The sequence below is a fragment of the Mycobacterium sp. pV006 genome, assembly GCF_041287115.1.
Classification (GTDB): Bacteria; Actinomycetota; Actinomycetes; order Mycobacteriales; family Mycobacteriaceae; genus Mycobacterium.
On record NZ_JBGGKT010000001.1, the window covers coordinates 346,030 to 402,148 of the forward strand.

Below are 56,119 nucleotides of genomic sequence, written 5' to 3' on the forward strand. Positions count from 1 at the left end.
TGGACTTCCCGACCAGCACCGCCGAACACGCCATGGTTCCGCGTTCGCGCGTCGACGTCATCAACGCCACCGACACCGTCGCCGACGTGTTCGCCCGGATGGCGGACGGGCACACGCGCTATCCCGTGCTCACCCCCGATGAGGAGATCGTCGGCGTCATCCACCTGCACGACCTGCTGGGCGGAACCCCGGGCCAGGACACCGCCGTATCGCACTGCCGGCCGGCGGTGATCGTGCCCGAGACGCTCCCGTTGCCCAATGTGGTCCGGGCGCTGCAGGAGGCGGGCGACGAGATGGCGATCGTGATCGACGAGTACGGCGGGTTCGCCGGCGTGGTGACGGTCGAGGATCTGGCCGAGGAGCTGGTCGGCGAGATCGATGACGAGCACGACGCCGCCCACGACGCCGACGTCATCGCAGAGAACGGCGGGTGGTTGCTCGCCGGGGATCTGCCGCTCGACGAAGCCGAACGCATGCTCGGCCTGACGCTGCCGCCCGGTGATTACGAGACGGTGGCCGGGATGGTGATCGCCCATGCCGCCGGCCTGCCCGATGTCGGTGACACCGTGGAGATCGAATTGCCCGGCGAGACAGCGGACCTGCTCATCGACGGGCCTCCCCCGACACGCCGGATGACCGCCCAGGTGCGGTCCGTGGAACGGCATGTGCCGGCCGCGGTGTTCGTGACCGTCACCAGCTCGGCCGCGACCGAAGGGGACGACGATGAGTAACCCGTGGGTGATCGTCGCGATCACCGTCGCGCTGATCGCGTCCAGCGCGTTCTTCGTCGCCGTCGAGTTCGCACTGATCGCCGCGCGCCGCAACCGGCTCGAAGACGCTGCCGCCACCAGTGCGTCTGCCCGCGCCGCGCTGCGCAGCGCCAGTGAACTGTCCCTGCTTCTGGCGGGCGCCCAGCTCGGCATCACCGCATGCACACTGCTGTTGGGCGCCATCACCAAACCCGCTGTGCACCATGCGATCACACCGCTGCTGCGCGATGTCGGCGCGCCGTCCTGGACGGCCGACGTCGGCGGTTTCGTGCTCGCGCTGCTGATCGTCACGTTCCTGCATCTGGTGATCGGAGAGATGGCGCCCAAGTCGTGGGCGATCGCGCATCCGGAACGCTCGGCCACCCTGCTGGCGCTGCCGATGCGGGCCTTCATGTTCGTGACCCGGCCACTGCTGCGGGCGTTGAACCACGCCGCCAACTGGTGCTTGCGCCGGGTGGGCGTCGTACCGGTCGACGAGCTCGCCGAAACCCAGGATCCCGACACACTGCGCCAACTGGTGGAGCATTCGGCGACCGTCGGCACGCTCGACGAGCGCTATCACGCGAATCTGACCAGCGCCCTGGAACTGCAGGGCCTCACCGTCGGTGAAGTCGCGCACCGCGGCGACGAGCACAGCGCGGTGCCGGCCGACGCGACACCCGAAGAGGTGCAGCAGACCGCGCGCGCCACCGGCCATCTGCGGCTGTTCGTGCGCGACGGCGCGGCGACTGTCGGCGTCGTGCACGTGCGCGACACGCTGTCCTCGTCTGCCCCGGCCCGTGAACTGATGCGGCCGGTGTCGACGTTGCCCGAGCAAACCCCCGTCTACGAGGCCCTGCGCGTGATGCGGGAGAACCGCAACCACCTGGTGGTCGTCGACGGGCCGCGCGGGCGCGGTCTGCTGACCCTGACCGACCTGTTGCACCGGCTGCTGCCGACGCAAGCCGTCTGACTCAGCCCAGCGGCGCGGGTTCGATGACCGCCGCGTCGCCGGGTAGCACCGGCACCCGGGTCGCGCGCACGTAGACGGTGTCGCCTTCGCGTAGTCCGAGGGCTTCGGCGTCACCGCGGGTGATCTGGGCGGTGAACGGATGCCCAGTCGCGGCGCTGGTGAGCTCGACACGCACCTCGAAGCCCAACATCACGATCCGGTCGATGATGGCGCGGGTGACGCCCGTGGACGCGACGGTGTCGTCACCGGTGGCGATGGCCATCTCGGCATTGCGGCCCACCCGGATGTCGTGCGGGCGCACCAGGGCGCCGTTGAGCGAGGACACCGCGCCGAGGAACGACATCACGAACGCGTTGGCAGGCGTGTCGTAGACCTCGCCGGGCGCGCCGACCTGTTCGATGCGTCCCTTGTTGAGCACCGCGATGCGGTCGGCGACGTCGAGTGCCTCCTGCTGGTCGTGGGTGACCAACACGGTGGTGACGTGGACGTCTTCGTGCAGCCGGCGCAGCCACGCCCGCAGGTCCTCACGGACTTTGGCGTCCAGGGCGCCGAACGGTTCGTCGAGCAGCAGCACCTGCGGATCCACCGCCAGCGCGCGGGCCAGCGCCATCCGCTGACGCTGACCGCCGGAGAGCTGGTTGGGGTAGCGGCTCTGGAACCCGGCCAGCCCCACCACCTCGAGCAGGTTGTCCACCTTTGCGGCGATCTCGGGCTTGGGGCGCTTGCGGATCTTCAACCCGAACGCGACGTTCTCGCGCACGGTGAGGTGCTTGAACGCCGCATAGTGCTGGAACACGAACCCGATGCCACGCTTCTGCGGCGGCACGTTGGTGACGTCGCGACCGTTGATCGTGATGGTCCCGGTGTCGGGCTGGTCGAGTCCGGCGATGGCCCGCAGCAGCGTCGACTTGCCGGATCCGCTGGGCCCGAGCAGGGCGGTCAACGAACCCGCGGGCACGTCGAAGTCCACGTTGTCGAGCGCGGCGAAATCGCCGTAGTGCTTGTTGGCACCTTTGACGGTGATCATCGAGTCGGTCATGGGCCGTCTGCTCCAGACTGTCGGAGAGCCATCATTTTGCCGCCCGTTTGCGGCGTGCGTCGAGAACTACCTGCGCGATGAGCACCAACACGGCGACCGTCATCAACAACGTCGATATCGCGTAGGCGCCGTACTCGGCGCCGCGGGTGTAACGGTCGTGCACCAGCAGGGTCAGTGTCTGCGAAGAACCGGGCAGGTTGGCCGCGACCATCAGCACCGCACCGAACTCGCCGAGCGTGCGCGCGATGGTCAGCACGATGCCGTAGGTCAGACCCCATCGGATCGAGGGCAGTGTGATCCGCCAGAAGGTCTGCCACCACGTCGCGCCCAGCGTGGCCGAGGCCTCCTCCTGGTCGGTGCCGATCTCGTGCAGCACCGGTTCGACCTCGCGGATGACGAACGGGACGGTGACGAAGATGCTGGCCAGCACGATGCCGGGGAAGCCGAAGATGATCGTCAGGCCGAGGTTGTTCTCGACGAAGCCGAACAACCCGGCCGAACCCCACAGCAGGATCAGCGCGACACCGACGACCACCGGGGACACCGCGAACGGCAGGTCGATGACGGCTTGGAGCATGCTCTTGCCGCGGAACTTGTTGCGCGCCAACACCAGAGCGGTCGGCACCCCGAACAGCACGTTGAGCGGCACGACGATCGCGACCACCAGCAGCGACAGATTCAGCGCCGAGATCGCCGCCGGCGTGGAGATCGAGGCGACGAAGGCACCCAGGCCGGGCGCGAAGGTGCGCCACAGGATCAGCCCCACCGGGACGATCACCAGGATCCCGACGTAGGCCAGGGCCACCCACCGGAGCAGGTGGCGCATCACCGGGGACAGCGTCACGCCAGGTGCTCCCTCCGGGCGGCCCGCGCGCCGACGGCGCGCAGGATGAACAGGATGACGAACGAGATGGCCAGCAAGACGATGGAGATCGCGGCCGCACCCACCCGGTCGTCGTTCTCGATCAGCGTGCGGATCCACTGCGAGGACACCTCGGTCTCGCCGGGCACCGCCCCGCCGATGAGCACCACCGAGCCGAACTCGCCGATCGCGCGGGAGAACGCCAGACCGGCTCCGGACAGCAACGCCGGCAGCAGCGACGGCAGGATCACCTTGGTCAGGATCGTGAAGTTGTTGGCGCCCAAGGACGCTGCGGCCTCCTCGACCTCGCGGTCGAGTTCGATCAGGACCGGCTGCACCGAGCGCACGACGAACGGCAGCGTGACGAACAACAGCGCGATGCCCACGCCCCAGCGGGTGTGCTGCAGGTGGATGCCCACCGGGCTGCTCGGCCCGTAGAGCGCCAGCATGACCAGGCTCGCCACGATGGTGGGCAGCGCGAACGGCAGGTCGATCACCGCGTCGACCAGCCGCTTGCCGGGGAACTCGTCGCGGGTCAGCACCCACGCCACCAGCAGCCCGAAGACCGCGTTGACCACGGTGACGCCGATCGAGATGATCAGCGTCACGCGCAGCGAGGCCACCGCCGACGGCGACGACACCGCGGACCAGAACGCCTCGGCGCCGCCGCCGGCGGACTGCCACAGGATCGCCGCCAGCGGCAGCAGCACGATCAACGACAGCCACATCGTCGCCGCGCCGACCCGCAGGGAGGTGCTGCCGTAGCGGCCGCCCCGCAGGGCCGGCGGCGGTTGATCCGCCGCCGGGTCGAGCGCAGCGGTCATCCAGTGGCCTGCTTGTAGATCTTGGTGATGGTGCCGTTGTCCTTGTCGAACAGTTCGGGATCGACCTTGGCCCAGCCACCGAGATCGTCGACGGTCCAGAGCTTCTCGGGGGCGGGGAACTTGTCGGCGAATTCCTCGGCCACCGCGGGGTCGACCGGGCGGAAGTTGGCCTCGGCCCACAGCCGCTGCGCCTCGGCGGTGAACTGGTAGTTCAGGAAGTCGGTCGCCTTGTCGAAGTGCTGGCTGGTGTTGACCACCGCGACCGGATTCTCGATCTTGAACGTCTGCGGCGGGTTGACGTACTCGAGGTCGAAGTTCAGCGCCTCGTTCTCATAGGCCAGCAGCACGTCGCCGCTGCCCTGCTTGAACACGTCGGTGGCTTCGCGGCCCGATCCGGGACGCAGCCGGACGTGCTCGGTGACCAGCTTGTTGACGAAGTCGATGCCGGCCTGCGGGTCCTCGCCGCCGCGGGAGGCCCAGGCGTACGGCGCGAGCAGGTTCCACTTGGCGGCGCCGGAGCTCAGCGGACTCGGCGTGATGATCTCCAGGCCGGGCTGCAGCAGGTCGTTCCAGTCCCGGATGTTCTTCGGGTTGCCGGGGCGTACCGCGAAGCTGACCACCGATCCGAACGGGATCCCCTTGGTGACGCCCACGTTCCAGTCCTGGTCGACCTTGCCGGCCTTGACCAGGCGGGTGATGTCGGGTTCGACGGAGAAGTTCACGATGTCGGCGGGCTTGCCGGACTCCACCGCGCGCGACTGGTCGCCGGAAGCGCCGTAGGAACCGGTCACCGCGACGCCTTTGCCCTGCTCGGTCGCGGCGAACGCCGGCGCCACCTTCGCCCAGCCCGGCTCGGGCACCGCGAAAGCCACCAGCGTCAGCGTGGTGTCGGCGTTCTCGGCGCCGGTGCCCTCACCGGCGACGTCACTGGCGCCACCACCGCACGCAGCGACCAGGGTGGCCGACAGCGCGAGCGCGGCGGCCACGCGCCAGCGGCCCGGCGATCTCAGGGACTTGTTCATGGGGGACCTTTCGACGGTTCGGACGGTCAGGAATCCGTTCGCCGGAAGGTAAGCGGTCGCCAGGGCATCACGCCACAGCCGTCACCGACACTCGAGCCGTCGAACGGACACGGTCAGCGACAACAGCAGACATCTGCAACGGCGGAAAAGCCCACGGCGATGAGCGCCACGATGTGGTCGCTCGTGTTGCCGGGCGCCGAATGCATGGCGCGAACAATAACAGAGCGTCCGGGTGGCGGCTCAGCGGGTGAACAGCCACATCACGATGACGAGCACGATCAGCGCGACCAACACCAGGGTCACCCGCGACCTCGGCATCCCACTCATACGTCTTCTCCGTCCGTCTCGCTCGCCGCGGACCCGCGGCGGGCCTGTCGACGCAGCCGGATCCCGTGACCCAGCACGACGTCGAACACCACGGCCATCCCGTAGGCCAGCAGCAGGACCACGGGCATCACGACCGCGGTCTGCACCACGAAGGGCAGACCGGTCAGCCACAGCTCGACTCCGTCCCACCAGTTGAGGAACCCGTCCACCCGGCCAGCCTATGCGGGGCGTTCGTGTGCCCTGCGCCACCGGCGCGAACACCGCCCGCCCGCGGGTTCGGTGGACGCCACCCCGGTCGAGAGCCGATGATGAGCAAATGGTTGTGCAGCAGTCCGAGGCTTCCGGTGAGTCCACCCGCAACGGCGACTCCGCATTGACCCTGACCACCGCGACGTCCCACCAGTCGGCCGGTCCGCTCCGGAACCCGTTCCCGCCCATCGCCGACTACGCGTTCCTGTCCGACTGCGAGACGACGTGCCTGATCTCGGCGGCGGGCTCGGTGGAGTGGATGTGTGTCCCGCGGCCGGACTCGCCGAGCGTGTTCGGCGCCATCCTCGACCGCGGCGCCGGGCATTTCCGCCTGGGACCGTACGGGGTGTCGGTGCCCTCGGCGCGGCGCTATCTCCCGGGCAGCCTGATCCTGGAGACCACCTGGCAAACCCACACGGGGTGGCTGATCGTGCGTGACGCGCTGGTGATGGGCCCGTGGCACGACCTCGAGTCCCGGTCGCGCACCCATCGCCGCACCCCGATGGACTGGGACGCCGAGCACATCCTGCTGCGCACGGTGCGGTGCGTCAGCGGCACCGTCGAGCTGGTGATGAGTTGCGAGCCGTCCTTCGACTATCACCGCACCAGCGCCAGCTGGGAGTACTCCGCGCACGCCTACGGGGAGGCGATCGCCCGGGCGACCAAGGACCCGGACTCGCACCCCACGCTTCGGCTGACCACGAACCTGCGCATCGGGCTGGAGGGTCGCGAGGCGCGCGCCCGCACCCGCCTCAAGGAAGGCGACAACGTGTTCGTCGCGTTGAGCTGGTCGAAGCATCCGGCGCCGCAGAACTTCGAGGAAGCCGCCGAGAAGATGTGGAAGACCAGCGAGGCGTGGCGGCAGTGGATCAACGTCGGCGACTTCCCCGACCATCCGTGGCGGGCCTACCTGCAGCGCAGCGCGCTGACGCTGAAGGGCCTGACCTACTCCCCGACCGGCGCGCTGCTGGCCGCGCCGACGACGTCGCTGCCGGAAACTCCGCAGGGCGAACGCAACTGGGACTACCGCTATGCGTGGGTGCGGGATTCGACCTTCGCGTTGTGGGGGCTGTACACCCTGGGCCTGGACCGCGAGGCCGACGACTTCTTCGCGTTCATCGCCGATGTGTCCGGCGCCAACAACGGGCAGCGGCATCCGCTGCAGGTGATGTACGGCGTCGGCGGCGAGCGCAGCCTCGTCGAGGAGGAACTGCACCACCTGTCGGGCTATGACAACTCGCGTCCGGTGCGCATCGGCAACGGCGCTTACAACCAGATGCAGCACGACATCTGGGGCACCATGCTCGACTCGGTGTATCTGCACACCAAGTCCCGCGAGCAGATCCCCGAGACCCTGTGGCCGGTGCTCAAGGAGCAGGTGGAGGAGGCCATCAAGCACTGGCGTGAGCCCGACCGCGGCATCTGGGAGGTGCGCGGCGAGCCGCAGCACTTCACGTCCAGCAAGATCATGTGCTGGGTCGCGCTGGACCGCGGCGCGAAACTGGCCGAGCTGGAGGGCGAGAAGTCCTACGCCCAGCAGTGGCGGGCCATCGCCGACGAGATCAAAGAAGACGTCCTGACCCACGGGGTGGACTCCCGCGGCGTGCTGACCCAACGCTACGGCGACGACGCACTCGACGCGTCGCTGCTGCTGGCGGTGCTGACCCGGTTCCTTCCGCCGGACGACCCCCGGATCCGCGCGACCGTGCTGGCCATCGCCGAGGAGCTGACCGAGGACGGTCTGGTGCTGCGCTACCGCGTCGAGGAGACCGACGACGGGCTCTCCGGTGAGGAGGGCACGTTCACGATCTGTTCGTTCTGGCTGGTGTCGGCGCTGGTGGAGATCGGCGAGATCCAACGCGCCAAGCATCTGTGCGAACGGCTGCTGGGTTTCGCGAGCCCGCTGCACCTCTACGCCGAGGAGATCGAGCCGCGCACCGGGCGCCACCTGGGCAATTTCCCGCAGGCGTTCACTCACCTGGCCCTGATCAACGCCGTGGTGCACGTGATCCGCGCCGAGGAGGAAGCCGACAGCTCGGGCAACTTCCAGCCCGCCAACGCGCCGGTGTAACGGCGTCGTCGCAGTTTAATCTCCGGCCGCGCAGAAGCCTCCCGGCATTCACCGCGGGGGTGGACCATACCGGCATGAGTTTCTCCGGGTCAGAGCACACGTCTCGTCAGGTCATCGACGTCGCCGTCGGCATTCTGGTCGGACTGCGCGGCTGCTCGCGGCGCGCGGCGTTCGACGAGTTGGCCGCCGTCGTGCACCAGACCGGCATCGGCCTTGGGACGGTCGCGTCGGGCCTGGTCGCGGTGGCCAGCGGATCGGCCACCGCCGAGCACGCCGACGCGTTCAGCGTGTGGGGTGAGTTGATCAAGCGGCGCAGCACCGTCGGCGCCGCCTGACCGCTGCCGCAAGTCGCCGCCTGAGGGCGGCTTCAGCGGCGCGCGGCGATCTTCTCGACGATCAGATCGGCGACGTCGGCGGCGCCGCCGCGGTCGCCGGTGGCGCGCGGATCGGTCAGTTCCACCTCGACGATGCAGTCCGCGGCCACCGCCACCGCGCGCAGGCCGTCGGATGCGGCGACGCCGTGTGCCGCGTGCAGGATGCTGGCCGACACGATCGCGCCGTCGAGCGCCACGTCGGTGATCCTGCTGAGTTCCTCGGGGTGCTGCCGGGTCAGGGTCTGCCCGTTGCACCGGTACCAGTCGTCGGCCAGCGTCGCGAAGAAGTCCTGAGCCGCGCCGGCCGACGACATCTGCACGATGCCGAAATAGCCGGTCACCGGCGGACCGTCGAAGCCGCCGCCGGCCCAGGTGTTGGTGGCCACCGACTGCACCGGGCTGCCGTCGTAGACGACGTCCTGGAGTCGGTAGGCCGCGCTGACGCAGTCGGCGGGCGCGGCCTGGGTCTCGTCGACGCTGTCCAGGAGCATGTCGGCGCCACCCTCGACGGGGTGGCCCAGCAGCCCTGCGGCCCCGGTGCCCAATTCGGCGGCCAGTTCCTGCGCGGTCGGCAGGAAGCCGCCCAGCGGGATCGCCGGGGACGGTCGGGCGGCCTCGGCAATGCGGACGACGGGCCGGTCGTCGACCGGTGCGGCCGAACATCCGGTGACGGTCATCCCCACTCCGACGGCCGTGCCCACGGCAACGGCCGCGAAGATGACCCGCTTCCCCGACATACCTACTTCGATAGCACGCCGCGCCTCCCCACGCGACCGCTTCGCCTCACCCCGTTGTGGCGACCGCGCGTAGTAAGTGCGCTATGAGGCGGGTTGTGTCTGGTAAATGCGACGTCCCCCTGTTGTCGTTAGAGGGCTTGGTGTCCCAAGACAACAGGGAGGACGTCGTGTTCAACGATAGAGATTTGTCGCGTGGTGACAAGCGGCGGAATGTGAAGCTGGCCCGACTGCGGGCCTTGGTGCCGGTCGACAACGCGATTTTGGGGATCGATCTGGCTGATACGAAGCAGGTGCTGGTGCTCACTGTCGGTGATTCGCAGGTAATGGCCCGCCGGCGGGTATCGGCCAAGGCGTGGGAGTTGGGCCCGGTGCTGGATTGGGCTGCCGGTCTGGCTCGCCAGCGTGGTTTGGCTGGTGTGACAGTGGGTTGTGAGCCGACCGGACATCGCTGGCGTGTGCTTGAACAGATTGCCGCGCAAAGGGATATCTCGTTGGTATGCGTGAATCCGATGCTCGTGGGCCGCGCCCGTGAAACCGAGGATTACACCCGCGATAAGAGCGATGACAAGGACGCAGTGCTGATCGCACGGTTGGTGTCGCAGTTGAACTGCTATGTCCCCGAGCCTGGTGATGAGACCTGGGCGCGGCTGCGCCACTTAGGTGCGCGTCGGGAACGGTTGGTCACCGAGGCCACCGCGTGTGTGCAGCAGTTGCGCGACCTGCTCGAGTGCGCCTGGCCGGGAGTGCTCGACGCCGCAACCGATCCGTTCCGATCGTCGAACTGGTGTGCTGCACTGGCGGTAGTGTTGGGTCGCTGTGCAGGACATCCCGAGCGACTGGCCCGGTGGGGATTAGCGCGATTTGAAGCTGCGGTGGTCAAGGAACTACCCCGCTGGGGTGGCGCTCGGCGACGGCGATCGATCATCGAAGCGGTATTCGTCGCACTGGTCGATCCATCCGGAGTGCATGTCCAACGGCACGGCGCACTAGAACGCGCCGGTGATGCGCTGCTTGACTGGCGCACCACCAAGATTCGGCTGGCCGAGGTGGAAACACGCATGGTCGAGGTCCTCGACCAACTCGGACTTACCTCACTGGTCACCACCATCCCTGGTCTCTCCGCGATCGGAGCCGCGGCCATTCTCGCAGAAACCGGTGATCCCACCCGTTTCGACAACCCACGAGCGTTGGTCAAACACGCCGGGCTGTGCCCACGGCAGAACACCAGCGGCACATTCAAAGGACGGTCACAAATCTCACGGCGGGGCCGGCCCCGGCTACGACTGGCCGCCTGGCGGGCGGTCTGGGGAGCATTACCCCATAACCCGGTACTAGCTGCCCGTTACCGGCATCTGACCACCCGCGAACACAATCGGCTCACCGACGGACAGGCCCGCGCCGCACTAGCTGCAGCACTGTTGCGCTGGCTGCACGTCATCACCACGAGAAAAGAGCCATTCAACGCAGGCCGCGCCAGTACGCAGGTGATGCCGCTGGCCGCCTGACACCACCTTCCACAAGACCACGGTTGGGGCCAAGCTCCACGCGCGCATGAGACACCACCGCGTGATCTCGCCAGACACCATGAGCAGGCCCACCCGTTCCTGATGAACTCGGTTGCACGCAGTAGGGAATTCTTCTAACCCGTTTGACGACTACGTTGAGACCAGGAACCGGCAAGCCCCCCCAACCACTTGACAATCACCCAGTTACGAAGGTGTCTGCTCCCCAACACGCCGGTGCCACGCAGCATTGTGCGCGCGCTCGGCAGCCGCGAGCGCGCGTACGAAGTGCGAGGCGCTCCCCCGCGCTACTTCTTGGCGGGCTTGTCCGACGGGGCCTCGGTGGACAGCGCGGCGACGAAGGCCTCCTGCGGGACGTCGACGCGGCCGATCGTCTTCATCCGCTTCTTGCCTTCCTTCTGCTTCTCGAGCAGCTTGCGCTTACGGGTGATGTCACCGCCGTAGCACTTGGACAGCACGTCCTTGCGGATGGCCCGAATGTTCTCGCGCGCAATGATCTTCGAGCCGATCGCGGCCTGCACCGGCACCTCGAACTGCTGACGCGGGATCAGCTCCTTGAGCTTGGTGGTCATCTTGTTGCCGTAGGCGGCCGCGCCGTCCTTGTGCACGATCGCGCTGAACGCGTCGACCGCCTCGCCCTGCAGCAAGATGTCGACCTTGACCAGCGAGGCCTCCTGCTCGCCGGCCTCCTCGTAATCCAGGCTGGCGTAGCCGCGGGTGCGCGATTTCAGGGAGTCGAAGAAGTCGAAGATGATCTCGCCCAGCGGCATCGTGTAGCGCAACTCGACCCGTTCGGGCGACAGGTAGTCCATGCCGCCGAGTTCACCGCGCCGGGACTGGCAGAGCTCCATGATGGTGCCGATGAACTCACTGGGCGCGATGATCGTCGTCTTCACGACGGGCTCGAAGACGCTGCGCACCTTGCCTTCCGGCCAGTCCGACGGGTTGGTGACGGTCAGTTCCGTCTCGTCGTCCTTGATCACCCGGTAGACGACGTTGGGCGCGGTGGAGATCAGATCGAGGTCGAACTCCCGCTCGAGACGTTCGCGGGTGATCTCCATGTGCAGCAATCCCAGGAAGCCGCAGCGGAACCCGAAGCCCAACGCCACCGACGTCTCCGGCTCGTAGGTCAGGGCGGCGTCGTTGAGTTGCAGCTTGTCCAGCGCATCGCGCAGCACCGGGTAGTCCGAACCGTCCACCGGATACAGCCCGGAGTACACCATCGGCTTGGGTTCGCGGTAGCCGGTCAACGCCTCGGCCGCGCCGTGGCGCGCGGTGGTCACGGTGTCCCCGACCTTGGACTGGCGGACGTCCTTCACACCGGTGATCAGGTAGCCCACCTCGCCGACGCCGAGCCCGTCCGACGGTTTGGGTTCGGGCGAGACGATGCCGACCTCGAGCAGTTCGTGCGTCGCCCCGGTCGACATCATCTTGATCTTCTCGCGTGGGTTGAGCTTGCCGTCGACCACGCGGACATAGGTGACCACGCCGCGGTAGATGTCGTAGACGGAGTCGAAGATCATCGCCCGCGCCGGCGCGTCGGCGTCGCCGACCGGCGGCGGGACCAGCCGCACCACCTCGTCGAGCAGCTCGGGCACACCCACACCGGTCTTGCCCGAGACCCGCAACACGTCCGACGGTTCGCAGCCGATGATGTGGGCGATCTCACCTGCGTACCGGTCCGGGTCGGCCGCGGGCAGGTCGATCTTGTTGAGCACCGGGATGATGGTCAGGTCCCGGTCCATCGCCAGGTACAGGTTGGCCAGCGTCTGCGCCTCGATGCCCTGGGCGGCGTCGACGAGCAGCACCGCACCCTCGCAGGCCTCCAGCGCCCGGGACACCTCGTAGGTGAAGTCCACGTGACCTGGCGTGTCGATCAGGTGCAGCACGAACTGCTCGCCGTCGACCTCCCACGGCAACCGCACGTTCTGCGCCTTGATGGTGATGCCGCGCTCACGTTCGATGTCCATCCGGTCGAGGTACTGCGCGCGCATGTCACGGTCGGCGACGACGCCGGTGATGCCCAGCATCCGATCGGCCAACGTCGACTTGCCGTGGTCGATGTGGGCGATGATGCAGAAGTTCCGTATCTGCGCCGGCGCAGTGAACGTCTTGTCGGCGAAGCTGCTGATGGGAATCTCCTGGTGAACGTGGTTTCTCCGGCCGGGGACGGCCTGACCAGCCTAGCGAGCCGGGCCGCCTGCGACACAATCGAGCGCTCCGAAGACCCCTATGCTTGGCGGGTATGGCGCCATCATCGGGCTACCTGAAGACGTTGCAGCGTTTCCTGGTCAAGAACACCGAGAACCTCGTGTTCAACGAGGCGCCCAAGCTCGTCCGTCAGCTGCAGAGATCCGAGACGCTGCAGCGCGGGATCGCGCAGGGCATCCGCATCGGCCTCGACGTGCTCGCCGCCACCCAGCCGGCACCGCCCACCCCGGCGCTGCCCGCCGGCCGGCCCGTGTCGCGCAATTTCGTGCCGACGGCGCACCGGGCGCGCAGGGTGTCCTACGCCCCGGACCTCGACGGCCGCGCCGACCCGGGTGAGATCGTGTGGACCTGGGTGGTCTACGAGGACGACCCGAGCCGCGGCAAGGACCGCCCGGTGCTCGTCGTCGGACGCGACCGGCAGATCCTGCTCGGGTTGATGCTGTCGAGTCAGGACCGGCACCGCGACGAGCCGAACTGGGTCGGTATCGGTACCGGCACCTGGGACTACGACGGACGTCCCAGCTGGGTCCGCCTGGACCGCGTGCTCGACGTGCCCGAGGAGGGCATCCGCCGCGAGGGCGCCATCCTGGAGCGCGAGAAGTTCGACATCGTCGCCGCGCGGCTGCGCGCCGAATACTCCTGGAGCTGACCGGGGCGACGGTGGATCAGCGTCCGCCGACCGGCTCGCTCGGCACCGGACCGACGGCGAACCGCACGTACGGGCGCCCGTCCTCGATACCGATGCGGCACTGCACCCCGTAGACGCGGGCCACCAGCGACTCGGTCAGCACCTCCGCCGGTGCGCCGGCCGCCACCACCCGGCCGGCGGACAGCACCACGATGTGGTCGCAGAACATCGCGGCCAGGTTCAGGTCGTGCAGCGCGACGACGGCGGTGATGTCGAGGCCGCGGATCAGGGCGAGGATCTCGAGCTGGTGGGCGATGTCGAGGTGGTTGGTCGGTTCGTCGAGCAGCAGTTCGTCGGGTTGCTGGGCCAGCGCGCGGGCGATCTGGACCCGCTGTCGTTCGCCTCCGGACAGGGTGTGCCACCACCGGTCGGTCATGCCGAGCAGTCCCGTGGCGCGCAGCGCAGTCTCGACTGCCGCCGTCGCCGCGGGGTCGGCACCTGTCAGCGACGCATGCGGGATCCGGCCCAGGCGCACCACGTCGCCGACCGTGATGTGCAGGTCGGTCTCGGCGTGTTGGGCGACCAGAGCCACTCTGCGGGCGACCGCGCGACGGGGCAGGCGGGCCAGCGGCGTGCCGTCCAACTCGACGACTCCGCGGTCCGGGCGGTTCACCCCGGCCATCAACCGCAACAACGACGACTTGCCCGAGCCGTTGGGCCCCAACAGACCGACGGTGCTGCCGGGCCGTGGGTCGATGGTGACGCCGTCGAGGACCGGCCGCCCCGCCCGGGTCCATGTCACCTCGACCGCGCGCAGGCTCATGCGGCAACGCTCCTGCGCCGCAACAGGATCAGCGCGAAGGCCGGCACCCCCAGCAGCGCCGTCACCACGCCGGTCGGGATCTCCTGGGGTGCGAACAGCGTGCGGGCCACGGTGTCGACCCACACCATGAAGATCGCGCCGAGGATGGCCACGGTCGGCAGCAGCGTCCGGTGACCCGGCCCGACCAGGAAGCGCGCCGCGTGCGGCAGCACCAGACCGACGAACCCGATGGCGCCCGAGGCGCTGACCAATGCGGCGGTGATCAGCGCGGTCAACACCAGCAGCACGATCCGCGCCCGGCGCACCGAGATTCCCAGCGACGACGCGGCGTCCTCGCCGAAAGTGAACGCGTCGAGGGTGCGTGCGTGACCGAGGCAGACCAGCAGCCCGGCACCGACGACGACGCCGCAGAGCAGGACCTCCGACCACGACACGCCGGCCAGCGATCCCAGCAGCCAGAACAGCACCCCCCGGGTCTGTTCGGCGTTGGCCGAGGACAGCACGATGAACGAGGTGAGCGCCGAGAACAGTTGTGTCGCAGCGACTCCGGCGAGCACCACCCGATCTGTGGTGCCTCCCGCGGCGTAGGCCAGCACCAGGACGAGCCCGAACGACGTCACCGCACCCAGAAACGCCCCGCCGGAAAGGGTGACCGCGGCGCCGCCGACCCCCAACACGACAATCAGCACCGCACCGGTCGACGCGCCGGAGGACACGCCGAGCACGAACGGATCGGCCAACGGGTTGCGCAGCAGCGACTGCAGGATCGCGCCGCACAGCGCCAGGCCGGTGCCGCAGATCGCGGCGAGCAGAGCCCGCGGCAACCGCAGTTCCCAGACGATGCCGTCCTGGATCCGACCGGCGCCCGACGGTCCGGCGCCGAGATGTTCGGCGACGATGCCGTACACGTCGCGCACCGATACCGCGGCGGCTCCGATGGTGATCGCCACGGCGATCGACGCCGTCAGCAGTACCGCTCCCAGCGTCCACATCGCCACAAGCGACGTTCCGCGCACGATCAGCCGCCGGAGGTGATCCCGAGCCGACGCAGACCGTCGGCGACCTTCTCCGCACCGTCGACGGTCCGGATCGACGGGTTGAGGTCGGCGCCGTTGACCACCAGATAGCGCTTCTCTTGCACCGCGGTCATCCGTGAGGTCACCGGATGTGTTTCCAGGAACTCGATTTTGGTGTCCAGCGCGTCGCCGTCGATGGTGCGCCGACTGAGGTCGGCCAGTACGAACGCGTCCGGATCCCGTTCGGCCACCGCCTCCCAACTGACCTGCGGCCATTCCTCGGTGGTGTCGGCGAAGACGTTGCCCGCACCCACGGCCTCGGCGATGACGCCGGAGGCTCCGCAGCACCCGGCCATGTACGGTGCCCGCAGGTCGGAGAACCAGAACACCAGGTCCGCCCCGGCCGGCGCGCCGGCCGCCCGCTGCATCCGCTGCTGCAGCTCGGCCACGAGCTGCTCGCCGCGCTCCCGGATGTCGAAAATCGCTGCCAGGTCCCGAATTTCGCCGTAAATGACATCCATCGTCAGGGGTGTGGTGCGGGCCCCGTCCTCGTTGACCGAGACCTTGCCGACGCAGTCGCTGGGCGCCAGATACGTGGGCACCCCGAGTTGTTCGAACTGGTCGCGGTCGGCCACCCCGCCGGGGCCGAGGGTGCCGCCGAACGACGCGGACACGAAATCGGGATCGGCGTCGAGCACGGTCTCCAGCGAAGGCTTGTTCTCGGCCAACCGGGGCACCCGGGCGTTGTCCTCGGCGAGGTTCGGCAGGACCGGGTCGGTCCAGGTGGCGGTGCCCACCATGCGGTCGGCGAGCCCGAGCGACAGCAGGATCTCCGCGGAGCCCTGGTTGAGCGCCACCGCACGCTGCGGCGGCGCCTCGACCACCACGTCGCGACCGCAGTTCTCGATGGTCAGTGGGAATCCCTGGGCGGCAACGCTTTCTGCGGCCCCGGCGGGGGCGGATCCCTCGGAGGAGGCACACGCCGACAAGAGCAGCAACAGCGAGGCCAGAGGGGCGAGCAGACGCACGGTGGGACATCCTTCGATGCGGGGCTCGAGCGCGGAGCCGTCAACGGGTCACCGACCGCAGGCATTCGGACTCGGGGACAGTGCCCCATACCGTTGCGCGTCAGTTCCGGAGTCGCACCGGATTCCCCTGCTGATCGGCCACCGACACTGTAGCCGCACCGATCACCGTGGCTGTCGCCACATCTGCCCTACCGTGGCTGCCGCCACATCTGCCCTACCGTGGCTGCCGCCACATCTGCCCTACCGTGGCTGTCGCCACATGGGCCACATCGGCGGCCCGCCGCCCGGTATGTGGAGCTCACCGGTCACCTCGAACCCGAACCGCATGTAGTAGGCGAGGTTGGATTCCTTGGTCGATTCCAGGTACGCCGGCGCGCCTTCGGCGTCGCAGCGGTCCAGACGTGAACGCATCAGCGCCTGCCCGAACCCGGCGCCGCGGACCGTCGGGTCGCTGCCGATGACGCCGAGATACCAGTGCGGCTCCTCGGGATGGTGCTGCTTCATCAGATCGGCCATCGCCTGACCCCGCCGCATGTGCCGACCCATCGCCAACAGGAACGCCGGCATCATCCGGAGTTCCTCGCGCGGCGTCTGCTTCCAGCGGCCCGGTGGATCCCACAGCGCGGCCGCGCCGAGCGTCCCGTCGCGGTCGGCGACCTCGGTGGCCTCCCCGGCCAGGAAGTGATGGCGTGCCATCGCGGCGAACACTCGCGGCAACGCGCGGGCCCGGTGCGCGTCGTCGGGCATCATCCACGTCATCACCGGGTCGTCGAAGAAGGCTCGGCCCAGCACCCGCGACAGGAGTTTCACGTCGGCGCGGCGGGCAGGCGCGACTGCGATCGTCATCGATGTTCAGACTAAGCGGCGTCAGCCCTGGGTGATGTAGGCCTGCAGCTGCCGGTGTTCGTGTTCGAGTTCCTCCATGCGGGTCTTGACCACGTCGCCGATGCTGACGATGCCGGCCAGCCGCCCGTCGACGAGCACCGGGACGTGCCGGACCCGGTTGGTCGTCATCAACGCCGCCAGGCTGTCGACGGAGTCATCGGGCGAACACGTCGCCACCAGGGCCGTCATGATGTGGGCGACAGGGCGCCGCAGCAGGTCCGCACCGAGCTCCGGGAGTTTGCGCACCACGTCGCGCTCGGACACGATGCCCTGCACTCCGTCCGGTGACACCACGACCATCGCCCCGATGTTCTGGACGGCCAACTCCGTCAGCAGACCGGCGACGGACGTCTCGGGGGTGATCGTCGCCACCGCACTCCCCTTGCTGCGCAGTACATCGGCGATACGCATGGCAACCTCCAGGTGACCCAGCTCACACTGCCGTCCCACCAGGCTAGAGGCCCGGCCCCGTCCCAGCCAACCCCCGGAACGGTCAATCCGGCCCTGCGCCGCGCGGTTGACGGTATATGTGGCCGCATGATCGAAGTCACTCTCCTCGGAACCGGCAGCCCCATCCCCGACGCGCACCGCGCGGGTCCCTCGACCCTCGTCCGGGCGGGTGAGCAGATCTTCCTGGTCGATTGCGGACGCGGAGTGCTGCAGCGCGCGGCCGCGGTCGGGGTGGGCGCCAACAACCTGACCGCCCTGCTGATCACCCATCTGCACAGTGACCACATCACCGATCTCGCCGACGTGCTGATCACCCGGTGGGTGTCGAACTTCGATCCGGACATGCCGCCCCTGCCGATCATCGGTCCCCCGGGTATCGCCGAGGTCGTCGAATCCACGTTGCGCGCGATGCGTTTCGACATCGGCTACCGCATCGACCATCACGACGATCTGACCGCCCCGCCGCAGGTCGAGATCGAGGAGGTCACCGAGGGGGTGGTGTGGGGTCGAGAAGGTGTGCAGATCCGTGTCGCCCCCACCGACCACCGCCCGGTGACGCCGACGATCGGGTTCCGCGTCGAGCACGCCGGGGCGTCGGTGGTCCTGGCCGGGGACACCGTGCCGTGCGCGTCCCTCGACGAACTGGCCGACGGGGCGGGCGCGCTGGTGCACACCGTGATCCGTCAGGACCTGATCGACGCGCTGCCGATCCAGCGGTTCCGCGACATCTGCGGCTATCACTCCTCGGTCGAACAGGCCGCCGAGACCGCCGCGCGCGCCGGGGTGGGGATCCTGATCCTGACCCACTATGTGCCGGCCATCCAGCCCGGCCAGGAGGAGGACTGGCGCGCGCTGGCGGCCACGGCGTTCGATCGGCAGATCGAGATCGGCGACGACCTGCACCGCGTCGAGGTGCACCCCGGGGTGTGCGCTAAGCCAACCGGGTGATCTCGACGATGACGTCCAGATCGGTGGACCCCTCGCCGGAGTAGATCCCCTTCAGGGGGCTGACGTCGGCGTAGTCGCGGCCGACGCCGACGCTGATGTACTGCTCGTTGATCTCGGCGTCGTTGGTGGGGTCGTAGTGCCACCACTCGCCGGTCCACGCCTGGATCCAGGCGTGGCTCTGGCCGTCGACGGTGTCACCGATCTCGGCGTCGCGGTGCGGGTGCAGGTAGCCCGACACATACCGTGACGGGATCCCCATGCCGCGCAACAACATCAGCGTCAGGTGCGCGAAGTCCTGACACACCCCCTTGCCTTCGCGTAGCGCGTCCACCGCGGAGGTGTGCACACCCGTGGTGCCGGGCACGTACTGCAGTTCGGCCTGCACCCACCGCGCGGCCTCGATCACCGCCTCGGCCGGTTCGTGATACTTCGCGATGCGCCGGCCCACCCGTTGGATGCGTTTACTGGCCGGCGCGTAGTGGGTCGGGGCCAGCACCTCGAAGTACTTGTCCATCACCGCCTCGGTGGCCAGATCCGACCAGGTGACCTTCGTCTGGGGTTCCTCGGGTGTCTCCGTCTCCACCACCGACGACGCCGTCACCTCCAGCTCGGTGTGCGGCGCGTGCAGATCGAACGCCGTGACCGCGGTACCCCAGTAGTCGACGTAGCGGTAGGACCGGGTGGCCGGGACGGTCTCGACGCGGTTGAGGATGACGTTCTGCCGGTTGTCCGACCGCGGGGTGAGCCGGGCCTCGTTGAACGACGCGGTGACCGGCGACCGGTAGGCGTAGCCGGTCGAGTGCACCACTCGCATCCGCCACATGTCAGATCTCCCCTTCTTCGATCACCAGCGAGTTGTGTCCGGCGTCGGTCCACGCGACCCACGGGGCGGAGTGGAAGTACTGCAGCGCCAACGCTTCTCCGACGTCGAAGCAGGTCTTCTGCAGACCGGCCAACCGGGTCTCCAGCGATTCGAGCACCGCGCCCGGTTGCAGGAACTCCAGTTCGCTGCGCGCCCGCCCGAGCAGCCGTTGCGCTTCGGCGGTGGCGCCCAGACGCCCGTGCGGACGTTTGAGCAGTTCGTCGAGGCTGTGTTCGGCCAACCGCAGCGAGTAGAAGATCGACCGCGGGAACAGGCGATCGAGCAGCATGAACTCGACCACCCGGCCGGCGTCGAGCACCCCGCGGTAGGTCCGCAGGTAGGTGTCGTGGGCGCCGGCCGAGCGCAACAGGGTCACCCACGCCGGGGACGACCCGCTGTCCCCGACCCGGGAGAGCAGTAGGCGCACCGTCATGTCCACCCGCTCCAGGGCCCGGCCCAGCACCATGAACCGGTAGCCGTCGTCGCGGGAGAGCGTCGAGTCGGCCAGGCCGGCGAACATCGCGGCGCGGCCCTCCACGTAGGCGAGGAACTCGTGCGGTCCGAACCGTTTGGCCGCCCGTTCCCGTTCCGGCAGTGCGTTGTACGTACTGTTGAGGCACTCCCAGATTTCGGTGGACGTGACTTCCCTTGCCCCGCGTGCGTTTTCGCGCGCAGCGGAGATGGCCTCGACGATCGAGCAGCCCCCGTAGGTGTCCCGGCCGAAGGCCACGATGTCGGTCAGCGACCACACGTCGAGCGGCTCGTCGGGGGGTTCGATCCCCAGCACCCGCAGCAGGGTGCGCGACGCCCAGTCGGGGTCGACGCTGGAGTCCTCGAGCAGCTGGTGCACGGTGACGTCGAGGATGCGCGCGGTGTCGTCGGCGCGTTCGACGTAGCGTCCGATCCAGTACAGCGATTCGGCGTTCCTGGCCAACATGACGCTCTCCTACTGCTGCTGCTGGTTGCTGGTCTCGGCGCCGGCTTCGGCTCGGGCGCCCTTTCCCGTACCCGCGCTCGGCAGCGAACGCACCACCTCCGCCGCGGCCAGTTCCCGGTCGGCCGCCGAGGTGCGCGACGCCAGCACCCACGTGTCCTTCGACCCGCCGCCCTGGCTCGAGTTGACCACCAGCGATCCTTCCGGCAACGCGACCCGGGTCAGCCCGCCGGGCAGCACCCACACCTCGTCGCCGTCATTGACCGCGAACGGGCGCAGGTCGACGTGACGCGGCGCCAGCGTGTCGCCGATCTGGGTCGGCACCGTCGACAACTGCATGACCGGCTGCGCGATCCAGCCGCGCGGGTCGGCGTTGATCTTCTTGGTGACCGCGGCCAGTTCCTTCTCCGAGGCGTCCGGCCCGAACACGATGCCGTAGCCGCCCGACCCCTCGACCGGTTTGACGACCAGCTCGCGGATCCGGTCGAGGACCTCCTCACGTTCGTCGTCCAGCCAGCACCGGAAGGTGTCGACGTTGGCCAGCAGCGGCTTCTCGCCGAGGTAGTACTCGATGATCGTGGGGACATAGGTGTAGACCAGTTTGTCGTCGCCGACGCCGTTGCCCACCGCGCTGGAGATCACCACGTTGCCGGCCCGCGCGGCGTTGAGGATGCCGGCCACTCCGAGCACCGAGTCCGGCTTGAACTGCATCGGGTCGAGGTAGTCGTCGTCGATGCGCCGGTAGATCACGTCGACCTGGCGCTCACCCTCGGTGGTGCGCATGTAGACGGCGTTGTCGCGACAGAACAGATCGCGGCCCTCCACGAGCTCCACCCCCATCTGCCGCGCCAGCAGGGAATGCTCGAAGTAGGCCGAGTTGTAGACCCCCGGCGTCAGCACCACCACCGTCGGGTCGGCGACGTTGTTGGCCGCGGCGTTGCGCAGCGCCCGCAGCAGATGCGACGAGTAGTCACCGACCGAGCGGACCCGGTGGGTGGCGAACAGGTTCGGGAAGACGCGCGCCATGGTGCGCCGGTTCTCCATGACGTAGGAGACCCCCGACGGTGAGCGCAGGTTGTCCTCCAGGACACGGAAGCTGCCCTGCTCGTCGCGGATCAGATCGATGCCGGCGACGTGGATGCGCACTCCGTTGGGCGGGACGATGCCGACGGCCTCGCGGTGGAAGTGCTCGCACGAGCTGACCAGCCGGCGCGGGATGACGCCGTCACGCAGGATCTCCTGTTCGCCGTAGATGTCGTCGAGGTACATCTCGAGTGCCTGCACCCGCTGCCGGATGCCGCGTTCCAGCCGCGTCCATTCGGCAGCGGAGATGACGCGCGGCACCAGGTCCAGCGGGAACGGCCGCTCCTGACCCGACAACGAGAAGGTGATGCCCTGGTCGATGAACGCCCGGCCCAGCGCCTCGGCGCGCGCGGCGAGCTCGGAGGCGTCCGACGGGGCCAACTCCTTGTGGATGCCCTTGTAGGGCGTACGAACGTTGCCCTGCGGGTCGAACATCTCGTCGAAGGCCTCGGCGTACTTGCCGACGGCGTTGTATCCCTCGAAGACGCCGTTGTGCCGCCGGGCGGCCTTGGCGTTACGTGAAGTCCGTACGGTTTCGGTCGGCAACGTGTCCCCTGCTCTAGTGATGAGTGCTGACGGTCGGAGAACACTCGCCTGCCATGCTGCAACAGATCCAGCGTTTCGGCAGGCCAGCGAGCCTCGCTTTGGTTCATTACCCCGCTCGCTGCTACCCTGAACAGTCGCTGCGCCCGGACGGGCGCCCACAGACTCAGATCACCCAGTCGAGATTTACGAAGGAATACACGCGTGGCCAACATCAAGTCGCAGGAGAAGCGGAACCGCACCAACGAGCGCCGCAGACTGCGCAACAAGTCGGTGAAGTCGTCGCTTCACACGGCGGTCCGTGGATTCCGCGAGGCCGTCGAGGCCGGTGACAAGGACAAGGCCGGCGAGCTGCTCGCCGCGACCAGCCGCAAGCTCGACAAGGCGGCCAGCAAGGGTGTCATCCACAAGAACCAGGCCGCCAACCGCAAGTCGGCGCTGGCGCGGGCCCTCAACAAGATCTGACCGTCGTCAGTCGCTGACCAGCGACGCGACCTTACGCACCGCGCTCTCCAGCGCGTAGTCGGCGTCGGCGGCCGCGCCCTTGACGTCGGCGTTGAGGGCGGCCACCACCCGCATCGCCTCGGCCACCGAGTCGCGCGACCAGCGCCGCGCCTGCTTCTGCGCCTTCTGCACCCGCCACGGCGGCATGCCCAGCTCGCCGGCCACCTGGAAATGGTTGCCCGTCATCGGTCCCACGCGCGCGATGGTGTGCACCGCCTCGGCCAGCGCGTCGGCGAGCACGACGTGCGGTTCACCGGACATCATCGCCCAGCGCAGCGCCTCGGCCGCCCCGGCCACGTCACCGACCACCGCCTTGTCGGCGATGTCGAACCCCTTCACCTCGGCCTTGCCCGAGTGGTAGCGCCGGACCGCGGCGGCGTCGACGTTCCCGCCGGTGTCGGCGACGAGCTGCGAGCAGGCCGCTGCCAGCTCGCGGATGTCCGAACCGATGGCGTCGAGCACCGCGGTGACCGCGTCGTCGTCGACCTTGACACGCAGGGCCTTGAACTCGCGGCGGACGAAGTCGGCGCGCTCGGCGGGCTTGGTGATCCGGGCGCACGGATGCACCTCGGCGCCCAGCTTCCTGAGATGCTCGGCCATCGCCTTGGCGCGCCCTCCGCCGGAGTGCACGACGACCAGCACGGTGCCCTCGGGCAGTTCGGCCGCGGCGTTCTGGATGAGCGCCACGGCGTCCTTGCCGGCCTCGGCGGCCGATTCCAGCACCACCACGCGTTCATCGGCGAACAGCGACGGGCTGAGCAGCTCGGCGAGTTCGCTGACACTGACCTCGCCGGCACGCATCCGGCTGACGGGAACGTCGGTGGTGCCCGCGGCGGTGCGCGCCTGCCGTAGCACCGACGCCACCGCCCGCTCGACCAACAACTCCTCGTCGCCCAGAACCAGGTGCAGTCCCGTCAGTGAAGTCACCGCACGATGGTGTCACGGCGGCCCGACACCGCCCAATGCCAGCCCGCGGCGACGACCAGTGCCGCGGCCGCGATCAGCGCGACGCCGGCAACACCCGAGGGCACCGGCACCGCGGCGGCCGGCAGTGCCGACGACCAGCGGGCCACCGCCAGCAGCCACCACACCTCGGGGCCGGTGAACCGGATCAACAGGTCGGCGCCGGCCGGCCACAGCGGGGCCAGGGCCGCAGCGGCGGTTCCTGCCACGGTGAGCGGCGGGACGACCGGCGCTGCGGCAAGGTTCGCGATCACCGCCACCAGGCTCACCGAGCCGGAGATTCCGGCCACCAGCGGGGCGGTCACGACCTGCGCGGCGAACGCGACGCTGACCGCCGCCGCAAGCGGGCGCGGCCAGCCGCGGTCGGTGAGACGTTGCGTCCATACCGGCGCGATGAGCACCAGCGCGGCGGTGGCCGACACCGACAATGCGAACCCGACGTCGACGGCCAACTCCGGGGCGCCGACCATCAGCGCCACCACGGTGCCCGCCAGCGCCGGCAGGGCCTGTCGGCGACGGTGCGACAGCACCGCCAGCAAGGTGATCGCGCCCATCACCGCGGCCCGCAGCACGCTGGCCGACGGCTGGACGACGATCACGAATCCGAGCAGGGTGGCGCCGGCCAGCACCACCGCAGCGCGGGGTCCCAGCACCGCAGCCGACAACAGCACCGCACCGCACACGATGGTCACGTTGGCGCCCGAGACCGCCGTGAGGTGGGTCAGCCCCGCGACCCGGAACTGCGCGACGGTGGTCGGCGGCACCGTCGAGGTGTCGCCGAGGACCAGGGCGGGCAGCATCGCGGCCTGGTCGGCGGGCAGCGCCGAACGCGCGGCCGCGGCGAAGTCGGTGCGCACACCGTGCGCCACCTGCTGGACCGGCGCGGCCGTACCGGTCACCGGAGCACCCCGGGACGCCAGGACCGCCACGGTGAGGTCTCGTCGTTTCGGGGCGCTGACCACGGCGCGGAATGCGGCGGGTTGACCGGGTTGCAGGCGCGCGTACTCGGCGCCGGAGGCGAACACCAACACGCGGCCGTCCGACGGCGCACCGTCGAGGTCGTGCAGCACACCGCGGAACATGGTGCGTCCCCCGGCCAGCACCCGCGGCGTCTCGGCCGGGGCGACGATCACCGGGATCGACCTGCCGACGGCGGCGGTGATCGGATGGTGCCGCACGGCGGCCTCCCGCAGGGTCACCGCGACGCCGAAACCCACGGCCACCAGTGCCACCGCGGCCACCGCCGAGGGCCAGGTCCGTCGTCGGCCGGCGGGCCCGCGCCGCCCGGCCCATGCCCCGGTGACCGCCGTCGCGACCACCGCGGCGACTGCCGCGACCCCCGCGCCGACCCCCGCCCAGGTGATGCCCGCGGCGGTGACCGCCCAGCTGGTCAGCGCCGCCGGGACCAGCCGCAGATCGACCGGTGTCACACCCGCACGAGGTCGCGCAGCTTGTCCAGGCGGGCCGGCCCGATGCCGTCGACATCGCCGAGTTGGTCCACGCTGGTGAACCGCCCGTTGGCCTCGCGCCAGGCCACGATCGCCTCGGCGGTCACGGGCCCGACCCCGGGCAACGTGTCCAGCTGCTCGACCGTTGCGGTGTTCAGATCCACCAGACCTGTTGGGGTACCGGGCTTCTCACCGTCGGCAGGAGCGGCGGTGGAGGTGTCCGACACCACCGAGCTGCCCATCCGGCCGGGGTCCCCGGCGGGCGGGTCCACCCCGACGACGATCTGTTCGCCGTCGGTGACCCGGCGGGCCATGTTCAGTCCGAGGGTGTCGGCGCCGTCGACGGCGCCACCGGCGGCCTCCAGCGCGTCGGCGATGCGCGCCCCGGGCGGCAGCGTCACCAGACCCGGGGTGTGCACCAGACCGACGACGCTGACCACCACCTCGGTGTCCACCGGCGCGCCGGTGGAGGTCGGCACCGTCTCCACCGGCGGCAGTTTCGCCGAGACCACCGCGGCGGGTTGGTCACCGATCAGCGTGACCACGGTGACCAGGATCGCCACCAACCCGACCACGCCCAGGGCGAGCACACCGGCCCGGCCCGGGTCGGCCCGGAGGCGGGCCAGCCACGCGCCCGACCCCGATGCCGACTGGTCGGGCAGCCACCGCGACAGCGACCGCGCCGACGGCTCGTCGGCGTCGGCGGAACCGTCCTCGCGGTCGATCCCGAGGCGCCGGTGAAGTGTCTCGGTGGGCGGTTCGGTGGGCATGGGCCGACCGTAGGCACGGGGCGCGACAGCACCGCCCGGCTTGCCCGCTACGGCGGCTGCGCTGTGGATGAACTCTGATTTGGGGACGGCCGTGACTACGATGGCTCACCGAGATGAACCGACGAGCCCCGATGATCGCTGGTGTCGCGTTCGCGGTGCTCTACACCACGGCCGTGCTGGTGCTGCCGGCCGCGGCCGGTGACGATCCGGCCGCGCTGCGCGCACGGGCCCTGCTGTTGGCCTTCGCGGCGCTGGCGTTGGGACTGTTGGTCGCGGCGGTGCGCGAACGTCTCGACGGGCCCCCCGCGCACCTGTTCACCGTCGGTTCGGCGCTGCTGCTGGCGCAGCTGTGCGTGGCGGTGTGGCTGTCCGCCGGTCCGGCGATCCGGCCGGGCCAGGTCGACGGTGGCACCGCGGCCACCCTCGACGACATCGGGGCGCTGTGGCTGCCCACCGCGACGATCGCCAACATCATGGTCGCGGTTCCGATCCTGTTGAGCGCCAACGAGGAACGGCTGCCACACTGGCTCGGGATCGGAGCCGCGGTCTTCGTCGTCGAACAGCTCATCGAGACCATCACGATCATCGGCCCGCCGGGCAGCTTCATCTCCCCGGGCGGACCGATGAACGTCTACCTCGGCGCCTCGTTGTCGGCCGCGTTCTTCCTGGCCGTGGGTGTGGCGATGTCGCAGACCGCCGTGCCCGGACCCGCCGGAGCCGCCCCGAAGACACCCGAGCCCGAGGGTGCGGCGTCCGCGCCCCCGTCATCCGAGGAACCCGTAGGAGACTGAATGGCCCCGCCCCGCCTGGTGCCCCGTGCGACCGTGGAGCCCGCTGCGGCCCACGCGCTGCGACTCGAAGTGCGCGCGTTTCTCGCCGAGCAGCGCGCCGCGGGCGCGTTCACCCCGGCTGTCGATGCATGGCTGACCGGGTGGGATGAGGACTTCACCGCCTCGCTGGCGGCCCGTGGATGGCTCGGGATGACGGTGCCCGCCGAGTACGGCGGCCACGGCCGGTCGTTCTTGGAGCGGTTCGTGGTCACCGAGGAACTGCTGGCCGCCGGAGCACCGGTGGCCGCCCATTGGATCGCCGACCGCCAGATCGTGCCGTCGCTGCTCAAGTACGGCAACGAGACGCAGAAGACCCGATTCCTGCCCGCGATCGTGCGCGGGGAGTGCTTCTTCGGCATCGGGATGAGCGAACCGGATTCCGGATCGGACCTGGCCAGTGTGCGTACCCGAGCCGAGCGGGTCGACGGCGGCTGGGTCCTCACCGGCACCAAGGTGTGGACATCGGGCGCCCACCGGGCCCATGCGTTCATCGCGCTGGCGCGCACCGCGCGGTGGACCCGGCCAACCGGCACGCCGGCCTGAGTCAGTTCATCGTCGATCTGCGGGGTCCCGGTGTCGACATCCGGCCGATCGAGTCGATGAACGGCGCCCACCATTTCAACGAGGTGATCCTCGACGGCGCGTTCGTCCCCGACGGCATGGTGTTCGGCGAGATCGGCAACGGCTGGCGGCAGGTCACCTCCGAGCTCGCGTTCGAGCGCAGCGGTCCCGAACGGGTGCTGTCGACGTTCGTGCTGCTGGAGGCCTGCGCCGGGGAAGCCGCCGCACAGCGGATGCCCGCCGATGCCGGGCTGGGCCGGCTGGTCGCGCGGGTGGCCGGGCTGCGCCAGATGTCCGCGGCGGTGGCGGATGCGCTGCAGCGCGACGAGCCCGCCGACATCCCCGCCGCGGTGGTGAAGGTGTTGGGCACCTCCACCGAGGGGGACATCGCCGAGTTCGCGCAGCTGACCGCCACCACCGGCAGTGCTCCCGATTTCGTCGAGATGGCTTGCACCGCAGTCGATCAGCGGCCGGGCTTCACCCTGCGCGGCGGGACCAACGAGGTGTTGCGTGGTGTGATCGCGCGCGGTCTGGGTCTCCGATGAGCGCCGCCGAGGTCGACCCCGCGCTGGTCGAGATGATGGACGGGGTGTTCGCCCAACACCGTCAGGAGACCGACCTGCAGGTGCTGTGGGACCGGTTGGACGGACTCGGGCTGGTCCGCCTCACCGGGCCGGAATCATCCGGGGGCAGCGGTGCCGGCTGGCCGGAGGCCGCTGCCCTGCTCTCGGCCGCGGTGCGGCACGGGGTGCGAATCCCGTTGGCCGAGCACGACTTGCTGGCGTGCTGGTTGCTCGACGCGGCGGGCCTCGGCGCCGACGCCGCGCGCCGCACGGTCGCCGTGGTCGGCGCCGACGGTGTGGCGGCCGGGGTGCCGTGGGCCTCCCGGGCCGATCGGATCGTGGTGGTCACACCGCGCGGCGACGGCTACGGAATCGCCGACCGCGACGTCACCGAGGTGTCGATCGCCGCCGGGGTCAACATGATCGGCGAACCGCGCGACACCGTCACCGTCTCCGCCGATGCCGCCGACGTGCCGGTACCGGCCGAACTGGTGCAGCAGTTGCGGTACAAAGCTGCTCTGCTGCGCGGCATCCAGGTGTGTGCGGCGCTGGACTGCGCACTGGAGTCCGCTCTCGACCACACCAGCTCCCGGGAACAGTTCGGCCGGCCGCTGGCCAAGTTCCAGGCGGTGCAGCATCTGATCGCCGACATGGCCGCCGAGGCCGCGCTGGCACGCACCGCCACCGAAGCGGCACTGCTGACCGCGGTCGACGAGGACTGGTCGGCACCGCAGCTGGATTTCCTTGTCGCCGTAGCCCGCTCGTGCGCGGGACACGCGGCCTCGGTGGTGGTGCGCAACGCGCACCAGGTGCACGGCGCGATCGGTACGACCAGAGAGCACCGACTGCACGAGTTCACGCGGGCGGCACTTGCGTGGCGTTCGGAGTTCGGCACCGTCGGCGAGTTCGACGAACAGCTCACCCGCGCGGCGATCGCCGCCGGCGCCGATGGGCTGTGGCAGACGATCTGTCCCTGATTCAGCGCACGACGACGGCGCTGGGTTCGCGTGGCGCGCCGAGCATCTCCCGGTGCGACGGTGGCCGACGACCGCCCTCGTCGGTGATCCCGTAGCGGTCGGCGACCTCCGCGGCGATCAGTGCCCGACCGCTGAGTTCGGCGACGGCCGGGTCGCGGTAGAGCGCGTTGATCACATGCCCGGCGAACGCGGGGGTCTCGGCTTGGGCGCTGAAATCCTCGAGCGCCTGCAGGTTCTCGCCGAACGCGGACCGCAAGCGATCGGTGAGCAGGATGCCCAGCCACAGCGAGAGCACCGTGACCCGTGTGTCGGTGAAGTCGACACTCATGTCGGCGACCATCTTGTCCACGCCGGCCTTCTGGGCGCCGTAGGCGGGTCCGTGCATGTAGCACACCGCCCCGGGGGACGACGTGAACACCATCAGCGCATGCTCGCGCGCGGCGAGCAGCGGTGCGGCGTGCCACGCCGCCACATAGGACGAGCGCAGTCCGACGTCGAGTACGTCACCGAGCTCGAGCGGCTTGCGCCAGAACGGTTTCGGGTCCACCAGCCGCTCGGAGATCGCGGCGGCATTGTTGACCAACAGGTCCAGCCGTCCACACTCGTGGTCGACGCGTTCGAACACCCGGCCCACCGCGGCGTCGTCGCGGTGGTCCACCGCGACACCGGTCCCCCACGGCGAGTTCTCGGCGATGCTGCGGCCGGTGCCGTACACCCGCCAACCGTGCGCGGCCAGCGCGGTGGCGATACCCTGCCCCGCGCCCCGGCTGGCGCCGGTGACCACGGCTACCGGTGTGGTGTCGTCCATGGGCTCACCGTAGTCGCTGCTCGACTAACGGTCGTCCACGCGCACGGCCACCCCGACCGCGCCCGCGCCCACATGCACCGACAGCAGCGGTCCCATGTCGGCGACGTTGAGCGACGACAACTGCGGAAGCCGTTGGGTCAGAGCGGCGCCCAGTTGGTCGGCGCCGTCGTGGTTGTCGACGTGGTGGACCACGGCTTCGGCGGTACGGTCCCCGACCACCTCGGCGACGCGGTCCACCATCGCCGCGTGGGCCTTGGTGACGGTGCGGATGCGTTGGTCGAGCACCAGGCGGCCGTCGCCGTCGAGGCGCAGCAGCGGTTTGAGTGCCAGCGCGGTACCCAGCCAGGACGCCGTCGTGCGGATGCGGCCGCTGCGCCGGAGGTTGTCGAGCCGATGCACCACCAGGAAGACGTGGGTGTGGGTGGTCGCCGCCCGTGCGGCGGCCTCGACGGTGTCCAGATCGGCGCCGGCACGGGCACTTCGGGCCGCGGCCAGCGCCGTCAACCCCACGCCCATGGCCGCCGACCGCGAGTTGACCACCCGCACCGCCGGGCCGAATTCCCGCGCGGCGACCACCGCGGCGCTGTAGGTGCCCGACAACGCCGCCGACAGATGCACGGCCACCACGCCGTCCCCGCCGCTGTCGGCCAGCGCATGACGGTAGATGTCGGTCAGGTCGGCCGGCGTCGCGCCGGCCGTGGTGACCTTGGGCCGGTCGTGGATGTCGAACGGGATCTCGTCGTAGCCGTCGCGCAGGTCCTGTCCGTCGACCAGGACGTGCAGCGGTACCTGCCGGATGTCCCAGCGGGCGCGCTCCTCGGCAGGCAGACGGGCCGACGAGTCGGTGACGACTACGACGGGCACGATGGGTCACCCATGCGCGTCGGGCACCTGCACACCGGCTTCGGCCAGACCCTTGACCATCAGCTCCGCGACCGCCTGGTGCGCCTCGAAATTCCAGTGGATGCCGTCCGGGTTGCCGCGACCACTGAGGACCTCATCGGCCACGGCGGCCTTCAGGTCGACCAGCGGCACGTCGTGCTCGGCGGCCCACCGGGTGATCGCCGCGACGGTGCCGGCGCGGCCGTGGTGTGCCATGCCGTAGGTCGGGGCGATGTGCACCGACGGCAGACAGGCCACCATCGGTATCCCGGGTCGGTTGAAATCGATGGCGCCGCGGGTCATCTCGAGGTACTCGGCCGTCAGATGCGGCGGCAACGCCGCTCTGGCTACCGGCGACAGCTTGGGCTGCAGCCAACCGTAGCCGTCGCGGACCCAGCGCCGCAGTCCGGCGGGCCGCACATAGCGGATCAGTTCGCGCAGCGCGGTCGGCAACGGCGAGGGCAGCGAGTCCATGCCCGAGGTCGCGAAGATCACCGCGCCGGCGCGCGGCAGCGCCGCCCAGGAGCGCGGGTCCTGGGTGGCCGCCCACCAGACGTCCCGGCTGGTCCACCCGATCCTGCCGATCAACTCGACGTCCCAGTCCAGTTGTCGGGCAACGATGTTCGGCCAGATGCGGGGATCGTCCGACGGCAGCCCGCCGGTGGGTCCGTAGTAGGACAGGGAGTCGCAGAAGATCAGCAGGGTGGGGCGTGGATCGCTCACAGGACGTCTCCGGCCACCTGCGCCGAGGCGTTCCACACATCGAGGCGCCAGCGGATGTCGTCGAACGACTCCGGCGCACCGTCGGGGCGGGTGTGCCCGGCCAACTGCACCCAGCTTGCGTTGCCCATGCCGCCCAGGACCGGCCAGTTGTCGACCGGCAGTTTCAGCAGCGCGGCGGTCAGGGCCGCGATCAGCCCGCCGTGCGCCACCAACACCACGGGCCGGTCGGTCTGTCCCCAGTCGGGCTGCTCGGCCACCAGTTCCCGCACCAGCGGCAGGCTCCGCTCGGCCACGTCGACGCGGCTCTCGCCGCCGTGCGGCGCCCACCGCGCATCGTCCCGCCAGGCCAGCCGCGCGCCGGGTGCGGCCGCATCGACCTCCAGATGCGTCATCCCCTGCCAGTCCCCGAGGTGGGTTTCGCGCAGCCGGGTGTCGACGTTGACCGGCAGACCGCAGCGATCACCGAGCGCGACCGCGGTGTCCAGCGCGCGGCGCAGATCCGACGACACGATCAGCAGCGGCTCCCGTTTGGCCAGCGACTGCGCGGCGGCCACCGCCTGGTCGCGACCCAGATCACTCAGATCGGTGTCCAGCTGGCCCTGCATCCGGCTGCCGGCGTTGTACTCGGTCTGTCCGTGCCGCAGCAGAAGCAGGCGGCGGATCGTCATTCGGCGTCCCCGGCGGTGTCGTCGACCTCGCCGAGATCCACCTCCACCGTCGGGCAGTCCTTCCAGAGCCGGTCGAGCGCATAGAAGTTGCGTTCGTCGGAGTGCTGGATGTGGACGACGATGTCGACGTAGTCCAGCAGGGTCCACCGGCCTTCGCGGGTGCCCTCACGCCGCGCCGGCTTGTAGCCGGCCTGTCGCATCTTCTCCTCGACCTCGTCGACGATCGCGTTGACCTGGCGGTCGTTGGATCCGGAGGCGATGACGAAGCAGTCCGTGATGACCAGCTGGCCGGACACGTCGATGACGACGACGTCCTCGGCGAGTTTGGCCGCCGCGGCCCGCGCCGCGACGCCGGCCATGTCGATGGCTTCCTGTGTGGCGGTCAGCGATGCTCTCCTTCTCTCACGGTCGGGCGGTACAGATTGCGTTTGGCCACATACTGCACCACGCCGTCGGGCACCAGATACCAGATGGGCCGGGCCTGGCGTGCGCGCAGACGGCAGTCCGTCGAGGAGATCGCCAACGCCGGCACCTCCACGAGGTGCAGCGCGTCGGACGGCAGCTCGGCCATCGCCGCGGTGATGTGGCTGCCGTCGAGCTCGTAGCCCGGCCTGCTGACGCCGATGAAGCTCGCGATGGCGAACATCTCCTCCCAGTTCTGCCAGGTCAGGATCGAGGCCAACGCGTCGGCGCCGGTGATGAAGAACAGGTCGGCGTCCGGGTTGTGGGCGCGCAGGTCGCGCAACGTGTCCTTGGTGTAGGTCGGTCCGCCGCGGTCGACGTCGACGCGGCTGACCGAGAATCGGGGGTTCGACGCGGTCGCGATGACCGTCATCAGGTAGCGGTCCTCGGCGGCGGTGACCTCGTCGCCGCGTTTCTGCCACGGCTGCCCGGTCGGGACGAACACCACCTCGTCGAGGTCGAACAGGTCGGCGACCTCGCTGGCGGCCACCAGGTGTCCGTGGTGGATCGGGTCGAAGGTGCCGCCCATCACGCCCAGCCGCCGGCGCCGTCGGCTGTCTGCCTGTCCCGACATCGTCAGCTCAGACCGGCAGCAGGGTGTCGATCACCGAGGCCAGCTGTTTGGCCGACCGGCACTCGTGCATGGTGATCAGGTCCTCGTAACGCGGCACCGCCGAATCGCCGCTGCCCCACAGGTGCCGCGGTTCCGGGTTGAGCCAGTGGGCGTGCCGGCTGGCGTTGACCATGTGCGCGAGCAGCTCGGTCTCGGGGTTGCGGTAGTTGTTGCGTCCGTCGCCGAGGATCAGCAGGGCGCTGCGCGGTGACAGCACATTCGGGTACTTGTCGAGGAACGAGACGAACGCGTGCCCGTAATCGGAGTGCCCGTCGCGGGTGTACACCCCGGCTTCGCGGGTGATGCGCTGCACGGCCACCGCCAGGTCGGCGTCGGGTCCGAACAGTTCGGTGACCTCGTCGGTGGTGTCGATGAAGGCGAAGACCCGCACCCGGGAGAACTGTTGCCGCAGCGCGTGTACCAGCATCAGGGTGAAGTGACTGAAACCCGCCACCGACCCGGACACGTCGCACAGCACCACCAGCTCCGGTCGAGCCGGGTGCGGCTTCTTGAGCACGACGTCGATCGGGACGCCGCCGGTGGACATCGACTTGCGCAGCGTCTTACGCAGGTCGATCTCCCCGGCGCGCGACCGGCGGCGCCGCGCCGCCAGCCGCGTGGCCAGGGTGCGCGCCAACGGGGCCACCACCCGGCGCATCTGGAGGAGTTGTTCGCCTGAGGCGCGCAGGAATTCGACGTTCTCGGCGAGCTGCGGCACGCCGTAGGTCTGCACATGGTCCCGCCCGAGTTGCTCGGCGGTCCGGCGTTTGGTCTCGGCTTCGACCATCCGCCGCAGTTGTGTGATGCGTTGGGCGGCAAGGGCCTTGGCGATCTGCTCCTGGGTCGGTGTGGGTTCGTCGCCGTAGGGGGCCAGCAGCCCGGCGAGCAGGCGGCCCTCGAGGTCGTCGAGGCTCATCGCCTTGAGCGCCTGGTAGGAGGAGTACGACGGTCCGCGGCTGGAGTTGTAGCGGCCGTAGGCCTCCACGATCTGGGCGATCATCGCGGCCAGTCGCTCGTCGAGGTTGGCCAGTTCCTCGTAATCGCTGAGCATGTCGACCAGCGCCTGGCGCAGCGCCTCGATGTCCTCGGGCGGCAGCCCGCCCTCGGCGTCGGGGTCGTCGTCCTCGAGCACCGTCTTGGCGCCGATCGCCGCCGGGAAGTACAGGTCGAACAGCACGTCGTAGGTCTCACGATGGTCCGGGCGGCGCAGCACCGCACATGCGATGCCTTCGCGCAGCACGTTCCGATCCCCCAGCCCGAGCGTCGCCATCACCCGGCCGGCGTCCACCGTCTCCGACGGTCCCACCGAGATACCTTGCGCGCGTAGGGCTTCGACGAACTCCACGAGGTGCCCGGGGATCCCGTGCGGAGCCGGCGGTTGCGCGGGGCGGGTGCGGCGGACGGCCATCAGTTCAGCCTCAGCTCCCCGGCCGCCTTGATCTGATCGGACTGGTGTTTGAGCACCACACCCAGGGTGGCGGCGATGACCTCGTCGTCGATGGTGTCCATGCCCAGCGCCAGCAGCGTGCGGCCCCAGTCGATGGTCTCGGCGACCGAGGGCAGCTTCTTCAGCGCCATCCCGCGCAGCACCCCGATGATCCGCACCAGCTCGTCGGCGAGGTGTGCCGGCAGCTCGGGCACCCGGGACAGCAGGATGCGGCGTTCGAGGTCGGCATCGGGGAAGTCGATGTGCAGGAACAGGCAGCGACGCTTGAGCGCCTCGGACAGCTCGCGGGTCGCGTTGGAGGTCAGCACCACCAGCGGGCGCCGCTGCGCGGTGATGGTGCCGAGTTCGGGCACGGTGACGGCGAAGTCGCTGAGCACCTCCAGCAGCAGGCCCTCGATCTCGATGTCGGCCTTGTCGGTCTCATCGATCAGCAGCACGGTCGGTTCGGTGCGCCGGATCGCGGTCAGCAGCGGACGGCTGAGCAGGAACTCCTCGGAGAACACGTCGTCCTTGGTGCGGTCCCAGTCAGAACCTTCACCCTGGCCCGCCTGGATGCGCAGGATCTGTTTGGCGTGGTTCCACTCGTAGAGCGCGCGGGCCTCGTCGACGCCCTCGTAGCACTGCAGGCGGACCAGACCGGAACCGGTGGACTGCGCGATCGCGCGGGCCAACTCGGTCTTGCCGACGCCGGCGGGGCCCTCGACCAGTAGGGGCTTGCCGAGCCGGTCGGCGAGGAACACCGCGGTGGCGGTGGCGGTGTCGGGCAGATAGCCGGTTTCGGCCAACCGTTTGGCGACATCGTCGATGTCGGCGAACAGCGGCACGGTGTGTGCGGGAAGGCTCAAGGGGGTTCTCCTGTGTCTAGGCCGGCCGGGTGTGGCCGTCGCCCCAGACGATCCACTTGGTCGAGGTCAGCTCCGCGAGCCCCATCGGGCCGCGGGCGTGCAATTTCTGGGTGGAGATGCCGATCTCGGCGCCGAAACCGAACTGCTCGCCGTCGGTGAACGCCGTCGAGGCGTTCACCATCACCGCGGCGGCATCGACGCGCTCGGTGAACCGTTGCGCCGCAGCGAGATCGGTGGTCACGATGGCTTCGGTGTGACCGGTGCCGAAGTCGTTGATGTGGGCCACGGCGCCGTCGACACCGTCGACGACGGCCAGCGCGATCTCCATGGCGAGGAACTCGGCGCGCAACTGCTCCTCGGACGGGTCGGCGTGCACGGTCACCCCGGCGTCCTGCAGCGCCGCGGTCAACCGCGGCACCGCGATGTCGGCGATCGCCGCGTCGACGAGCACCGTCTCGGCGGCGTTGCACACGCTGGGCCGCCGCGTCTTGGCGTTGAGCAGCAGCTGTTCGGCCATGTCGAGGTCGGCGGACTTGTCGACGTAGACGTGACAGTTGCCGACCCCGGTCTCGATGGTGGGCACCTGGGCGTCACGGACCACGGCGTCGATCAGACCGGCGCCGCCGCGCGGGATGACGACGTCGACCAGCCCGCGGGCCTGGATCAGGTGGGTGACGCTGGCGCGGTCGGAGCTGGGCAACAGTTGTACCGCGTCGCTGTCGAGCAACTCGGTGGCCAGGGCGGCGCGCAGCGCGTCGACCAGCGCCTGGTTGGACCGGGCGGCCGACGAGCTGCCGCGCAGCAGCACGGCGTTGCCCGACTTCAGCGTCAACCCGAACGCGTCGACGGTGACATTGGGCCGGCCTTCGTAGACGATGCCCACCACGCCCAGCGGCACGCGCTGCTGCCGCAGCTGCAGCCCGTTGACCAGGGTGCTGCCGCGCAGCACCTCCCCGACCGGGTCGGGCAGAGCGGCGACCTGGCGCAGACCGTCGGCGATGCCCTCGATGCGGCTCGGGTTGAGCGCCAGTCGGTCGAGCATGGCCTCGGGCGTGCCGGCCGCACGCGCGGTCTCCAGGTCCGCGGCGTTGGCGTCGAGGATCGCGCGGGTGTTCATCAGGACGTGGTCGGCGGCGGTGCGCAGCGCGCGGTTCTTCACCGCGGTGCTCAAGGTGGCCAGAACGCGGGCCGCGGCGCGGGCGCGTCGGGCGGCGTCGTGGACCTGGTCGCGCAAATCAGGTGCTGATGGTGCTTGCACACTCATCAGGCCAGGGTATCGGGTCGCGCGCCGTCGCCCCGGCCAAGGGTGACGCTAACGTCGGCGGGCGTGACGCGGGTGTGCGTGGTCGGCAGCGTCAACGCCGACCTGACCTTTTCCGTGACCGCGCTGCCCCGCCCCGGTGAGACGGTGCTCGCGTCGGCTCTGATGACCTCACCGGGCGGCAAAGGCGGCAACCAGGCGGTGGCCGCCGCCCGCGCCGGCGCGGACGTCGCCCTGGTCGCGGCGATGGGCACCGACGCGGCCGCCGACCAGCTGCGCCGGCACCTGACCGACAACGGCGTCGACATCACGGCGGTCAGCAGTGTCCCCGGGCCCAGCGGCAGCGCGGCGATCCTCGTCGACTCCGGCGCCGAGAACATGATCGTCGTCGCGCCCGGCGCCAACGCCGAGCTGACGGTGGACGCGCCGGGCCTGCGCGCCGCTGTCACCGCCGCCGAGGTGATGCTGCTGCAACTCGAGATTCCCCTCGCCACTGCAGTGGGCGCCGCCCGCGCTGCGCGTGCGAGCGGGGCGACGGTGCTGGTCAACGCATCACCGGCCGGGTATGACCCCGCGGATCTGGAACCGCTGGCACAGGCCGCCGACGTCGTCGTGGTCAACGAGAGCGAAGCGGCGCCGTGGCGCGACGACGACCGCCTGCGGGTCGCGCATCTGGTCGTCACCCGCGGCGCGCACGGGGTGCGCCACATCACGGCCGAACGGACCCGGGACCTGCCGGCGCTCGACGTGGCCGCCGTGGACACCACCGGTGCCGGCGACGTGTTCGCCGGCGTGCTGGCCGCGTCCTGGCCGGACGGACCCGACCTCGCCCTACGACGCGCCTGCGCCGCCGGCGCGTTGGCCACACTGGTCCCCGGAGCCGGCAACTGCGCGCCCTACAGTAAGGCGATCGACAACGCCATGACAGGAGCGCCCCACGATGAGCAACACGCCCCGCCCACCCGAGGGTGACTGGCTCGGCACGCCGTACCTGAAGTTCACCCGCGAAGCAGGATTCGGGGTGTGCACGCTGGACCGTCCGGAGGCGCGCAACGCCATGACACCGGCGATGTACTTCGGTATCCGCTACGCGGTCCGCCACGTCGACGCCGATCCCGACCTGGCCGGTCTGCTGATCACCGGCACCGGCGACGTCTTCGCCCCCGGCGGCGACATGGGCGGCGGTGACGGCTCCGACGACTGGTTGACCTACGGGTCCGCACTCGGCATGGACGTCACCCCGTTCGAGACCCTGCGGCAGTCGGCCAAGCCGGTGGTCGCGGCGGTCAACGGACTGTGTCAGGGCGGCGGGCTGCAGATCGCACTCTGCTCGGACATGGTGGTGGTCAGCGACCGGGCCACGTTCAGAGTCCCCGAACTGTTCCGCGGCATCGCCGACACCTACTACAGCCACATGCTGGCCCGGCTCATCGGCCCGGTGCGCACCCGCGATCTGATGTTCACCGGCCGCACGCTGTCGGCGCAGGAGGCCCTGGAGTGGGGCATGGTCGCGCGGGTCGTGCCGCATGACGATCTGCAGGACACCGCCCGCGAGATCCTCGCCCAGTGCTGCCGGACCGCGCCGAAGGCCCGCACGGTCATCAAGTCCAGCCTCGACAACTATCTCGGGCTCTACGACCGCATCGGCATGCAAGCCAGCCTCGGCGCCCCGGAGTCCATCGAGGGTTTCCTGGCGTTCAAGGAGCGCCGCTCACCGGACTGGGTGCATCCCGACCTGCGCCTCGACGGACGGCTGTAGCCCGCCGCGGCAGCAGGTGACCAAAGCCTCTGTCGCCGAGCGGCCCCGCGGTGCGACGGTGGGCACCATGGACCACCTGACCACTCTGGACGCCGGCTTCCTGGAGGCCGAGGACTCCGATCCGCACGTGAGCATGGCCATCGGCGGCGTCGCGGTCATGGACGGGCCATGCCCCGACTTCGACGCGTTGACCGACGTTCTGACGCAGCGTCTGCACCGCACCCCGCGACTGACCCAACTGCTGCACACGCACCCGCTGGATCTCGCCGCGCCGCAGTGGGTGCCCGATCCCACGTTCGACGTCACCCATCACATCCGGCGCGCTGCGGTTCCCCGACCCGGCGACGACGACGCGCTATATCGGCTGGTCGCCGACATCATGGAGCGGCGCCTGGATCGGGACCGTCCGCTGTGGGAGTGCTGGGTGATCGAGGGGCTGGCCGGCCGACGCTGGGCGATGCTGATGAAGATCCACCACTGCCTGGTCGACGGGATCGCCGCCACCCATCTGTTGACCGCGCTGTGCGACGACATGCCGAGCCCGACGCGCGCGGTGGTTCCGGCCGGCCGGCCCGCTGCCCCGTCGGTGAACCAGCCGCTGGCCTGGCTCGGCGATCTCGCCGGCAGTGTCCTGGGCCTCGGTGGTGCGGCCGCCAAGGCGGTGCGCGGGGTCCTCGACATCGCCGGCGGGCTGCTGCGCCCGGCGTCGACGGCGCTCAACGGTCCGGTGGGCGGCATGCGCCGCTACGCCGCGGCCGAGGTCTGCCGCGACGACGTGGACCGGATCTGCGCGCATTTCGATGTCACCGTCAACGACGTGGCACTGACTGCGATCACCGCCAGCTACCGCGCGCTGCTGCTCGGACGCGGGGAGCGGCCCCGGCGGGACTCGCTGCGCACCCTGGTGCCGGTGTCGGTGCGCGGCGCCGACCAGATCGGCGTGCCCGACAACCGGGTCTCGATGATGCTGCCGTGCCTGCCGGTCGACGAGGACGACCCGATCAGGCAGTTGCAGTCGGTGCACGACCGGCTGACGCGGGCCAAGGGCAACGGCCAGCGGCAGGCGGGCAGCGCGGTGATCGCCGCCGCCGGCCTGGTCCCCTTCGCACTGTCGGCGTGGGCGGTGCGCGCGCTGACGCGGCTGCCGCAGCGCGGGGTGGTCACGCTGGCCACCAACGTCCCCGGTCCCCGGTCACCGCTGTCGGTGATGGGCTGCCGGGTTGCGAGGTTGTTGCCGATCCCGCCGCTGGCCATGCAGTTGCGTACGGGTGTGGCGATCCTGAGCTACGCCGACCGGTTGTCTTTCGGCGTGCTGGCCGACTACGACGCCGCCCCGGACATCGACGTGCTGGTCCGCGGGGTCGAGCAGGCGGTGCGCCGACTGGCCGACCTGACCACGGTGCCGCACCGCACCACGCCGCTGGGCACGCTGGCCCTGCTGCACTGAGCCCGGATCAGCCCTGCGGGATCGAGCGTTCGATCTCGTCGAGCCAGGTGCGCGCCGACATGTCCGACGGTGCGCGCCAGTCACCGCGTGGTGAGAGCGACCCGCCCGCAGAGACTTTCGGTCCGTTGGGCAGTGCCGACCGTTTGAACTGGCTGAACGAGTAGTACCGCTGCGCGAAGACCTGCAGCCAGTGCCGAATCTCCTTGAGGGAGTACGACGGCCGCTTGTCCTCGGGCAGGCCGGCGGGCCAGTCACCGCGCTGCGGGTCGCTCCACGCGTGCCAGGCCAGAAAGGCCACCTTCGAGGGCCGGAACCCGTAGCGCAACACCTGGAACAGCGAGAAGTCCTGCAGGACATACGGTCCCACCTTGCCCTCGCTGCTCTGGATCTCCTCGTCCTCGCCCGCGGGCACCAGCTCCGGGCTGATCTCGGTGTCGAGTACGGACTGCAGCACCTCATTGACCGTGTCATCGAACTGCTTCGACGAGATGACCCAGCGAATCAGGTGCTGGATCAACGTCTTCGGCACCCCGCCGTTGACGTTGTAGTGCGACATCTGGTCGCCCACCCCGTAGGTCGACCAGCCCAGCGCCAGCTCGGAGAGGTCACCGGTGCCCAGCACGATGCCGCCCCGCTGGTTGGCCAGCCGGAACAGATAGTCGGTGCGCAACCCGGCCTGCACATTCTCGAAGGTGACGTCGTAGACCTTCTCCCCACGCGCGAACGGATGGTCCATCTCCGAGAGCATCAACTGTGCGGTCTCGGAGATGTCGATGGTCTCGAACGTCACGCCGAGGGCCTCGGCCAGCCGGGTCGCGTTGCTCTTCGTGCGGTCGCCGGTGGCAAAGCCGGGCAATGTGAACGCCAGGATGTCACTGCGCGGCCGCTGCTCCCGGTCCATCGCGCGCGCGGCGACGATCAGCGCGTGGGTGGAGTCCAACCCGCCCGAGAGCCCCAGCACGATCTTCGGGAAATCCAGCGCGCGCAGCCGCTGCTCGAGGCCGGCCACCTGGATGCTGTAGGCCTCGTAGCAGTCCTGCTCGAGGCGGTCGGGATCGGCGGGCACGAACGGGAATCGCTCCACCTCGCGCAGCAGACCGATGTCCTCGCCGGGCGGGTCGAGCCGGAACTCGATGCGGCGGAACGCGTCGTCGTCGATGACGTGATGGCGCCGGTTGTCGTCGAACGTGCCCATCCGGACACGTTCGTTGCGCAGCAGTTCGACGTCGACGTCGGCCACCGACCGTCGGGGGCCGGTCGGGAACCGCTCGGACTGGGCCAGACACACGCCGTTCTCCCAGATCATGGTCTGTCCGTCCCACGCCAGGTCGGTGGTGGACTCCCCCGCACCGGCTGCGGCGTAGACGTAGGCCGCCAGACACCGCGACGACGCCGAACGCGCGAGCAGGCACCGGTCCTCGGCGCGGCCGATGGTGATGGGGCTGCCCGACAGGTTGGCCAGCACGGTCGCCCCGGCCAGCGCGGCTTCGGCGCTGGGCGGGATCGGCACCCACATGTCCTCGCAGATCTCGACGTGCAGCACGAACGCCGGCAGGTCGGTCGCGGCGAACAGCAGATCCGAACCGAACGGCACGTCGACGCCGCCCAACCGGATCTCGCCGCGCTCGTCGTCACCGGCGGCGATCTGACGCTTCTCGTAGAACTCGCGGTAGTTCGGGATGTAGGACTTCGGCACCACACCCAGCACCTGGCCGCGGTGGATGACCACCGCGGTGTTGTAGATCCGGTTGCGGTGGCGCAGCGGGGCGCCGATCACCAGCACCGGCAGCAGATCGGCCGACGCCGCCGCGACCGTCGCGACGGCCTCCTCGACGGCCTCGAGCAACGCGTCCTGCATCACGATGTCCTCGATCGAGTAGCCCGTGAGCGTCAACTCGGGGAACACCGCCAAAGCCACACTGTCGTCATGGCATTCGCGCGCCGACTGCAGCACCGCCTCCGCGTTGCCCGCAGGGTCGGCCAGGGCGGTGTGGTGCGTGCAGGCCGCGACGCGGACGAAGCCGTGCCGGTAGGCGGAGTAGAAATCCATGCTTCATTGTTGCCCGTAAACCAAATGGGGTATGCACGTGCCCATGAGTGAGACGGTGGTGCTGGTCGTGGACATGATGAACACCTACGAACACGAGGACGCCGATGCGTTGGCGTCCAACGTCGCCGAGATCGTCGATCCGCTGTCGAAGCTGATCTTCGAGGCGCGTGCCCGCGACGACGTCGACCTGATCTACGTCAACGACAACTACGGTGACTTCTCGGTGGAGTTCGGCGACCTCGTCCGCAATGCGCTGAACGGCGCGCGGCCCGATCTGGTGGAGCCGATCAAACCCGACGACCAGTGCCGGTTCATGACCAAGGTGCGGCACAGCGCCTTCTACGCGACCTCGCTGGCCTATTTGCTGAACCAGCTGAAGCCCGAGCGTCTGGTCCTCACCGGGCAGGTCACCGAGCAGTGCATCCTCTACACCGCGTTGGACGCCTACGTGCGGCATTTCCCGGTGGTGGTGCCGAGCGACGCGGTGGCCCCCATCGACGCCGACCTCGGCGCCGCCGCCCTCCGGATGATGGAGCAGAACATGGACGCCGAGGTCATCCCCGCGGCCGAGTGTCTGCGCTGAGTGTCGCCGGCGTGCCTACTCTGGGAGGGGTGGAATCCCCCGAACTGGTCGCGCTGCTGCGCGGCTGCCGCATCGCGGCGCTCACCGGCGCGGGCATGTCCACCGACTCCGGTATCCCCGACTACCGCGGACCGGACTCCCCGCCCAGTAACCCGATGACCATCCAGCAGTTCGTCTCCGACGCGGCGTTCCGGCAGCGGTACTGGGCCCGCAACCACGTCGGTTGGCGCCACATGGACGACAAGATGCCCAACGCCGGGCATCGCGCGCTGGCCGCGCTGGAGCGGGCCGGGGTGGTCACCGGTGTGATCACGCAGAACGTCGACCTGCTGCACACCAAGGCGGGTAGCCAGGCGGTGGTCGACCTGCACGGAACCTATGCCCGGGTGATCTGCCTGCAGTGTGGTCACTCGATGTCGCGGGCGACGCTGCACGACCTGCTCTGCGCGGCCAATCCGGGATTCCTGGAACGCGCCGAAGCCGTCGGCCCCATCGCCGTGGCACCAGACGCCGACGCGATGCTGTCGGACACGGCGGATTTCTGTGTCGTCGACTGTCCGGCGTGTGGCGGCATGCTCAAACCCGACATCGTCTACTTCGGCGACAGTGTCCCCAAACCCCGTGTGGAGGAGGCTTTTTCGATGGTCGATGCCGCCGACGCCCTGCTCGTGGCAGGTTCGTCGCTGACCGTGTACTCGGGATACCGGTTCGTCCGGCACGCGGTGGCGCGCGGCCTCCCCGTCGCGATCATCAACCGGGGCCCGACCCGCGGGGACGATCTGGCCACGGTGAACATCGACAACGGCTGCTCCCCGATGCTGGCCCTGCTGGCCAACGAACTGCCCGCCGCGACCACCCCGGCGTCGGCATGACCACGGCACTGGCACGTCTGCGTCCGAACGCCGGACCGGTCCACGGTCGGTGGGGTTTCGGCCTCGGTGACCTCCTGGCCCAGATCAGTCGGGCGCCGGGGCCACTGGAGGAGTTGCTGCGCCAGCTCAACCACTTCGGCGCGCTGGTCATCAGTGCCGATTCGGTGGAGTTCGACGGTGACTCGGTGGACTGGTCCGACGTCAAGGACATCGAGATGCACAGCCTGCTCGGCTATCTCGTGTCCGGGGCGCTGGACCGCCAGCTCGGCAAGTTGCCGGTGCCCCGGTTCCCGGGCCGGCGCATCGCGATCGGGCTGGTCTCCGACGCCGCGCTGACCGCGCTGGTGGCACTCACCGGTGACGCGTTGCGCTCCGTCTTCGAGGTGCGCATCCCGGCCGAGGTCAACTACAAGGGCACCTTCCGGCATCGCACGCTCAGCCCGGGTGTGGTGCCGACCCTGCTGATGGCCGATCCCGCGGTGCGCGAAGCACTGATCCAGACCGCCAAAGCCCACGGTGTCACCGTGCGCCGCGCCGACAGCGACGCCGTCGACGACGCCGAGGAACGCGCCCGCAGGATCAAGTCCGCATGGGAGAAGCTGAGCACGTTCATCGACAACCGTTCGGAGTGAGTGCAACAGCCTCAGACGCGCACCAAGTCGTCGGCGTGCACCGCGGGACGCCGCATCTCCGCCGGCAGGTCCGAGGTCGAGCGGCCCAGCATCGTGGCCAGTTCGGCGGCGTCGTAGGCCACCACACCGCGCGCCACCACCGTCGCGTCCTGGGCGCGCAGTTCCACGACGTCGCCACCGTAGAACCGGCCCGACAGCGCGGTGATACCGGCAGGGAGCAGCGAGCGGCGTTGCTGCACAACCGCTTTGACGGCGCCGTCGTCGAGCGTCAGGGTTCCGGCGGCTTCGGCGGCGTAGCGCACCCAGAACTTGCGGGACGACAGCCGCTCGTCGCGGGCCGCGAACACCGTGCCGACCGACGCGTCGCTCAGCGCTGCGGCCGCCTCCGACGCGGCGGCCAGCAGCACCGGGGTGCCGGCGTCGGCGGCCAGCAGCGCCGAGGACAACTTCGAGATCATGCCCCCGGTACCCAGGTTGCTGCCCTGTCCGGCCGTGACGTCCTCCAGGTCGGCGGGGCCGGCCACCTCGGGGATGAACCGTGCGTCACCCTTGCGCGGGTCGCTGTCGTAGAGGCCGTCGATGTCGGACAGCAGGATCAGCGCATCGGCGCCGACCAGGTGGGCCACCAGCGCGGAGAGCCGGTCGTTGTCGCCGAACCGGATCTCGTTGGTGGCCACGGTGTCGTTCTCGTTGACGATGGCCACCGCGTGCAGGGCGCGCAGTCGGTCCAGGGTGCGGGCGGCGTTGGTGTGCTGGGCGCGCATCGAGATGTCGTGGGCGGTCAGCAGGACCTGACCCACGGTGCGCTGGTAGCGGGCGAACGCAGCGCTCCAGGAGTTGACCAGCGCCACCTGTCCGACGCTGGCGGCGGCCTGCTTGGTGGCCAGGTCGGTGGGGCGCTTGTTCAGGCCGAGCGGCTCGATACCGGCGGCAATCGCGCCGGAGGACACGATGACCACGTCCGAGCCGGCCCGCATCCGCGCCTCGATGGCGTCGACCAGGTACTCCAGGCGGCTGGCGTCGAACTTGCCCGCCGGGGTGGTCAGGGCCGTCGTACCGATCTTGACGACCACCGAACGCGCGGTGCGGATCGCGTCCCGGTGCGCGGAACGCGGCAGACCACCGGTCGTCACTGCCGGCTTTCCCGCCGCGCCTTACGCGCGGCTTTGCGCTCGTCGGCGGACACCCGCTCGGTCTGCTCCAACCGTGCGTCGGTGCCGCGCCCCGACAAGGGGACATCCACCCCCGCCGGCGTCTGTGGCTCCCAGTCGAAGGTCATGTCGCCGATGGTGACGGCGCAGCCGGGCTGGGCGCCGAGTTTGAGCAGTTCGTCCTCGACGCCCAGCCGTGCCAGGCGGTCGCCGAGATAGCCGACGGCTTCGTCGTTGTCGAAGTTGGTCTGCGCGACCCAGCGCCGCGGGCGGGTGCCGTGCACGACGAATCCCCCTTCGCCGTCGGGTTCGACCGAGAACGCGGTCTCGTCGACGGGGACGGGGCGGATCACCGGGCGGCGCGCCACCACCTCGGGCTGGGCTGCACGGTAGGCCGAGACCATCTCCCACAGCGCGAACGTCAACGGCCGCAACCCTTCTCGGGTCACGGTGGATACCTCGAAAACCGGCCAGCCGAATTTCTCCGCAACCTCGGCACGGACCAGCTCGGCAAGGTCGCGGGCGTCGGGGACGTCGATCTTGTTGAGCACCACCGCTCGTGGGCGCTCCGCGAGGTCACCGAGCGTGGAGTCGCCCTGCAACGTCGGGGTGTAGGCAGCCAGTTCGGCTTCCAGCGCTTCGATGTCCGAGACCGGGTCGCGGTCGGTTTCCAGCGCGGCGCAGTCGACCACGTGCACCAGGACGGCGCAGCGTTCGATGTGGCGCAGGAAGTCCAGCCCCAGACCTCGGCCCTCCGAGGCGCCGGGGATCAGGCCGGGAACGTCGGCGACGGTAAAGGTGTGCTCGCCGGCCGACACCACGCCCAGATTGGGCACCAGCGTGGTGAACGGATAATCGGCGATCTTCGGCTTGGCCGCCGAGATCGCCGACACCAGCGAAGATTTCCCGGCAGACGGGAACCCGACCAGGCCGACGTCGGCGACCGTCTTGAGTTCCAGGGTCAGCTCGCGGGTCTCGCCCTTCTCGCCGAGCAACGCGAAACCGGGGGCTTTGCGGGCCCGCGACGCCAGTGCCGCGTTACCGAGGCCGCCACGGCCGCCGGCCGCGGCTTCGAAGCGGGTTCCGGCGCCGACCAGATCGGCGAGCAGCTGGCCGTGCTCGTCGAGCACCACCGTGCCGTCGGGGACCTTGACCTCGAGGTCCTCCCCCGCGGCGCCGTCCCGGTTGCTGCCGGCACCCTGCTTGCCCGACGGCGCGACGATGTGCGGGTGGAAGTGGAAGTCGAGCAGCGTGTGCACCTGAGGATCGACCACGAAGATCACGCTGCCGCCGCGACCGCCGTTGCCGCCGTCGGGACCACCGAGCGGCTTGAACTTCTCGCGGTGCACCGAGGCGCACCCGTTACCGCCGTTACCGGCCCGCGCGTGAACGACGACGCGGTCGATGAACCGGGGCATCGGGCTTCCTTTCCAGGACGAAATCTCTCGTTTTGCGGGCGACGTGCGCGAGCCCGGCGAGCAAAACGGGGATCTCGACGGAGAAGTCAGACCTCGCTGCGGGTGGCGCGCACGATGTTGACGTACTTGCGGCCGCGCTTGGTGCCGAACTCGACGGCGCCCGGAGCGGTCGCGAACAGGGTGTCGTCACCGCCGCGGCCGACGTTGACGCCGGGGTGGAAGTGGGTGCCGCGCTGCCGGACCAGGATCTCGCCGGCCTTGACGACCTGGCCGCCGAACCGCTTGACGCCGAGCCGCTGGGCGGCGGAGTCGCGACCGTTGCGAGAGCTGGATGCGCCCTTCTTGTGTGCCATGTCTGTCGCTCCTGCCGTTACTTGATGCCGGTGACCTTGAGCACCGTCAGCTGCTGACGATGGCCCTGGCGCTTGTGATAGCCGGTCTTGTTCTTGAACTTGTGGATCCGGATCTTGGGGCCCTTGGTGTGCTCGAGCACCTCTCCGGTGACGGCGACCTTCTCCAGGTCCTTCGCGTCGGTGGTCACCTTCGCGCCGTCGACCACGAGGGCCACCGGCAGGGAGACCGAGGCACCGGGCTCGGCGTCGAGCTTTTCCACCTTGACGATGTCGCCGGCCGCCACCTTGTACTGCTTGCCGCCGGTCTTCACGATCGCGTACGTGGCTGTCTGCGCTGCCATCGTTGGTCTTCCTCTGCTTCGCGTGCGGGCGCGCATCACCCGAGGGTGTGCGTGCGGGTCTGGTGCGGGAACGATCCCGCTCTCCGGCCGGCCAGGGGCTGGCCCAGGAGACAACTGCTCAAGATTACGTGACCAGCGGCTGGAGAATCAAACCGCTCAGTCCTGGCTGGGCGGTCCGGCCGGTCGGGCCGCGGCCCGGCGACGCTGCCGAGCCGGGCGGGACACGAGGACCGGCGCATCGTCGTCCTCGTCCTCGTCCTCGTCCTCGTCCGAGTCCTCGTCGGAGTCGTCATCGTCCTCGTCGGAATCGTCCTCGGAATCCACGACGACGATGTCGTCCTCGATCTCTTCCTCGTCGTCGTCGAGGTCGATCTCGTCCTCATCCTCTTCTGAGTCGTCAGCGTCTTCCGAGTCGTCAGCGTCGTCCGAGTCGTCAGCGTCGTCGTCCGAGTCCTCGGCGTCGTCATCCGGGCCGAACGTCTCATCCGAGTCCTCGTCGGTGACGGCTTCCCGCACGGCGTCCGGCTCGATCTCGCCGACCCCTTCGGCAGCCTGGCCGGTTTCGTCGGTGGGCTCGTCGTCGTCCTCGGCCTTGTCGCTCGCGGCGGCCATCGCCTTGAACATCGGGTGCTCGGCCGGGGTGTGCGACGGCAGTTTGGCGACCTGCACGTCTTGCGGCTCGCGGGCGGCGCGCTTACCCCGCTTGCTGCGGCGGCTGTTGCCACCGCCGCCGTTGTCCGACTTGCGGCCACCACCGGAGGAGGTGGAATCGACGGGGTCACCGTGCAGCACGATGCCCCGGCCCGCGCAGTGGGTGCACGACGTGGAGAAGGCCTCGATGAGACCGGTGCCCAGACGCTTACGCGTGAGCTGCACCAATCCCAGCGACGTCACCTCGGACACCTGGTGGCGGGTGCGGTCGCGGGCCAGGGCCTCGGTCAGCCGGCGCAGCACCAGGTCACGGTTGGATTCGAGCACCATGTCAATGAAGTCGATCACCACGATGCCGCCGATGTCGCGCAGCCGCAGCTGGCGGACGATCTCCTCGGCCGCCTCCAGGTTGTTGCGGGTGACGGTCTGCTCCAGGTTGCCGCCCGAGCCGGTGAACTTGCCGGTGTTGACGTCGACGACGGTCATCGCCTCGGTCCGGTCGATCACCAGCGTGCCGCCCGAGGGCAGCCACACCTTGCGGTCCATCGCCTTGGTCAGCTGCTCGTCGATGCGGTGCACGGCGAAGACATCCGGAGCCGACGCGGCATCGCCGGCCGGTTCGTACTTCGTCAACCGCGGCAGCAGTTCGGGCGCGACGGCCTCCACGTAGTCGGTGATGGTCTTCCATGCGTCGTCGCCGGAGACGATCAGCCCGGAGAAGTCCTCGTTGAACAGGTCGCGGATGACCTTGACCAGCACGTCGGGCTCCTCGTAGAGCGCGACTGCGGCACCGGCCTTCTTCGCGGTGATGTCGGCGGCCTTGGCCTCGATCTCGTTCCAGCGTTTCTGCAGCCGCTCGACGTCGGACCGGATGTCGTCCTCTTTGACGCCTTCGGACGCGGTGCGGATGATCACGCCGGCGTCGGCGGGCACCACCTCGCGCAGGATCTCCTTGAGCCGCTGGCGTTCGGTGTCGGGCAGCTTGCGGCTGATCCCGGTCGATGACGCTCCGGGCACGTACACCAAATAGCGCCCGGCCAGCGAGACCTGCGTGGTCAGGCGCGCTCCCTTGTGCCCGACGGGGTCCTTGCTGACCTGCACGACGACGTAGTCGCCCGGTTTGAGGGCCTGCTCGATCTTGCGGTTCTGCCCGCCGAGGCCCGCGGCCTCCCAGTTGACCTCACCGGCGTAGAGCACCCCGTTGCGGCCGCGTCCGATGTCGACGAATGCGGCCTCCATCGAGGGCAGCACGTTCTGCACGATGCCGAGGTAGATGTTGCCGACCAACGAGGCCGAGGCCGCCGAGGTCACGAAGTGCTCGACGACCACGCCGTCTTCGAGGACCGCGATCTGGGTGTAGCGGGCGCCCTCGTGGGGCGGTTCGGTGCGGACCTTGTCGCGCACCACCATGACCCGCTCGACCGCTTCGCGCCGGGCGAGGAACTCGGCCTCCGACAGGATCGGCGGCCGACGGCGGCCCGCGTCCCGCCCGTCGCGGCGGCGCTGCCGCTTGGCTTCGAGCCGTGTCGAGCCGCTGATGCCCTGGATCGCGTCGGCATCGGTGGAGGATTTGTCGTTCTTGCGGGGTTCGCGCTCGTGCACCACCGTGTTCGGCGGGTCATCCGGCGAAGCGCTGCTGTCGTCGTCGCCGCTGGAGCCCGACTTGCGGCGGCGCCTGCGCCGCCGGCGCCGGGTGCTGCCGTCGCCGCCGTTACCGTCGTCGTCGCCGTTGTCCTCGTCATCGGAGTCGGAGTCGGCGTCGGAATCGGCATCCGAGTCGGCGCCCTGCGAGTCCGTCTGGGCGTCGCCGTCACCGTCGGGTGGGGCGTCGTCGCCGTTCTGCTCTCCGCGTCCCCGACCACGGCCGCGACGTCCGCGCCGCCGGCGCTTGGCCGCCGGCCGGCCACCGGCGTCGTCGTCGGAGTCGGCGTCGTCGTCGGAATCGGTGTCGTCGTCACCATCGTCGTCGGTGTCTTCGTCGCGTTCGAACCGCACCGGCTGAGGGGCGACGAACAGCGGCAGGTAGTCGGCCGGCTCGGGCGCCGACTCCGACGCCTCCTCCAGCATCAGGCGCGACTCCGGTTCTTCCTCCGCAGCCTCGGGAGCCTCGGCGGTCTCCGGTGCCGCCTCGGGTGCCTCGGCGACCTCCGGTGCGGGGTCGGGCGCGGCGGCGTTCTCGACCGTGGGAGCAGGGTCGGCGTCGACTGCTGGCGCTTCCGGCTGAGCGAGCACCTCGCGCACCCGGTCGGCCTCTTCGGGGCCGATGGTCGAGTGCGCGCTGCGGGTCCGACCGTCGAGTTCGACGAGGGCGTCGATGATCCGCCGGCTGGTGGTGCCGAGCACCCGCGCCAGCGAGTGGACTCTCAGGCGTTCTGCAGACGTCTGCTTGGCTCCACCGGCCGAGGCAGCAGGTTGCTGCACCTCTTCCGGGAGATCGTGGGTCGGGGCTTCGAAGTTCTCATTGTCGGCCACGTATTCTCCTCAAGCCCCCGGGCGCGTCGTGTTGCTGACGCGGCCACGCGAGGGCTTCCGATTTGGCGTCCGAGTTCCCGATTGCTCGGGGTCCCGAACTCGTTATGGTCTCGCTCCGAGTAGATCCCGCGGGATCAGGCTCGGTGCCGGTCTGAATGATGGCTGGACGGTCCGCGCCGCACCGCGTCGGCGATGGTCGCGCTCGTCGAAGTCTTCATTCGGGTAGCCGACCCGGGTCTGTCAGGACGGTCACCCTCGCCCAGTATCCCACACCACAACACGTGAACCGTTCAGGCCGGGTCCGCCGCGTCCGCGGCCGAACCGACCCTGGCTAACTCGTGGGGAACCAGAGAGCGATCTCGCGCTCGGCGGACTCCGGGGAGTCCGATCCGTGCACGAGGTTGAACTGCGTCTCCAACCCCAGGTCACCGCGGATGGTTCCCGGGGTGGCCTTCTCGACGGGATCGGTGCCGCCGGCCAGTTGCCGGAAGGCAGCGATCGCGCGGGGGCCCTCCAGGACGGCAGCGACCACCGGCCCGGAGGTGATGAACTCCAGCAGCGAACCGAAGAACGGTTTGCCGTCGTGTTCGGCGTAATGAGCGCGGGCCAGGTCCTCGCTGACGTTCTTGAGTTCCAGCGCGACGATGTCGAGGCCTTTGGCTTCGATCCGGCTGATGATCTCGCCGATCATCCGGCGTTGGACACCGTCGGGCTTGATCAGAACCAGGGTTCGCTCAGTCACGGCCGACAGCCTACCGACCGGTCACTCCGGTTGGATCTGCTGGCCCGGCAGTTGCCCGCGCCGCTGGCGGCGCAGGACCTCGGCGCGCAGATAGGCGATCAGCAGCCACACCACCAGGAACAGCAGTCCGATGAAGCCCAGGCCGGGATAGATCAACCAGCCCGCGATCAACACCCCCTGGACCGCGAGGTTCGCCCAGATCGCCCAAGGCCGCCCCTGCACCCCGGCCATCAGCACCAACAGCACCGCCACGCCCACCACGTAGGTCGTCGACACCGGCGTCAGGCCGCCGCCGACGGCCCCGACGACAGGCAACGCGAGCAACACGACGATCGCCTCGAGGATGAGGGTGCCGGCCATGACGCCCCGGAAACTGCGCCACGGATCGGGAGCAGAGGTCTGTTCGCTCACGCGGGGTCCTTTCCGAACAGGGTCCGCGCGGCGCCGGCGGTCACCACCGATCCGGTGATCACGATGCCGGCCCCGCTCAGCGCGGCTGCGCTGTCGGCGTCGGCGCCGGAATCCTCCACCAGCGCCGTGGCCGTCTCGATCGCGTCGGGCAGGGAGGCCGCGACGACCACCCGCTCGGGGCCGAAGATCTCCTCGGCCTTGACGGTCAGAGCGTCGATCTCCAGTGCGCGCGGCGAACCGTTGTGGGTGACGACGATCTGGTCGAAAGCCGGCTCCAGTGCGGCCAGCACGCCGTCGACGTCCTTGTCGGCCAGCACCGACACCACACCGACGAGGTAGCGGAAGTCGAACTCCTCCCCCAGAGCCTGCGTCAACGCGGCTGCGCCGGCCGGGTTGTGCGCGGCGTCGATGAAAACCGTTGGGGCGCTGCGCATCCGCTCCAGCCGGCCCGGCGAGGTCACACTGGCGAAACCCGCGCGCACGGCGTCGACGTCGAGTTGGCGGTCCGCCCCGGCGCCGAAGAAGGCCTCCACGGCCGCGAGGGCGAGTGCGGCGTTGTGCGCCTGGTGTTCGCCGTGGAGGGGCAGGAAGATCTCGGAGTACACGCCGCCGAGGCCCTGCAGTTCCAGCATCTGACCGCCGATGGCCAGCGCACGGCTGAGGACCGCGAACTCCGAATCCTGACGCGCCACCGCGGCGTCGGCCCGCACCGCTTCGGCCAGCAGCACCGACATCGCCTCGGGATCTTGACGGCCGATCACGGCGACGGTGTCGGTGGGGACCAGGTCGTCGCGCTGCTTGGTGATGATGCCGGCCTTCTCGCCGGCGATGGCCGCGATGGTGTCGCCCAGATAGTCGGTGTGGTCCATCGCGATCGGGGTGATCACGGCGACGGGCGCGTTGACCACGTTGGTGGCGTCCCAGCGGCCGCCGAGGCCGACCTCGACCACCGCGACGTCGACCGGCGCGTCGGCGAACGCTGCGAAGGCCATCGCGGTGACCACCTCGAACTTGCTCAGGCGCGGCCCGCCGCTCGCCTGGGACTGCTGGTCGACCAGTTCGACGAACGGTTCGATCTCCCGGTAGGTGTCGACGTAGGTGGCCGGACTGATCGGCGCCCCGTCGATGCTGATGCGCTCGACCGCCGACTGCAGGTGCGGACTGGTGGTGCGGCCGGTGCGACGGTGCAGCGCGGTGAGCAGCGCGTCGATCATGCGGGCCACCGACGTCTTGCCGTTGGTCCCGGCGACGTGGATCGACGGATAGCCCTGCTGCGGCGAGCCCAGCATCTCCATCAGCGCGGAGATGCGCGCGGTGCTCGGGTCGATCTTGGTCTCCGGCCACCGCTGGTCGAGCAGATGCTCGACCTGCAGCAGCGCGGCGATCTCGTCGGGAGTGGGTTCGGGGGTGGTCATCAGGGCTGCGCCGGCAACGAATCCAGCCGCGCCTGGATCCGCTCGACTTCCTCCTGTGCCACCTGTCGGCGCGCCCGGATCTTGTCGACGACGTCGGCCGGCGCCTTGGCCAGGAACGCGTCGTTGCCCACTTTGGCCGAGGTACCCGCCAGTTCCTTCTGCGCGGCGGCGAGGTCCTTCTCCAGCCGGCGCCGCTCGGCGGCCACATCGACGGTGCCCGAGGTGTCGACCTCGACGACGACCGTGGCGTCGGACAGGCGCACCTCCACTGCCGCAGACGGGGTGAAGTCCTCGGCCGGCGGTGTCAGCCAGGCCAGCGCGCTGACCGCCGGCACCTGCGCGTCGAGACCGGCCGCGCTGATCTGCGACAGGCGCGCCGGCACCCGCTGCCGGTCGGCCAGGCCCTGATCACTGCGGAACCTGCGCACCTCGGTGATCAGCTTCTGCATGTCGGCGATGCGTTGCGCGGCAACCGGATCGAGGCTGATGCCGCTGGGCTCCGGCCACTCGGCGATGACCAGCGACTCCACCTTTCCCGTCGCTTCGCTCGCCCCAGCCCCGCCGGTCAGCGTCTTCCACAACACCTCGGTGACGAACGGCATCACCGGGTGCAGCAGTTTGAGCAGCGTGTCGAGGACTGCCGCCAGCACTGCGGTGGTGTGTGAGATCCCCTCCCCGAGTTGCACTTTGGCCAGTTCGACATACCAGTCGCAGAACTCGTCCCACGCGAAGTGGTACAGCGCCTCGCAGGCGCGGTTGAACTCGTAGGCCTCGAACGCCGAATCTACCTCTGCGCGCACCTGTTCCAGGCGGCCCAGGATCCATCGGTCGGCGTCGGTGAGTTGCTCGACCGGTGGCAGCGGCGCCGGCGCGGCGCCGTTGAGCAACGCGAACCGGGTCGCGTTGAACAGCTTGGTCGCGAAGTTACGCGAGGCGCGCGCGTGATCCTCACCGATGGACAGGTCACCGCCGGGGCTGGCGCCGCGAGCCAGGGTGAACCGCAGCGCGTCGGCGCCGAACTTCTCCACCCAGTCCAGCGGATCGATCCCGTTGCCGCGCGACTTGCTCATCTTGCGGCCGTGCTCGTCACGGATCAGGCCGTGCAGGAACACGTTTCGGAACGGAACGCTGCCCGATCCGATCGCCTCGTCACCGGCGACGAACGTGCCGAACATCATCATCCGCGCCACCCAGAAGAACAGGATGTCGTATCCGGTGACGAGCACGGTGGTCGGATAGAACTTCTCCAACTCGGGGGTGCGCTCGGGCCAGCCCATCGTCGAGAACGGCCACAACGCCGAGCTGAACCACGTGTCGAGGACGTCGGGGTCCTGCACCCAGCCGTCCGGCGGTGTCTCGTCCGGTCCGACGCAGGCGATCTCGCCGTCGGGCCCGTGCCAGATCGGGATGCGGTGACCCCACCACAGCTGGCGCGAGATGCACCAGTCGTGCATGTTGTCGACCCAGTCGAACCATCGCGGCTCCAGGCTGGCGGGGTGGATCACGGTGTCCCCGTCGCGGACCGCGTCACCGGCAGCCTTGGCCAGGCTCTCGACCTTGACCCACCACTGCAGGCTCAGCCGCGGCTCGATCGGTTCGCCGCTGCGCTCGGAGTGCCCCACGCTGTGCAGGTAGGGCCGCTTCTCGGCGACGATGCGGCCTTCGGCGGCCAGCGCCTCACGCACCGCGACGCGGGCCTCGAAGCGGTCCATCCCGTCGAACTGCGTGCCGGTGTCGGTGATGCGGCCCTTGGTGTCGAGGATCGAGGGCATCGGCAGCTGGTGGCGCAGACCGATCTCGAAGTCGTTGGGATCGTGGGCCGGGGTGACTTTGACTGCGCCGGTGCCGAATTCGGGATCGACGTGGGAATCGGCGACCACCACGATGTCGCGGTCGAGGAACGGGTGGGGCAGCGTCTGGCCCACGAGGTGGCGGTAGCGGTCGTCGTCGGGATGCACGGCGATCGCGGTGTCGCCGAGCATGGTCTCCAGTCGCGTGGTGGCCACGACGATGTGCGGTTCGGCGTCGGACAGCGATCCGTAGCGGAACGAGACGAGCTCGCCCTCCACGTCTTCGTATTTGACCTCGAGGTCGGAGATCGCGGTCTCCAGGACCGGCGACCAGTTCACCAGTCGCTCGGCGCGGTAGATCAGACCGGCGTCGAAGAGTCGCTTGAAGATGGTGCGCACGGCGCGGGACAGGGTCTCGTCCATGGTGAACCGGTCGCGACTCCAGTCGACGCCGTCACCGAGACGACGCATCTGCGCACCGATGGTGCCGCCGGACTCGCGTTTCCAGTCCCACACCTTCTCGATGAACTGGTCACGGCCGAAGTCCTCTTTGGTCTTGCCGTCGGCGGCGAGTTGCTTCTCCACCACCGTCTGGGTGGCGATGCCGGCGTGGTCCATCCCGGGCAGCCACAGCACCTCGAAGCCCTGCATACGTTTGCGGCGGGTCAGCGCATCCATCAACGTGTGGTCGAGCGCGTGGCCCATGTGCAGGCTGCCGGTGACGTTCGGCGGGGGCAGCACGATCGAGTAGGCCGGCTTGGCGCTGGCCGGGTCGGCGGTGAAATATCCGGCGTTCACCCAGCCTTCGTAGAGCCCGGTTTCGACGGCACCGGGATCCCAGGACTTGGGGAGGGCGTCGAGACCGGGGTTGGTGCGGGGCGGGGAGGTCACCGCGCCATTCTAGGAAGGCGGTGGCGTCAGAGCCGAGTGACCTCCAGCGTCACCCCGGCCCTGGGCAGCCGGTCGAGCAGCACGTCCCCCATCGCCGAGGCCGGGGTCAGCACTCCACGCAGGTCAGAGAGCTTGTCGCGGTCCAGTGCCAGCGCCAGCCCGCTCTCGGCGAGCAGCACCGAGGTGGCCTTGTAGCCGGGATCACCCTGCTGGGACATCGTCGCCCGGTACCGGGCGCCGCCCGAGGTGGTGGTGTAGGTGTCGACGGTGTAGTGGCCGCGCTCGCGGGTGCGCTCGTCGGGACCGGTGCCGGGCTTGGGCAGCACGCGCTCGAGAAGACCCTGCGGTATCCGGCTGAGGAACCGGCTGCCCAGTTCCATCGTCGCGACGTTGCCGCCCGTGGCCACGGCCGCGGCGAGCGGCGCGGCCACGGACCGGCCGCAGCTCATCTGTTCGGCGTACTCGAAGCGCCGGCCGTACGGGTAGTCCAGCAGCGCGTTGGTGCGGCGCACGATGCGGGTGTTGGGCAGCGCCATCGGGAACGCGCCGACCCAGTACCCGTCCAGTTCGGGGGCGATCTCGCGGCCGCGGCGCCACCGCGCGTCGGGTTGGGCGCCGAGCGCCGGTTCGGCGTCGCGGTCGGGGGTCAGTGTGT

General features: G+C 69.6%; 55 protein-coding genes, 1 pseudogene and 1 riboswitch (2 of these 57 running past the window's edge). Of the genes and pseudogenes, 17 read left to right on the forward strand and 39 right to left on the reverse strand.

The window, feature by feature from the left end; translation table 11 throughout:
• Positions 1–731, forward strand: the 3' portion of a protein-coding gene (locus ACAG25_RS01600) for a hemolysin family protein (RefSeq protein WP_370486535.1). The gene continues 643 nt to the left of window position 1, outside the view; only the last 731 of its 1,374 coding nucleotides appear in the window; the start codon falls outside the window, past its left edge; it ends in the stop codon at positions 729–731.
• Positions 724–1,722, forward strand: a complete 999-nt coding sequence (locus ACAG25_RS01605) for a hemolysin family protein (RefSeq protein ID WP_370486536.1) — start codon at positions 724–726, stop codon at positions 1,720–1,722. Before ACAG25_RS01600 ends, ACAG25_RS01605 begins: the two co-directional genes overlap by 8 nt.
• Position 1,723: 1 nt before the next feature.
• Here ACAG25_RS01605 and ACAG25_RS01610 read toward each other — a convergent pair whose 3' ends face one another.
• The 6 genes from ACAG25_RS01610 to ACAG25_RS01635 all read right to left on the reverse strand — a co-directional run bounded on the left by ACAG25_RS01610 (position 1,724) and on the right by ACAG25_RS01635 (position 6,005).
• Positions 1,724–2,761, reverse strand: a complete 1,038-nt coding sequence (locus ACAG25_RS01610) for a sulfate/molybdate ABC transporter ATP-binding protein (protein WP_370486537.1) — start codon at positions 2,759–2,761, stop codon at positions 1,724–1,726.
• Positions 2,762–2,792: 31 nt separating this feature from the next.
• Positions 2,793–3,587, reverse strand: coding sequence for a sulfate ABC transporter permease subunit CysW (gene cysW / locus ACAG25_RS01615; protein WP_370486836.1), 795 nt, complete (start codon positions 3,585–3,587; stop codon positions 2,793–2,795).
• 14 nt (positions 3,588–3,601) lie between these two features.
• On the reverse strand, positions 3,602–4,447 hold the full coding sequence (cysT, locus tag ACAG25_RS01620; protein WP_370486538.1) for a sulfate ABC transporter permease subunit CysT: 846 nt from the start codon (positions 4,445–4,447) through the stop codon (positions 3,602–3,604).
• Positions 4,444–5,469, reverse strand: a complete 1,026-nt coding sequence (locus ACAG25_RS01625; protein WP_370486539.1) for a sulfate ABC transporter substrate-binding protein — start codon at positions 5,467–5,469, stop codon at positions 4,444–4,446. The genes cysT and ACAG25_RS01625 overlap by 4 nt, the downstream gene beginning before the upstream one ends.
• Positions 5,470–5,582: 113 nt before the next feature.
• Complete coding sequence (locus ACAG25_RS01630) at positions 5,583–5,675, reverse strand: Ms4533A family Cys-rich leader peptide (protein WP_370486540.1); 93 nt, start codon at positions 5,673–5,675, stop codon at positions 5,583–5,585.
• 117 nt (positions 5,676–5,792) lie between these two features.
• Positions 5,793–6,005, reverse strand: coding sequence for a hypothetical protein (locus ACAG25_RS01635; RefSeq protein WP_370486541.1), 213 nt, complete (start codon positions 6,003–6,005; stop codon positions 5,793–5,795).
• A gap of 107 nt (positions 6,006–6,112) precedes the next feature.
• Here ACAG25_RS01635 and ACAG25_RS01640 point away from each other — a divergent pair, with 107 nt between their 5' ends.
• Both ACAG25_RS01640 and ACAG25_RS01645 read left to right on the forward strand, forming a co-directional pair.
• Positions 6,113–8,116 carry a glycoside hydrolase family 15 protein gene (locus ACAG25_RS01640; RefSeq protein ID WP_370486542.1) on the forward strand — a complete coding sequence of 668 codons (2,004 nt, stop codon included), beginning with the start codon at positions 6,113–6,115 and terminating at the stop codon, positions 8,114–8,116.
• A gap of 74 nt (positions 8,117–8,190) precedes the next feature.
• Positions 8,191–8,451 (forward strand): ANTAR domain-containing protein, encoded by a 261-nt coding sequence (locus ACAG25_RS01645; protein ID WP_370486543.1) that lies wholly within the window; start codon positions 8,191–8,193, stop codon positions 8,449–8,451.
• Positions 8,452–8,483: 32 nt separating this feature from the next.
• Here ACAG25_RS01645 and ACAG25_RS01650 read toward each other — a convergent pair whose 3' ends face one another.
• Positions 8,484–9,227: a sensor domain-containing protein gene (locus ACAG25_RS01650; RefSeq protein WP_370486544.1), complete on the reverse strand. Its 744-nt coding sequence runs from the start codon at positions 9,225–9,227 to the stop codon at positions 8,484–8,486.
• A gap of 140 nt (positions 9,228–9,367) precedes the next feature.
• Between ACAG25_RS01650 and ACAG25_RS01655 the strand changes: the two genes are divergently transcribed.
• Positions 9,368–10,732, forward strand: a complete 1,365-nt coding sequence (locus ACAG25_RS01655) for an IS110 family transposase (protein ID WP_370486545.1) — start codon at positions 9,368–9,370, stop codon at positions 10,730–10,732.
• Positions 10,733–11,037: 305 nt separating this feature from the next.
• On the opposite strand, the gene lepA is transcribed toward ACAG25_RS01655, so the two are convergent.
• Positions 11,038–12,888, reverse strand: coding sequence for a translation elongation factor 4 (gene lepA, locus ACAG25_RS01660; RefSeq protein WP_370486837.1), 1,851 nt, complete (start codon positions 12,886–12,888; stop codon positions 11,038–11,040).
• A 107-nt stretch (positions 12,889–12,995) separates the two neighbouring features.
• Between lepA and ACAG25_RS01665 the strand changes: the two genes are divergently transcribed.
• On the forward strand, positions 12,996–13,610 hold the full coding sequence (locus tag ACAG25_RS01665) for a type II toxin-antitoxin system PemK/MazF family toxin (protein ID WP_370486546.1): 615 nt from the start codon (positions 12,996–12,998) through the stop codon (positions 13,608–13,610).
• A 16-nt stretch (positions 13,611–13,626) separates the two neighbouring features.
• Here ACAG25_RS01665 and ACAG25_RS01670 read toward each other — a convergent pair whose 3' ends face one another.
• The 5 genes from ACAG25_RS01670 to ACAG25_RS01690 form a co-directional block, all read right to left on the reverse strand.
• Entirely contained in the window at positions 13,627–14,412 is a 786-nt protein-coding gene (locus tag ACAG25_RS01670; protein WP_370486547.1) for an ABC transporter ATP-binding protein, read from the reverse strand.
• Positions 14,409–15,404, reverse strand: coding sequence for a FecCD family ABC transporter permease (locus tag ACAG25_RS01675; RefSeq protein ID WP_370486548.1), 996 nt, complete (start codon positions 15,402–15,404; stop codon positions 14,409–14,411). Before ACAG25_RS01675 ends, ACAG25_RS01670 begins: the two co-directional genes overlap by 4 nt.
• Before the next feature lie 26 nt (positions 15,405–15,430).
• A complete protein-coding gene (locus tag ACAG25_RS01680; protein ID WP_370486549.1) occupies positions 15,431–16,456 on the reverse strand; it encodes an ABC transporter substrate-binding protein in 1,026 nt (341 codons plus the stop codon).
• Between the two features lie 38 nt (positions 16,457–16,494).
• Positions 16,495–16,623, reverse strand: a riboswitch (cobalamin riboswitch).
• A 73-nt stretch (positions 16,624–16,696) separates the two neighbouring features.
• On the reverse strand, positions 16,697–17,302 hold the full coding sequence (locus ACAG25_RS01685) for a GNAT family N-acetyltransferase (RefSeq protein WP_370486550.1): 606 nt from the start codon (positions 17,300–17,302) through the stop codon (positions 16,697–16,699).
• Positions 17,303–17,323: 21 nt separating this feature from the next.
• Positions 17,324–17,752 (reverse strand): CBS domain-containing protein, encoded by a 429-nt coding sequence (locus tag ACAG25_RS01690; protein ID WP_370486551.1) that lies wholly within the window; start codon positions 17,750–17,752, stop codon positions 17,324–17,326.
• A gap of 126 nt (positions 17,753–17,878) precedes the next feature.
• On the opposite strand from ACAG25_RS01690, the gene ACAG25_RS01695 reads away from it, so the two are divergent.
• Positions 17,879–18,739 (forward strand): ribonuclease Z, encoded by an 861-nt coding sequence (locus ACAG25_RS01695; RefSeq protein WP_370486552.1) that lies wholly within the window; start codon positions 17,879–17,881, stop codon positions 18,737–18,739.
• Here the strand turns inward: ACAG25_RS01695 and ACAG25_RS01700 are convergent.
• Genes ACAG25_RS01700 through ACAG25_RS01710 form a run of 3 tightly spaced genes read right to left on the reverse strand, consistent with a single transcriptional unit; the run spans position 18,723 to position 22,053 of the window.
• A complete protein-coding gene (locus ACAG25_RS01700) occupies positions 18,723–19,562 on the reverse strand; it encodes a transglutaminase domain-containing protein (protein WP_370486553.1) in 840 nt (279 codons plus the stop codon). The genes ACAG25_RS01695 and ACAG25_RS01700 overlap by 17 nt on opposite strands.
• Position 19,563: 1 nt before the next feature.
• Positions 19,564–20,538 carry an alpha-E domain-containing protein gene (locus ACAG25_RS01705; RefSeq protein WP_370486554.1) on the reverse strand — a complete coding sequence of 325 codons (975 nt, stop codon included), beginning with the start codon at positions 20,536–20,538 and terminating at the stop codon, positions 19,564–19,566.
• A 9-nt stretch (positions 20,539–20,547) separates the two neighbouring features.
• Positions 20,548–22,053, reverse strand: coding sequence for a circularly permuted type 2 ATP-grasp protein (locus ACAG25_RS01710; protein WP_370486838.1), 1,506 nt, complete (start codon positions 22,051–22,053; stop codon positions 20,548–20,550).
• Between the two features lie 312 nt (positions 22,054–22,365).
• Here ACAG25_RS01710 and rpsT point away from each other — a divergent pair, with 312 nt between their 5' ends.
• On the forward strand, positions 22,366–22,626 hold the full coding sequence (gene rpsT, locus ACAG25_RS01715) for a 30S ribosomal protein S20 (RefSeq protein ID WP_370486555.1): 261 nt from the start codon (positions 22,366–22,368) through the stop codon (positions 22,624–22,626).
• A gap of 6 nt (positions 22,627–22,632) precedes the next feature.
• On the opposite strand, the gene holA is transcribed toward rpsT, so the two are convergent.
• Genes holA through ACAG25_RS01730 form a run of 3 tightly spaced genes read right to left on the reverse strand, consistent with a single transcriptional unit; the run spans position 22,633 to position 25,846 of the window.
• A complete protein-coding gene (gene holA / locus ACAG25_RS01720) occupies positions 22,633–23,574 on the reverse strand; it encodes a DNA polymerase III subunit delta (RefSeq protein ID WP_370486839.1) in 942 nt (313 codons plus the stop codon).
• A 14-nt stretch (positions 23,575–23,588) separates the two neighbouring features.
• Complete coding sequence (locus ACAG25_RS01725) at positions 23,589–25,058, reverse strand: ComEC/Rec2 family competence protein (protein ID WP_370486556.1); 1,470 nt, start codon at positions 25,056–25,058, stop codon at positions 23,589–23,591.
• Positions 25,055–25,846 (reverse strand): helix-hairpin-helix domain-containing protein, encoded by a 792-nt coding sequence (locus tag ACAG25_RS01730; RefSeq protein WP_370486557.1) that lies wholly within the window; start codon positions 25,844–25,846, stop codon positions 25,055–25,057. Before ACAG25_RS01730 ends, ACAG25_RS01725 begins: the two co-directional genes overlap by 4 nt.
• A 131-nt stretch (positions 25,847–25,977) precedes the next feature.
• Between ACAG25_RS01730 and ACAG25_RS01735 the strand changes: the two genes are divergently transcribed.
• From ACAG25_RS01735 to ACAG25_RS01745, 3 genes and pseudogenes are all read left to right on the forward strand, one after another.
• The gene (locus ACAG25_RS01735) at positions 25,978–26,637 is read left to right on the forward strand and encodes a hypothetical protein (RefSeq protein ID WP_370486558.1); all 660 of its coding nucleotides are present in this window, start codon (positions 25,978–25,980) and stop codon (positions 26,635–26,637) included.
• Positions 26,638–27,782: pseudogene (locus ACAG25_RS01740) on the forward strand (acyl-CoA dehydrogenase family protein).
• The gene (locus ACAG25_RS01745) at positions 27,779–28,777 is read left to right on the forward strand and encodes an acyl-CoA dehydrogenase family protein (RefSeq protein WP_370486559.1); all 999 of its coding nucleotides are present in this window, start codon (positions 27,779–27,781) and stop codon (positions 28,775–28,777) included. Before ACAG25_RS01740 ends, ACAG25_RS01745 begins: the two are co-directional and overlap by 4 nt.
• Before the next feature lies 1 nt (position 28,778).
• Here ACAG25_RS01745 and ACAG25_RS01750 read toward each other — a convergent pair whose 3' ends face one another.
• The 9 genes from ACAG25_RS01750 to ACAG25_RS01790 are packed head-to-tail and all read right to left on the reverse strand — an operon-like array spanning position 28,779 to position 36,489.
• Entirely contained in the window at positions 28,779–29,585 is an 807-nt protein-coding gene (locus tag ACAG25_RS01750) for an SDR family NAD(P)-dependent oxidoreductase (RefSeq protein ID WP_370486560.1), read from the reverse strand.
• A 24-nt stretch (positions 29,586–29,609) separates the two neighbouring features.
• Positions 29,610–30,449, reverse strand: a complete 840-nt coding sequence (locus tag ACAG25_RS01755) for a DegV family protein (RefSeq protein ID WP_370486561.1) — start codon at positions 30,447–30,449, stop codon at positions 29,610–29,612.
• Positions 30,450–30,455: 6 nt separating this feature from the next.
• Complete coding sequence (octT, locus tag ACAG25_RS01760; RefSeq protein ID WP_370486562.1) at positions 30,456–31,190, reverse strand: diglucosylglycerate octanoyltransferase; 735 nt, start codon at positions 31,188–31,190, stop codon at positions 30,456–30,458.
• A complete protein-coding gene (gpgP, locus tag ACAG25_RS01765) occupies positions 31,187–31,858 on the reverse strand; it encodes a glucosyl-3-phosphoglycerate phosphatase (protein ID WP_370486563.1) in 672 nt (223 codons plus the stop codon). Before gpgP ends, octT begins: the two co-directional genes overlap by 4 nt.
• Positions 31,855–32,244: a ribosome silencing factor gene (gene rsfS / locus ACAG25_RS01770; protein ID WP_370486840.1), complete on the reverse strand. Its 390-nt coding sequence runs from the start codon at positions 32,242–32,244 to the stop codon at positions 31,855–31,857. The genes gpgP and rsfS overlap by 4 nt, the downstream gene beginning before the upstream one ends.
• Complete coding sequence (gene nadD / locus ACAG25_RS01775) at positions 32,241–32,894, reverse strand: nicotinate-nucleotide adenylyltransferase (RefSeq protein ID WP_370486564.1); 654 nt, start codon at positions 32,892–32,894, stop codon at positions 32,241–32,243. The genes rsfS and nadD overlap by 4 nt, the downstream gene beginning before the upstream one ends.
• A gap of 7 nt (positions 32,895–32,901) precedes the next feature.
• On the reverse strand, positions 32,902–34,341 hold the full coding sequence (locus tag ACAG25_RS01780) for a VWA domain-containing protein (protein WP_370486565.1): 1,440 nt from the start codon (positions 34,339–34,341) through the stop codon (positions 32,902–32,904).
• Positions 34,341–35,225, reverse strand: coding sequence for an AAA family ATPase (locus ACAG25_RS01785; RefSeq protein ID WP_370486566.1), 885 nt, complete (start codon positions 35,223–35,225; stop codon positions 34,341–34,343). Before ACAG25_RS01785 ends, ACAG25_RS01780 begins: the two co-directional genes overlap by 1 nt.
• Before the next feature lie 16 nt (positions 35,226–35,241).
• Positions 35,242–36,489, reverse strand: coding sequence for a glutamate-5-semialdehyde dehydrogenase (locus ACAG25_RS01790; RefSeq protein ID WP_370486567.1), 1,248 nt, complete (start codon positions 36,487–36,489; stop codon positions 35,242–35,244).
• Positions 36,490–36,552: 63 nt separating this feature from the next.
• On the opposite strand from ACAG25_RS01790, the gene ACAG25_RS01795 reads away from it, so the two are divergent.
• From ACAG25_RS01795 to ACAG25_RS01805, 3 genes are all read left to right on the forward strand, one after another.
• Positions 36,553–37,458 carry a ribokinase gene (locus ACAG25_RS01795; RefSeq protein WP_370486568.1) on the forward strand — a complete coding sequence of 302 codons (906 nt, stop codon included), beginning with the start codon at positions 36,553–36,555 and terminating at the stop codon, positions 37,456–37,458.
• Positions 37,427–38,245, forward strand: a complete 819-nt coding sequence (locus ACAG25_RS01800) for an enoyl-CoA hydratase/isomerase family protein (RefSeq protein WP_370486569.1) — start codon at positions 37,427–37,429, stop codon at positions 38,243–38,245. The genes ACAG25_RS01795 and ACAG25_RS01800 overlap by 32 nt, the downstream gene beginning before the upstream one ends.
• Positions 38,246–38,312: 67 nt before the next feature.
• On the forward strand, positions 38,313–39,692 hold the full coding sequence (locus ACAG25_RS01805; RefSeq protein ID WP_370486841.1) for a wax ester/triacylglycerol synthase family O-acyltransferase: 1,380 nt from the start codon (positions 38,313–38,315) through the stop codon (positions 39,690–39,692).
• Positions 39,693–39,699: 7 nt separating this feature from the next.
• Here the strand turns inward: ACAG25_RS01805 and ACAG25_RS01810 are convergent, their stop codons facing one another.
• Positions 39,700–41,742 carry an NAD(+) synthase gene (locus ACAG25_RS01810; RefSeq protein WP_370486570.1) on the reverse strand — a complete coding sequence of 681 codons (2,043 nt, stop codon included), beginning with the start codon at positions 41,740–41,742 and terminating at the stop codon, positions 39,700–39,702.
• Between the two features lie 43 nt (positions 41,743–41,785).
• Between ACAG25_RS01810 and ACAG25_RS01815 the strand changes: the two genes are divergently transcribed.
• Genes ACAG25_RS01815 through ACAG25_RS01825 form a run of 3 tightly spaced genes read left to right on the forward strand, consistent with a single transcriptional unit; the run spans position 41,786 to position 43,829 of the window.
• Complete coding sequence (locus ACAG25_RS01815) at positions 41,786–42,325, forward strand: cysteine hydrolase family protein (RefSeq protein ID WP_370486571.1); 540 nt, start codon at positions 41,786–41,788, stop codon at positions 42,323–42,325.
• A 29-nt stretch (positions 42,326–42,354) separates the two neighbouring features.
• Positions 42,355–43,197 (forward strand): NAD-dependent protein deacetylase, encoded by an 843-nt coding sequence (locus tag ACAG25_RS01820; RefSeq protein ID WP_370486842.1) that lies wholly within the window; start codon positions 42,355–42,357, stop codon positions 43,195–43,197.
• Positions 43,194–43,829: a hypothetical protein gene (locus ACAG25_RS01825; RefSeq protein WP_370486572.1), complete on the forward strand. Its 636-nt coding sequence runs from the start codon at positions 43,194–43,196 to the stop codon at positions 43,827–43,829. Before ACAG25_RS01820 ends, ACAG25_RS01825 begins: the two co-directional genes overlap by 4 nt.
• Positions 43,830–43,840: 11 nt before the next feature.
• Here the strand turns inward: ACAG25_RS01825 and proB are convergent, their stop codons facing one another.
• The 10 genes from proB to ACAG25_RS01875 form a co-directional block, all read right to left on the reverse strand.
• Complete coding sequence (proB, locus tag ACAG25_RS01830; RefSeq protein ID WP_370486843.1) at positions 43,841–44,947, reverse strand: glutamate 5-kinase; 1,107 nt, start codon at positions 44,945–44,947, stop codon at positions 43,841–43,843.
• Positions 44,948–44,958: 11 nt separating this feature from the next.
• Positions 44,959–46,398: a GTPase ObgE gene (obgE, locus tag ACAG25_RS01835; protein WP_370486573.1), complete on the reverse strand. Its 1,440-nt coding sequence runs from the start codon at positions 46,396–46,398 to the stop codon at positions 44,959–44,961.
• 86 nt (positions 46,399–46,484) lie between these two features.
• Complete coding sequence (gene rpmA, locus ACAG25_RS01840; protein WP_370486574.1) at positions 46,485–46,751, reverse strand: 50S ribosomal protein L27; 267 nt, start codon at positions 46,749–46,751, stop codon at positions 46,485–46,487.
• 17 nt (positions 46,752–46,768) lie between these two features.
• Positions 46,769–47,092 carry a 50S ribosomal protein L21 gene (rplU, locus tag ACAG25_RS01845; RefSeq protein WP_370486575.1) on the reverse strand — a complete coding sequence of 108 codons (324 nt, stop codon included), beginning with the start codon at positions 47,090–47,092 and terminating at the stop codon, positions 46,769–46,771.
• A 156-nt stretch (positions 47,093–47,248) separates the two neighbouring features.
• Positions 47,249–50,215, reverse strand: a complete 2,967-nt coding sequence (locus ACAG25_RS01850) for an Rne/Rng family ribonuclease (protein ID WP_370486576.1) — start codon at positions 50,213–50,215, stop codon at positions 47,249–47,251.
• A 331-nt stretch (positions 50,216–50,546) separates the two neighbouring features.
• Complete coding sequence (ndk, locus tag ACAG25_RS01855) at positions 50,547–50,957, reverse strand: nucleoside-diphosphate kinase (protein ID WP_370486577.1); 411 nt, start codon at positions 50,955–50,957, stop codon at positions 50,547–50,549.
• 21 nt (positions 50,958–50,978) lie between these two features.
• The gene (locus tag ACAG25_RS01860; protein WP_370486844.1) at positions 50,979–51,317 is read right to left on the reverse strand and encodes a DUF4233 domain-containing protein; all 339 of its coding nucleotides are present in this window, start codon (positions 51,315–51,317) and stop codon (positions 50,979–50,981) included.
• Between the two features lie 47 nt (positions 51,318–51,364).
• Complete coding sequence (locus tag ACAG25_RS01865) at positions 51,365–52,783, reverse strand: folylpolyglutamate synthase/dihydrofolate synthase family protein (protein ID WP_370486578.1); 1,419 nt, start codon at positions 52,781–52,783, stop codon at positions 51,365–51,367.
• Complete coding sequence (locus tag ACAG25_RS01870) at positions 52,783–55,464, reverse strand: valine--tRNA ligase (RefSeq protein WP_370486579.1); 2,682 nt, start codon at positions 55,462–55,464, stop codon at positions 52,783–52,785. The genes ACAG25_RS01865 and ACAG25_RS01870 overlap by 1 nt, the downstream gene beginning before the upstream one ends.
• 26 nt (positions 55,465–55,490) lie before the next feature.
• Positions 55,491–56,119: the 3' portion of a trans-acting enoyl reductase family protein gene (locus ACAG25_RS01875; RefSeq protein ID WP_370486580.1), read on the reverse strand. 625 nt of this gene lie beyond the right edge of the window; 629 of the gene's 1,254 nt are visible here — the last part of the coding sequence; its start codon lies beyond the right edge, outside the window; its stop codon occupies positions 55,491–55,493.

Bases quoted from the DNA above. Each gene is read 5' to 3' on its own strand.
- ACAG25_RS01650 (WP_370486544.1), bottom strand. From the start codon at position 9,227: ATGTCGGGGAAGCGGGTCATCTTCGCGGCCGTTGCCGTGGGCACGGCC.
- ACAG25_RS01780 (WP_370486565.1), bottom strand. From the start codon at position 34,341: ATGGCCGTCCGCCGCACCCGCCCCGCGCAACCGCCGGCTCCGCACGGG.
- ACAG25_RS01645 (WP_370486543.1), top strand. From the start codon at position 8,191: ATGAGTTTCTCCGGGTCAGAGCACACGTCTCGTCAGGTCATCGACGTC.
- obgE (WP_370486573.1), bottom strand. From the start codon at position 46,398: ATGCCCCGGTTCATCGACCGCGTCGTCGTTCACGCGCGGGCCGGTAAC.
- ACAG25_RS01640 (WP_370486542.1), top strand. From the start codon at position 6,113: ATGGTTGTGCAGCAGTCCGAGGCTTCCGGTGAGTCCACCCGCAACGGC.
- ACAG25_RS01790 (WP_370486567.1), bottom strand. From the start codon at position 36,489: ATGAGTGTGCAAGCACCATCAGCACCTGATTTGCGCGACCAGGTCCAC.
- rplU (WP_370486575.1), bottom strand. From the start codon at position 47,092: ATGGCAGCGCAGACAGCCACGTACGCGATCGTGAAGACCGGCGGCAAG.
- ACAG25_RS01700 (WP_370486553.1), bottom strand. From the start codon at position 19,562: ATGTGGCGGATGCGAGTGGTGCACTCGACCGGCTACGCCTACCGGTCG.
- ACAG25_RS01695 (WP_370486552.1), top strand. From the start codon at position 17,879: ATGATCGAAGTCACTCTCCTCGGAACCGGCAGCCCCATCCCCGACGCG.
- ACAG25_RS01605 (WP_370486536.1), top strand. From the start codon at position 724: ATGAGTAACCCGTGGGTGATCGTCGCGATCACCGTCGCGCTGATCGCG.
- ACAG25_RS01805 (WP_370486841.1), top strand. From the start codon at position 38,313: ATGGACCACCTGACCACTCTGGACGCCGGCTTCCTGGAGGCCGAGGAC.
- ACAG25_RS01735 (WP_370486558.1), top strand. From the start codon at position 25,978: ATGATCGCTGGTGTCGCGTTCGCGGTGCTCTACACCACGGCCGTGCTG.
- ACAG25_RS01800 (WP_370486569.1), top strand. From the start codon at position 37,427: ATGAGCAACACGCCCCGCCCACCCGAGGGTGACTGGCTCGGCACGCCG.
- ACAG25_RS01745 (WP_370486559.1), top strand. From the start codon at position 27,779: ATGAGCGCCGCCGAGGTCGACCCCGCGCTGGTCGAGATGATGGACGGG.
- ACAG25_RS01860 (WP_370486844.1), bottom strand. From the start codon at position 51,317: ATGGCCGGCACCCTCATCCTCGAGGCGATCGTCGTGTTGCTCGCGTTG.
- ACAG25_RS01630 (WP_370486540.1), bottom strand. From the start codon at position 5,675: ATGCATTCGGCGCCCGGCAACACGAGCGACCACATCGTGGCGCTCATC.
- ACAG25_RS01625 (WP_370486539.1), bottom strand. From the start codon at position 5,469: ATGAACAAGTCCCTGAGATCGCCGGGCCGCTGGCGCGTGGCCGCCGCG.
- ACAG25_RS01610 (WP_370486537.1), bottom strand. From the start codon at position 2,761: ATGACCGACTCGATGATCACCGTCAAAGGTGCCAACAAGCACTACGGC.
- cysW (WP_370486836.1), bottom strand. From the start codon at position 3,587: ATGCGCCACCTGCTCCGGTGGGTGGCCCTGGCCTACGTCGGGATCCTG.
- ACAG25_RS01815 (WP_370486571.1), top strand. From the start codon at position 41,786: ATGAGTGAGACGGTGGTGCTGGTCGTGGACATGATGAACACCTACGAA.
- ACAG25_RS01690 (WP_370486551.1), bottom strand. From the start codon at position 17,752: ATGCGTATCGCCGATGTACTGCGCAGCAAGGGGAGTGCGGTGGCGACG.
- ACAG25_RS01810 (WP_370486570.1), bottom strand. From the start codon at position 41,742: ATGGATTTCTACTCCGCCTACCGGCACGGCTTCGTCCGCGTCGCGGCC.
- ACAG25_RS01825 (WP_370486572.1), top strand. From the start codon at position 43,194: ATGACCACGGCACTGGCACGTCTGCGTCCGAACGCCGGACCGGTCCAC.
- ACAG25_RS01670 (WP_370486547.1), bottom strand. From the start codon at position 14,412: ATGAGCCTGCGCGCGGTCGAGGTGACATGGACCCGGGCGGGGCGGCCG.
- ACAG25_RS01750 (WP_370486560.1), bottom strand. From the start codon at position 29,585: ATGGACGACACCACACCGGTAGCCGTGGTCACCGGCGCCAGCCGGGGC.
- nadD (WP_370486564.1), bottom strand. From the start codon at position 32,894: ATGTCGGGACAGGCAGACAGCCGACGGCGCCGGCGGCTGGGCGTGATG.
- cysT (WP_370486538.1), bottom strand. From the start codon at position 4,447: ATGACCGCTGCGCTCGACCCGGCGGCGGATCAACCGCCGCCGGCCCTG.
- ACAG25_RS01705 (WP_370486554.1), bottom strand. From the start codon at position 20,538: ATGTTGGCCAGGAACGCCGAATCGCTGTACTGGATCGGACGCTACGTC.
- rpmA (WP_370486574.1), bottom strand. From the start codon at position 46,751: ATGGCACACAAGAAGGGCGCATCCAGCTCTCGCAACGGTCGCGACTCC.
- ACAG25_RS01710 (WP_370486838.1), bottom strand. From the start codon at position 22,053: ATGTTCGACCCGCAGGGCAACGTTCGTACGCCCTACAAGGGCATCCAC.
- ACAG25_RS01675 (WP_370486548.1), bottom strand. From the start codon at position 15,404: ATGTGGACGCTGGGAGCGGTACTGCTGACGGCGTCGATCGCCGTGGCG.
- ACAG25_RS01665 (WP_370486546.1), top strand. From the start codon at position 12,996: ATGGCGCCATCATCGGGCTACCTGAAGACGTTGCAGCGTTTCCTGGTC.
- ACAG25_RS01730 (WP_370486557.1), bottom strand. From the start codon at position 25,846: ATGCCCACCGAACCGCCCACCGAGACACTTCACCGGCGCCTCGGGATC.
- ACAG25_RS01685 (WP_370486550.1), bottom strand. From the start codon at position 17,302: ATGACGATCGCAGTCGCGCCTGCCCGCCGCGCCGACGTGAAACTCCTG.
- ACAG25_RS01865 (WP_370486578.1), bottom strand. From the start codon at position 52,783: ATGACCACCCCCGAACCCACTCCCGACGAGATCGCCGCGCTGCTGCAG.
- gpgP (WP_370486563.1), bottom strand. From the start codon at position 31,858: ATGACGATCCGCCGCCTGCTTCTGCTGCGGCACGGACAGACCGAGTAC.